Origin of the sequence: Bacillus sp. AFS059628, assembly GCF_002571225.1 — a bacterium.
GTDB lineage: Bacteria > Bacillota > Bacilli > Bacillales > Bacillaceae_G > Bacillus_A.
This window is the reverse complement of sequence record NZ_NVEC01000110.1, coordinates 1-45,723: the sequence shown is the minus strand read 5'-3', so window position 1 is coordinate 45,723 and position 45,723 is coordinate 1. Positions and strand designations below refer to the sequence as shown.

Here is a 45,723-nt window from a genome sequence, read left to right as displayed (position 1 = left end):
CCTCAACAAGGGAATAATGGAAATGAGCAAGGGAACAACGGAAGAGGGTCCCAGAAAGAAAATAATGGGAACGAGCAAGGTAACAATGGAAGAGGATCTCAGCAAGAGAATAGGGGCCACCAATAAGGAAATGAAAAGAAGAGTCAATAGAATATGGAAGTGAGAGATTCAATCCAAAGCTAAAAGGAGTTATCTCGCTATTGTGGGCAGTAAAAACTCCCATCTCAAAATTTGGCTGAGGCAAAGAAGTTAGATGGGAGTTTGGATGCTTATAAATGTTCGATTGATGAGGCTGATTAAAGTTTCACTTTATTATTCTATAGTTTTATTAAGAAGGAGTATGTGAAAAGTATAATGGAGAAAAACATTCAACAAGAGAAACATAAATCCAAACCTGTTTTTTATGATCCGAAAGGAAGGAGAAACATAGCTTTTATCTCGTTTCTATGTATCTCTATAGTTAGCGTAAGTATTGTATTTTATTTTTTCTTTCAAAGTATTTTTTCAACACCAGAAATTCCGAATATGAATCCTACTGTAAAACAAGATACGAAACTTGTACCAATTAATCAAAAACTTAGTGAGGAGCAGTTAAAGAAGGAAGAATTCAAGCCAAATACCGAAATAAAAGATAATAAAAAGTTGGTGAATTCGACGAACAATAGTAAGCAACGTAAAGAAGTGTATGGTTTTTATGTGAATTGGGATGAAAATAGCACAGCGTCTTTAAAAGAAAATATCGATTCATTAACCACGTTAGTACCAGAATGGTATCATTTAAAAGAAGATTTAACGATTAGAAGTGAGATAAAACCAGAGATTGTAAAACTAGCCCAAAAAAATCATGTAAAAATTATGCCGTTACTTACTAACTATACAGAAAAAGCTTCTGGCCCTGATAGTGATCTTATCCATAAGTTACTGAATTCGTCGAATGATGTGAAGACGAAACTTATTAATGATTTAGTAAGCGAAGTTAAAAAGAGTCAGTTTTCAGGTATTAATATTGACTTTGAGGCCGTACCTGAAAGTGATAGAGAAAACTTAACAAATTTTACGAAAGAACTTACTATGGCCTTTCATAAACATGATTTGCTCGTTACACAAGATGTTCCAGCTAATGATAAGGCTTTTGATTATGGTGCGTTAGCAAAAATAATAGATCGAATGATTGTAATGATGTACGATGAGCACTATGGAGCCGGGGAACCAGGACCAATTGCTTCAAATAAATGGTTCCAACATACATTAAAAGAACTGAATATTCCGTCTAATAAACTTGTAGTTGCTTTCGGTAACTATGGATATGATTGGGAAGTAAATAGTAAAAAACCTGCGAAGTCTTTAACTTTTTCAGAAGTTATGACAATGGCTCATGATTCCAATATGAAAATTCAATGGGATAACATGAGTGGAAATCCTTATTTTAGATATAAAACGGGAGAGAAAGAGCATACTGCTTGGTTCTTAGATAGTGTTACTCTCTATAATCAAGTGAAAATCGCAATGGACAACAATGCAAAGGGGTTTGCGTTATGGAGATTAGGAGCAGAAGACCCTACAATATGGAAAGTTTTAAAAAATCCGATTGAGGCCCAAAAAAATCCTAATGCATTACATAAAATTACTAGTTTAGATGAAGTGAATTATGCTGGACAAGGTGAAATTTTACAGATTGAGAATGAAAGAAAAAATGGGTTGAGAGATTTTAAAGTAGAAAAAGATGGGTATCTTACAGATGAAGTATATGAATCCTTACCATCTGCATACGAAGTGCAACGACATGGCAAACCGAATGGAAAACAAGTAGTATTAACATTTGATGATGGGCCAGATCCGAAATATACACCGGAAATTTTAGATATATTGAAAGAGAATAAAATAAAAGCTGCTTTTTTTGTACTTGGTGAAAATGCGCAACTAAATCCTAATATTGTGAAAAGGATATACAATGAAGGGCATGAAATTGGCAATCATACTTTCAAGCATCCTAACGTCGCTGATACGTCTTTACTACGAACAAAAGTAGAGCTTAATACGACCCAACGTTTAATTCAAGAAATAACTGGACATTCTACTGTTTTATTTAGACCACCATATGAAGCCGATGCTAACCCAGATTCATCAAATGAAATATTACCTATTTTGCGTGCACAAAATATGAACTATACAATGGTGGGGGAAGAAGTTGATCCTGAAGACTGGGCAACACCATCAACAAATGAATTAGTAAAGCGTACTCTTACTCCCATTTATAAGGGAGAGGGACATGTTATTCTTCTACATGATGCAGGAGGGAATCGTACCCATACGGTAGAAGCGCTTCCCATTATTATTAAAGAACTTAAAAAAAACGGATATAGTTTTGTAACAATTTCAGATTTAATGAATAAAGAACGAGATGAAATTATGCCTCCTGTTTCTTCTGAGGGGAAACAATATTTACTTTACAATAAAGCTGTCTTTTCAGGAGCAGGATATTTTAAACATATATTAACAACTATTTTTTATATTGCAATTGGATTAGGTATTTTTCGATTCTTATTCTTAATTTATTTTGCATGGAGGCAGAAAAGAAAAACGCTATCTCGCTATATTAATACGTCCTATCAACCTTTTGTTAGTGTTGTCATAGCAGCATATAATGAAGAAAAGGTCATAGCCAAGACGATTCGCTCAATTTTGGATAGTCAGTATAGTGAGTTTGAAGTTATTGTTGTGGATGACGGATCGACAGATGGTACGTCAAAAGTAATGCAAGAAACATTTTATAAACACCCTAAAGTTCGTTTCATTCAGAAAGAAAACGGCGGGAAATCATCGGCAATGAACCTAGGGTTTCAACAATCTCGAGGAGAGATCATTGTCACTTTAGATGCGGATACTATTATTGCGCAAGACGCTATTTCTCTCATGATTAGACACTTTGAAGATCATAATGTAGCGGCAGTTTCAGGTAATGTCAAAGTGGGGAATAGACGAAACTTGTTAACTACTTGGCAACATGTTGAGTATATTACAGGGTTTAATTTAGAACGTAGAGCTTTTGATGAGTTAAATTGTATTACAGTAGTTCCAGGAGCTATTGGGGCATGGCGTAAAAAGAATGTAGTTGAATCTGAATATTTAAGTGAGGATACTTTAGCAGAAGATACGGATCTTACTATTACATTTTTACGTCAAGGATATATAATTATATATGAAGAAAAGGCCTATGCTTTTACGGAATCACCTGAAGATGTGAAAAGTCTCATTAAACAGCGATATCGTTGGTCATATGGTACACTCCAATGTCTTTGGAAACATCGAAAAGCAGTGTTTCATACAAAACATAAAACGTTAGGATTTATTGCATTGCCTAACATGTGGTTATTCCAATATGTGCTACAATTCATTGCTCCTTTTGCAGATATATTAATGATTGTGGGACTATTTAGTAGTGATCCGCTAAAAGTTTTAGGATTTTATTTTGTATTCTTTTTAATGGATCTTCTCGCATCTCTGTTTGCATTTAAATTAGAGGAAGAGAATCCGAAACCATTAGTATGGTTAATTTTACAACGCTTTATTTATCGTCAATTTATGACTTATGTTGTTATTAAATCTATATTCTCATCTATTCGAGGCGTAGCGGTAGGATGGAATAAATTAAAGAGAATGGGGAGTGTTGAGCATTCCACGGAACATAAGGAAGCATCTTAAGAGAGCGGGTTATCTGCTCTCTTTTTTCATTGGTTTTAGTAAGTAATATGTAATATAAAGCCTTCGCTTCCATAACGAAATTCCTAATCATTACTGATAGTGAGACATTATGTTAAGATACTCCTTTATTTTCGGGAAAAAGTTTTTTTATCTTTTTTTTAAATGACGGACATAAAATCATATATACCTTCGAATTATATATATGGATAACATAAATATATATATAAGGGGAGAAAAAACATGAAAGAAATGTATGAAGAAATCACTGAAATATTGAAGGTATTAGCACATCCTGTCCGTTTATCATTAGTAAAAATAATGCTTGCAAAAGGTCCTATTAACGTAACGACAATGTATGAAACGTTACAAATGCCTCAAAGTACAATTAGTCAACATTTATCTAAACTAAAAGCTACGAAAGTCGTTACAGGTACTCGGAAAGGGTTAGAAATTTATTATGAGGTAACGGACCATCGTACAAAGGCAATTTTATCAAGTTTGTTGTAACGCTGTCTGTCTAGACTTCAAAATTAAGAAGAGGATACGAAAGCAATTCTATGGAGAGAATTTTTAAGGTTTTTACACAAGTGAAGATCTGAAGCAAAGTCCCTTAATAAATAAAATAGTTGTTTGAATATATGGTATAAAATAGAATTTTTATACCATATTCCTTATATATGTAATAGAAGGAAGAATGTTTTGATTTCAATCTATACGCTATCTTTATAATTATTAATTACCTTAAACGTTTGAGAAAATAATAATAGGTTTGGAGTAAAAGTAAGTCCATCCAAGCTTAATTCCTAAGTGGAAAAATTAACATGCTCACTATAAAAATAATAATAGCTAAAATCCCCTGCACCCTCGGCTTTTGTAAAATTACTTGTTACCTCATTTATTAAAAAACAATTAAGGACCTATTGAGTGATAATAAATTGTTCAGTTAAAGGTGCATTTTGTTGAATGTAAGGAAAATTCTGAATTTTAATAGACACCTGGATTCGCATACTGATAGAATAAGCAGAAATATAATAAAGGTGGAATGGAATTGAGAAAAAGGTTAGGATGCTTACACGCCCATTATTCAAATATAGAATATATAGAAAATGCACTTACCTCATTTAACATTGAATTAATCCATTTTGTTGACCCAGCATTAATGTATCAGGTTACATCAAATGAAAAATTCCAAGAATCAGATGCTCAATATAAAGTTAAAGAGCAAATAGAATGGATTGCTCAATGTAATGTTGATGCTATCCTTATTACTTGTACAAATTATATTGCAATTTTACATGAAGACCAACTTTCAATATCAGTGCCAATTATTAAAATTGATGTACCGTTCTTTGATTACATATGCAATATACAGCAACCTCAGACAATTGTTTTTACAAATCCTGCAACTGTTGAAGGTACAGTAGAACGCCTTAAACATCATGCTAATAGCCGTCAAAAATCTTTAGATTTAGAGGTTATCGTCATAAATAGTGTTTTTGAATTGATAATGAAAGGACAAAAAGAAGAATACAACCAAGAAATTACAAAGTTCTTAAATCAAATCATTAAAGATGAAAAGAAAGTTATCTCTGTTGCTCAATTATCTATGGTTGATGCAACTAAGCAAGTTGAGTATAAAACAGCTAAGACTATTATTAATCCATTGAATACATTAGTATCTTATATTGTAAATAAATTAAAATTAGAGAAGAAAAATCAGTGATAAACTGTTGGGTTCTTCTTTAGCTAAAGGGTGCAATTGTTGAGTGGCAGAGAAAGGAAATAATCAAATTTTTTATAAAACCCTTATAATTAGTTAGAAAGGTTAACTTCATTTGATTATGTCTGTAATTAATGTAGCTTCTATGTAATTTAAATAATCAAAAATCCTCTTTTTAAAATTTTGGAACATAGAAACAAATATTTTTGATTATGAGAGTATGTAGGTCGGAGTTTTTTGTAGTACATCAGAGCGGAATTTTATAGTTAACTGTAAGTTTAATATTTTTCCCTTGTGGACATGTTTTTATAAATAGTGAGATGGGCAAAACGAAAAGAATCCTAAATAAATAGGATTCTTTTCGTTTTATAAAAGTGAATTTATCTTGTATCACTAATACGATTGATAATCATTTTTCTGGACTATTCGCAGTTATCTATCTTGGTATACTCAATGTCGGCTATGTGACCATCTGGTCGAATCAAAATGGTATCTATATTTTTTAACTCGGAATCTTGTATTTCTCCTACAACTACCTTTATGTGCGAATCAATATTCATTTTATTTATCTTATCTATATAAGAAGGGTGTATTAATAAAATAAAGTTACCATCTTTCATTAATTCAAAGAGTTTATAACTTTTCTTATTTAGAGAAGAAATAGTGAGATTTGCACATCTTTTTCCTATCAATGAATTCTTTTCTGTATCGTGCATCGACGAATACATAACCCCTAAACCACTTACTCTTTCAGATAAATCGTGATTTATCTCGGGGTATGTAAGTAGGTGCGAAAATAACTCTCTTAATTCCATTCCTGCGTTTGAAAAGTTTATCATTAATTGTTCTTGCGCTTGTACTTCCTTGAAAAATTGTTTTCCCACAGCATGTCTTTCAATATGATAACTTTCTAATAGACTTTCATATTTTTTTTGTTTTATTGCGAGTCCTAATTTCCAGCCTATATTAAAAGCATCTTGGAGACCTACATTCAAACCTTGTCCTCCAGCAGGGAAATGAATATGTGCTGCATCCCCTGCTAAGAATACACGCTTATGTTGATAAGTATTTGCTAGTTTGGTTGCATTGCCAAAGCGAGAAAGCCATATTGCGTTCTTAATTTGAAGATGTTCACCTGTAATACTATAAATACTGTCTATAAACTCTTTTTCTGTAACAGCAACATGAACGGGTATTGTCTGATTCTTAGGATCAACAATTGCAAAACGAAATACATCAGGTGCAATAGGTACCATCATTAATATCCCATTTATATTAGAAGTAGATAAAAATGGAGTATTTGGTATATCTTCTAAAATAACATCACCTAATATAGCAGTAGTTGTTGTGTTTGTTCCATTAAACGGTATATTCGATAATTCACGAACTATACTTCTTGCTCCATCAGCTCCTATTACATATGGAACTTCTATTTTATATATTGTTTCTCTTTGTTCTATTTCTAGTTGTACGAATGTTTCATATTGTTTTAAGTCTTTCAGAGTATGCCCGCGTTTAATGACTACACCTAATTCTAATGCACGTTCTTCTAATATTTCTTCTGTAATAGATTGGGGAATAAAAAGTGTATATGGAAAATCAGTATTTAAATTTTTAAAGTTTAATCTTGTATCTAAGGCAGCAAAATGACTTGTATTTAATTTCTTTCCTCTAGCTAAAAATCGATCTGCAATACCTCTCATAGCCATCAATTCTAAGGATCGGGGGTGTAGTGTGAGTGCTCTAGAATTTCGTACCCGGTCTAATCTTCTCTCTAAAACAACAACTTTTACGCCTTGAATAGCTAATTCACATGCTGCCATAAGTCCAACTGGACCACCACCAACTACCGCTACATCATAATAATTGTCCATATCATGCCCTCCATTTATTTAAGTGTTTAAGAGCTAATGTTAAAAATTGTGAATAGATTTATAAATGCTATCTATTGTACATATATAATTATACTTCATTTTAGTTTCCTTGGAAACTAAAATGAAGTTCCTAGGAAAAGTCTGCATAGTAAGTGTGTAGTTAAAGCTATATAGCGTGTCTGCGGCAGTAGCCATTGGGTAGCATTAATATGTAATGGCGTTTGCATTAAAGGCTGCAACTTCTTCTGCTTGTGCTATTTTTGCTAAAAATGCTACTGCTGTAGTTCCATGTGGGAGTTGTAAAGGTCTTTCCGCTATTCGTAGTTTTAATGAAGTAGTAGTGGTTTTAACTCGACTTCAAATAATTCACTTTCAATTTCAGTAAGTGCATACATCGATACAGGGTGTGGAGAGGTATTAGATAAGACTTGTGATGAAAGAAGTTCTCCTGATGACGAGTAAAATGTAACAAACACTTGTGAAAATGGAGGGACCATAATGATTACACGGTCAGTTTTTTGTAACGTATTAACCAACTCCAAAATAATATTGTTTTATAAAAATCAAAAAACAATAGATAAATATAAAGTTATTATTATGGGTACTTTCCGGTAGTGAATTAAGAAAATCAATAAACTCTTTATTTTATTGTAAATAATTTAAGAGCACACAAATATGCGTGCTCTTAGAATAGAAAGGTAGTTTTCTATGAGTAGGGGGTCCCCATATAATAAAATATGCTTGTCCAATTTAAATGTGAGAAGTTTTTTATAAAAATGCTATTTGGTAAGTCTATGTGAAAAATCACCTTGTATAGGAACTCTTTGCAAAGTATTTTGTCTGCAGTCATGATTTTTAAAGTTGATGAGAGCTGTTATCCGACTAATAAAACCACATCTCAAATTGTTGACTATAGGTCTAACAACTAGGATGCGGTTCAATTAAAAAAAGTGTCCGAGTTAAATATAAGGTAAAAAGTATAGGATACTTTTGTTATAAGGAGTATTTATAGATGAATGTTATTGATTTTTACTTCTGAAAGATTTGTGCTTCTAATTTACGAGCTGTTGGAGTAGCTGCTAAACCACCTTCTGCTGTTTCACGTAGAGCAGAAGGCATCATTTGTCCAACACGGTACATCGCGTCGATAACTTCATCACATGGAATAACGGAAATTATACCAGCTAATGACATATCTGCGGCGATGAGTACATTGGATGCACCACCAGCATTTCGTTTTACACATGGTACTTCTACAAGCCCTGCAACAGGATCACACACAAGTCCTAATAAATTTTTTAATGCAATGCTGAAAGCTGTTGCGCATTGTTCAGGTGTACCACCAGCCATAGCGACAGCACCAGCCGCTGCCATACCACTAGCTGTTCCCACTTCAGCTTGGCAACCACCAGCCGCTCCAGAAATGGATGCATTATTTGCGGTGACAATACCAAAAGCCGCTGCAGTAAATAAAAACTCTAACATTTGCTCTTCAGTTGCTTGTAATTTTTCCTTTACCGCGAATAATACACCAGGAACCGTGCCAGCCGAGCCTGCAGTTGGATTCGCACAAATAATCCCCATAGCTGCGTTTACTTCATTGGTTGCAACAGCTTTTGCAACTGCATTAAGGATAACATCTCCCGAGAGTCCTTTTTTATTTTCAATATACTGTTTCATTAATAAACCGTCGCCCCCAGTTAAACCAGTGATTGATTTAACACCTACTAATCCTTGAGAAATGGCATTTTCCATGATGATAAGTTTCTTTTTCATACGATTTATTACTTCTTCACGTGAAGATTCTGTAGCGATAATTTCCTGTTGAATCATAATTTCAGCTATAGATATATTTTCTAATTTTGTTAATTTTAAAAGATCGGAAACTGTTTTGAACATCATTATAATCAATCCTTTGCTAGGAATTTTATAGGAAAAAGATATTTTTATAAAAATTAACTTACACGTTTACCATCAATTTCTGTAATTTCCATCATTCCGCCTCCGATAGAAATACCGACTAATTCCATTTGACGCGAGCCTTTTATTAATCTTAAACGAGCCGTATTTGGATGTTCACTTTCTTCTTCGCATTTTTGAAAATTAACGTTCATTCCTATTGCTTTTGCAAGTTTCAGTGCTTTTGGGATACGCGAGTCATCTGTTGGAAATCCCATTAATCCGCCGACAATTGCTACATCCGTTCCATGCCCTTTATATGTTTTAGCGAAAGAACCATAGAAAGAGATATCGACTTCATCTGGTTGTTCACCAAATAATATTCTTGCCTCAACACCTATTCGTGCGGCACCGGCAGTATGTGAACTAGATGGACCTACCATAATTGGACCGATAATATCAAACATTGATTTGTATTTCATGTTTTATTCCTCCAAGTCTAGTTTTATAGTTTAAGCAGCAATTTCTTGAGGGTTTTCTCTAATATCTTCCACTTTCCTAATTTTGAAGTTTTTGAATACTAGCGAACCAATATATCCAGATAACAGCCCAGTAGTCATAATAGTTGCAGCACACAGTAATACTTTCATAGGATCATTGAATCCAAACATAACCATTAATCCAGCAATTGGTGTTGCTGTGCCGACTGCGTTATTGATGAGTCCAAATGAGGCAACAACTACACCAGCAATCATGCCTCCCATGACATTGGTTAAATATATAGGAATTGGATTTGAAGCAATAATATCAATTTGAGTTAATGGTTCAATAGCAACTGCTGTTGTAGTGGCTTTATTACCAAATTTCATACGTTTAAACAGCATATAGTTAACAAAAGAAGAACCTGTAACCGATAGGGCACCGATAGCCATTGGCATGCCGGTTAAACCGATTAGACTCGTAAGAGCCATAGAACTTAATGGACTCATGCCCACAATTGGAATAATTCCACCTAAAACGACTCCAAGTAAAATTGGATTTCCTGTACCAGCGGATACTAAAACGTCTCCTATATTTTGCAATATTCTGACTACTACTGGTGCTATTGCTGTTGCTAGTAACCGCGCTATAACTGGAGCAACTAAAACAGCAACAATTAAATCGATACCTTCTGGAATACGTTTTTCAATTTGTTTAATTAGGAAAGATACTAAATAACCAGCGATAAATGCTGGGAGTAATTTGAAATCAGCTACTGCTACACCAACCATCATTGAATAGACAGGGTTTACACCCATTTTTAAACAAACGAGTGTACCAGCAGCAATTCCACCAAGCCCTCCAGCCATTTGCCCAAGATCTTTTAAAAATGGAATTCCAATTAAATCACCAGTTACATAACTATGAAAGGCTTCTACTAAAAAGGTTGCACAAGCGGCCCCTGAAAGACCTCCCATTGCTTTCATTCCATTGGGAGCTTTAAAGCAAAATAATGACATGCATGAAAGAACAGCAAGTAAAAGTAAAGTACCTTTTAACATTTCCATCTTTATTCGTTCTCCTTTGTTGCGTATTGTTAAATAAAACTATCGGGAGGATTGATATTTCTCCGGAGTAGACTATCTCTCGACGCCCTCATTATAACTTGTATATTTATGAGTTTAATTTTTTTTTGTTTTTAGAAAAAATGAATAAAAAGAATATTGAATAGCTGAAAAATTAAGCTTGGTATGTAGCGGTTGTGTCCAATTTTTGAAGCTGTATTAATTATCAAATAGAAAGAAGTAATACAGAATTACTTCGGTTAACACCTTGATTATATTGAGAAATCTTTATAAAGACACTTATATTTTTCTTTATTAAAGTAGTTCATTCTATATAGGAAAGGTGTTGCAATAAATAATTAATATATATGTACAGGGATAAATTAAGGGGATATAAATTTTATTTGTATATTTATATTTTGGATTTAATATTCATTTTTTAGAAAAGAAGAACTTCTTTTTAGTAAATCTTATATTCTTAGTAGGAGGGTAAAATGAAAGGGAATTACTTTAAGGTGGCAGTAGAAAAGGTTAACAGTGTAGGGGGAAGTGAAAGTAAAGAAGAAAGATACAGGAAAGACTGAAAATATAACAATCGTAACGGATTAAGGGAATTAGAATAAACTAAAAGTACCAGTGGAAGCAGATTCAAAAAGAAAAAACGATGTGATTTGTAAGAGGATAGATTTACTTATTTAGCAAAAAATCTAGGAATCTAATTTGTCCAAACTATTTTATTGTTTGAATTCTACTATATTGCTATTAAGTTAAAAGTTTAATATACCCTAAAATGAAAAATTTATTTCACTACAGTTAATTACTATAAGAAATTAGAGTTTTTCATTTTAGAGGTATTTTTTGTTATCTTAATGATGATATGAGTATCTCTATTATAAAATTTCAGTAGAAATATTAAACTACTAATATGAATGTAGAAGATTTAATAAAGACGGTAATGTTCTTTTAGTCATGTAATCTTTTCATTTGATGATCTTTTCCCCATTCACATAGTTCATCCATAATTTGCATTAAAGATTTCCCATATTCGCTTATTGTGTATTCAACCTTTGGTGGTACTTCTTGATATACAGTACGATGGATAATCCCATCAGCTTCAAGTTGCCGAAGTTGTTGAGTCAGAACTTTTTGCGTAATGTTTGGGATTTCTCGTCGGATTTCATTTGTTCGCATTTTTCCATCCATCAACACACATAAAATATGAACTTTCCATTTTCCGCCGATTACATCGAGTGTCGTTGCAATTGGGCAGTCATCATTTTGATTCATATAACACCTCCACAGGTACTTTAAGGTTCCTATAGCACTTTAAAGTACGTACTTTTCAATTATATGTGACTCACTCATACTAATACGTAAAGGATTGAATAATTAAAAAAGGGGATGGAAGATGATGAGAACACTTGTAATTGTAGCACACCCTGATATTGAAAAATCAAAAATTAATAAAAGATGGATTGAAGAACTTGAAAAACATTCGGATGAAATAACGGTGCATGAATTGTATAAAGTGGCACCGAATTGGGAGTTTAATGTGGAAGAGGAACAAAAGCTATTAGTAGAACACGACCGATATATATTTCAATTTCCACTCTACTGGTACAGCTCACCACCATTATTGAAAAAATGGTTTGACGATGTATTAACATATGGATTTGCTTACGGATCAAAAGGGGATAAAGTGAAGGGGAAAGAGTTTGGGGTAGCTATTTCTATAGGTGGATTAGAAAAAGACTATGAAAATAGTGGAATCACGATGGATGAGTTAATAAAACCATTTCAAGCTACATGCTTATATACAGATATGAAATTTATACCTTCGTTTTATTTATACGGTGCCGAATATAAATTAAGTGATGAAGAGATTGATAAAAGTGCACCTGAGTATGTACGATATGTGATGAATAAGGAGTATTCTAATATATAAGAGGAAATAGCCATTTACTTGTTAAGTAGATGGCTATTTTTATTAAATTTATATTCACTAAGTGTAATCTTTAGTAAATTAATAGTTAATCTGGTAAAATAAAAAATCTAACATATATAAAGGGGAGTTTTACTTGAGAACGATGCAAAAATTATTACAAAAAAGAGCAATGCAATCACCAAATTTAGAAGCGCTTGTAGGCGGAGAGAAAAGGTATTCGTTTCAGCAGTATAATGAACGAGTAAATCAGCTTGCACATTATTTGTTACATAATGGTGTGCAAAGAGGAGATCGTATAGGAATACTATGCAAAAATAATCACCCGTTTCCAAGCGTTATGATGGCAAGTTTAAAAATTGGAGCGGTATGTATTCCGCTAAATCATCAGCTTACTGTTTATGAACTAGAAACGATTGTAAAAGAAGCAAAATTAAAAGTGTTAGTTATTGATGAAGAGTTCCATGAAGCTTTAAAGATTGATGCTGTTAAAGAAATTCCTTATGTAATTCAAACGATAAAAGAAGGCTTTGGTTCATTTGAATTAACATTACAAGAACAGCCAAGTACAGAGCCCAATGTAGAAGTTCATGAAGAGGATGATGCGATTTACTTATTTACTTCAGGAACGACTGGGCAGGCGAAGGCATGTGTCATTGGACATAAAAACTTACATCATTATTTTGCTGAGATTGCAGGACAAAGAGAAATTCCAGCAGGTGAACGCTTTTTATCCGTGCATCCATTGTTCCATATGAGTGGCGTGCTTTCTATTTTAAATTGCATTTATCATGGCGTTACGATGATTTTCTTAGCTGATTCGAATCCTACTCTCATTTGGGATAAGATTGAAGAAGAGAAAATTACGACGATGCTTGCGTTCCCAGCTGTTTATAGCTACATGCTTGATGAGCTAAATAAAAAGGAACGAAACATTTCAACTTTTAAAGTGGCACAAAGCGGTGGTACAAAAGTGCCAGAAACACTTATTCAAAAATATATGGAAAAAGGAATATGTATGGTGCAAGGCTATGGGAGTACAGAAGGCTGGGTTGTCACTTCATGGCATCCAATGATGGGAAAAGAAAAGATGTCTTCTGTAGGAAAAACTTTGAAACATGTAGAGCTGAAAATTGTTCATCCAGAAACAGGTGATGAACTAACAACAAATGAAGTTGGCGAGATCCATGTAAAAAGTCCATACATGTTTAAAGGATATTGGAATAATGAAAAGGCGACGAAGAAGGTAGTAAAAGATAGTTGGTTTAACATGGGTGATGCTGGCATGATAGATGATGACGGATTCCTGCATATTATGGGAAGATATAAAGACGTTATCATACGCGGTGGTGACAACGTATATCCAGATCAAGTAGAAGATGTCATTCATGAAATACATGGTGTTTTAGAAGTTGCAGTAGTTGGGGTTCCGGATGACTTTTGGGGTGAGGTTCCGACAGCGTATATTGTAAAAGATATGCAAACGTCCTTAACAGAAGAAGAAATTATACAACATTGTAAAGAAAAACTAGCAAGTTATAAAATACCAGAAGTTGTATTTATGGAAGAATTACCGAAAAATGCTTTAGGAAAAGTGTTGAAGAGGGAATTAAGAGCAGGTGTATTTGTAAAATAAAAAACGATTAGATGATAAGGAATCCAGTTATGCAGTGAGCATGACTGGATTTTTGTTTAGAACATAATAATTTACTAGATTTTGTATTTTGTGTAAGATAATAAAGAATATTCAATCATTAATTAAAGGAAGAGATATAAATGAAGCTGCCGCTATTGCAAATAGAGACAGAGAGACTTATGATCCGTCCGTTCCAAAATGATGATTATGAAAGTTGGTTCGATGGCTTTCATAAGAGGTTACCATCGCAGTATAAATATGACGACGGTTATCAAGATATGGCCTCATCAACGAAAGAATGGTTCACGGAATGGATAAGAGGGTTTGATGAAGCAGCACATCGAGATGAGATGTATGTATTAGGTATTTTTCGTAAAGAAGACGGAGCTAATATTGGAAAGCTAGAGCTTATAAAAATTTTACGTATGGACTATCAGTGGGCGATGATGGGGTATTCCATACATAATCAATACTGGAAAAATGGATATGGCATGGAAAGTGTGAAAGCTGCGTTACCGTTATTTTTTAATCGTCTTTATTTTCATAGAATTGAATTACATATACGTGTTGATAATGAACCATCCGTTCGTCTTGCGGAACGAGCAGGTTTTTCTTTTGAATGCAAGAGAGAGGCGTTTTCTTTAGAGAATGGTAAGTGGATGGATTTTCTTATTTATTATAAAAATAAGGAGATGGATATATGAGAGTGTTTATTACAGGTGGAAATCGTGGATTAGGGTTACAGTTAGTCAAAGTATTTCAGGAACATGGGCATGTCGTTTATCCGTTAGTTAGAACGGAGGCTGCGGTAACGCAATTGAAGAAAATGTTTAGTTGTAGATGTTTTCCTATATTGGCAGACTTATCAATTGATGAGAGTACGGAGCAAATTAAGAATCAGCTTGCAGAGTATACAGAGTATATGGACCTAGTTATAAATAACGCTGGGATTACTGGGAAAGAGACTGAGGTTTTACAGACGAATTCAGAAGAGTTAACGGACTTATTTAACATTCATTGCTTAGGTGTAATTCGAGCTGTAAAAGGTACATATGTGGCTTTAGCGAAATCGAATCATCCGAGAATAATAAATGTGTCCTCTCGCTTAGGGTCATTACATAAAATGGCGAACAAAGAATTTCCGCAAGGTCAGTTCTCATATTCCTATCGAATTGCTAAAGCTGCACAAAATATGTTAACGCTTTGTCTGCAACAAGAGTTTGAAGATAAAGGAATTCGTGTAACTGCCATTCACCCTGGAAAATTAAAGACTGACATTGGTGCTTTTGATGCGAATATGACTCCGGCTGAAGGAGCTAAAAATATATATGATTGGTTAATCGATTCAAATGAGGATGTATCAGGGAAGTTTATTGAGCCTGGGATAGGAGAATTAAAGTGGTGAAGTACGATCTTACAGTTGTTCAAAGTTTATTTGGTCCTTCGAATAAAGTATTACATGGTTTACCAAATGCAGTAACGATTGAAGAGATAGAAGAAGATGCCTTTTATAACGTACAAACTTATAAAGAAAAGATAAGTAGATTTGAAGAAATTTGTTTTAACTGGGAGTTGAAAAGAGCGAGTATTGTACTAAATAAAAGGTTTAGTAGTTATAACTCAAGTGCGAGGGTGTTGCTTAATACTGGTTTTTCTTTACATGCAGCAAAGATAGAAGTGTGTAGAGAGTTAGACGATGTAGAGGCGCTTGAAAAACAATTTAAATACCGTTCAATAGGAGAAACGTTATCGGCAAAAGATTTTAAATGCATTTGGGAGCAGTGTATGTTGAATTCAGGAAATCAAACTTCCAATTTAACTATTGATGAGCATTTTTATTCAGTGCAAACAGAGTTAGGTAAAGGCTGGGAGAAGTCATGCATTGTTTTTTATGATAAAAATGAGCCAATTGGTTTGTCCATACCGCATATAGAGCATGGAACAGAAAGTGAAGGACGATTATTTTACTTTGGGGTAATGCCTCATTATCGAGGGAAAGGAATCTCTTCTCAACTGCATCTTCAATCTTTACATATATTAAAAGAAATGGGCGCTACTTATTATATCGGAAGCACACATACTTCAAATGAAAAGATGCAGAAGGTATTTGGGAGAAATCATTGTTCGGTGAAAACGGAGATAGAGCTTTATTATAAAATTTTTAAAGAAAGTTAGGAGAAAAGAAAATGAAGACTATAAACGTATTTCATTATGACGCATTTACGAATAAACCGAATATGGGGAATCCAGCAGGTGTTGTATTAGAGGCGGATAGATTAACGGAAGGAGAAATGCAGCGTATTGCTGAAAAAGTTGGGTTCAATGAAACATCCTTTGTTCTTTCTTCAAAAGAAGCAAATATAAAGATTCGCTATTTTACTCCCGGTCATGAAATGGATTTATGTGGTCATGCGACAGTAGGGACTATATATGCACTTCATGAAAGGGGATTATTAGAAGGGAATCATAATTTAACAATTGAAACGAAGGCAGGGATTTTGCCGATACATATAGGTGCGAATGAAAGTGGAGAAACTTTTATTAAAATGAGACAAGCAACACCCCAGTTTCAAGATTTTACAGGTTCTCAAGAGGCATTAGCACACAGTATTGGTCTTGAAGTAAATGATCTAGATGAAAAATTACCAATTGTATATGGAAGTACTGGTATTTGGACTGTAATTGTACCTGTTAAAAATCTAGAAGTATGTGAGAAAATGAAACCTAATAATAATGAATTTCCATTTGTGTTAAAAGAAATACCAAAGGCCTCTATTCATCCGCTTTGCATCGAAACATATAATGCAGAAGCAAAAATGCACGGTCGTCATTTTTCATCACCTTATTCTGGAACAATAGAAGATCCAGTGACAGGAACAGCTTCAGGTGTAATGGGAGCGTACTATGCGATGTATTTGGAAAAAGATTTTGATCATGAAATGGAGTTAATTGTTGAACAAGGACAGGAAATGAATAAAGATGGTCGTGTAACGGTATATGTAACGAAAGATGTAGAGAATGAAAAGTTACAAATAGATATTGCGGGAACAGCGGTGTATGTAAAAGAGTTTGAAATTTCGATATAAGAAATGAAAGCCCGGAATACATCCGGACTTTCATTATCTGTTCAACACTTCAATATACGAAGCATCTCCAGTTGTTCGTAAAGCAGATCGGAAATTATTATTTTCTAACGTTTTAGCGACTTGTTGTAACTGCTGTGCATCATCATGATGGATAAGTAAGCTGTCCGCACCACTTTCTTCTATATGAATGTGTTCGACATTTCCAATAGCATCATGTACCGCTTTTAAAAATTCAGGTTTCATAGTGACCTCCTATATGTATGTAGCGTTGTTGTTATTATTTCCTTATTTTTGAAATGTAAAAGTAAATGAATTTTTGTTATATTAAGATTTTGGAAGGGGTTTCCTGTTTGTTTGTCAAATAATAGTAAAGTTGTCTTTTAAAATGAGGGAATCTTCGGAATTGAAAGGTGAGGGAATGGGCATTTCAATAATTGCTGCGCAACTCGTTAAGGAGAAAGTGATTTCACATGATCCAAATAGCATAAAAGTGTTGAACGGAGGAACGACAAGTACTGTTTATTTGTTGGATGAAAAATATGTGGTAAAGCTGAATGAAGCGGAAGTAATACGTGAAGAAGCTAATTTCCTTTCGTTTTATGAGGGGAATACTTTAATTTCAAAGCTTTTGTATAAGGAACCTTTCCATACATATTTCGTATATTCTTTCCTTGAAGGTAATACTTCGTGCGAACAAGGATATAAACGAAGCACGCTTCGTACACTTGTAAAAGAAGTTATTAATCAGTATAAAATTGTTCCAGAGGCAGATGGCTGGGGATGGAAAGAAAGTCCGGTTCAATCTTGGAATGAATTTTTAACAGGAAATGTGATGGAAGCTTATGAAAATGTAAAACGTTACATAAGTGAGGAAGAGTATAGAATTGTTCTTAAACTAGCAAATAGGGATGCCGGAGTAAATCAGCCATTTTTATTACATGGTGATTTCGGATTTCATAATTTTATATTTCGAGAAAATAGGTTACATGGAGTAATTGATCCGTTACCAGTCCTCGGAGATCCTTTATATGACTTAATTTACGCGTTCTGTTCAACTACGGAAGATTTAACGAAAGAAACGATTGATTATGCGATGAAAGAATGTGTATTTCTTAAAAAAGATCGAGATTTATACGAGGAAATAGTCATAGGATTATATTTGCGTATAGACACATGTTTAAGACACCACCCGAAAGATTTAGAAGATTATTTAATAGCTTGGCGTTATTGGATGGGCGAAATTAAGCCGGCTTTATAGTATAAATAGTTTGGGGGGAGATAGTGAAATGAACATAGCAGAAGCAAAACAAGATTTAGCACAAAGAACGAAAAGAGGATTTCCAGTTATAATAGCTGGTATTTTATTTTGGATTGTAGCGAGTGTAACTGGTGTCCTTCTTTCAGAAAAACAGGTTGTGTGGGTGTATTTAATTGGTATGGGTTGTGTCTTTCCTTGTGGCCTAATGATAGCTTCTATATTAAAAATTGATATGTTTGCGAAAGGTAATCCGCTAGGGACTTTAGCTGGATTAATTGGCGGGATAAATGTATTAAATATTCCGTTTGTATTACTTGCCTATTTTCAATTTCCAGAATGGTTACCTTTTGTAGTAGCAATGTTAATAGGCGTTCATTTTATACCGTACGTATGGATTTATGAAAGTACAAGTTATGGTTTATTGGCAGTAGGGACTGTATTCGTAACATCAGTTTGCGGGATTCTTTTTGCAGACAATGGATTTACTGTCATTCCATTGTCAGTTACTGTTGTCTACTTACTCACTTTAATTGGTTTATTAATTGAAAATAAAAAAGTAGATCAGTATCAATAAACATCAGTTTCATAAAAATATAGGGGTAGGGGGAATTATGATGAAAAATTTCGTTTGTACAACGTGTGGCGTACAGTATGCAGCGAGTGTGGAAGAACCGGTAAGTTGTGTTATTTGTGATGAGGAGAGACAATATGTGAATCCGAAAGGGCAGTCTTGGACGACTTTAGAAACCTTGCAATCGAGTAGTACATATAAAAATGAAATGATAGAAGAAGAAAATGGGCTTTATAGTATTACGACAAAACCGGCATTTGCGATTGGTCAAACGGGATATGTAGTAAAAACGGAAGCGTATCGTTTACTATGGGATTGTATTACTTATTTAGATGAAACGACAATTGAGAAGATAAAGGAGGTGGGCGGGTTAGATGCGATAGCACTATCTCATCCTCATTACTATTCAACGCAAGTAGAATGGGCAGAAACGTTTGATGTACCAATTTATATACATGAAGACGATAAAGAGTGGGTAGTACGCCCGAGTAGCCGTATTATTTATTGGTCTGGTGAGTCATTACAATTAGCGGATGGAATTACTATTCATCGCCTCGGAGGACATTTTAGCGGCGGTTCTGTATTACATTGGGAAGAAGGAAATGATGGAAAAGGTATTTTATTAACAGGTGATATTATTCAAGTTGTAGCGGATCAGCAGTGGGTGAGTTTCATGTACAGCTATCCAAATTTAATTCCATTACCCGCAAGAAAAGTGGAGGAAATGGCGAATCGAGTGAAGCCGTTACAATTTAATCGTTTATATAATGCTTTTCACCGAGTAGTGAAAGAGAATGCAAATGAGGCAGTGGAACGTTCTGCTGAAAGATATATTAAGGCAGTAGAAGGAAAGTTATTTCATACGTAAAAGGAGAATTAGCTCTATGAAAACATTAGTATGCTTTGGTGATAGTATTACAGCTGATGAAACGTTTTTTGATGGAACACCGAGGTTAACACCACGTCTAAAAGAGATGTTTCCAAATTGGAAGGTGGTAAATGCAGGGGTTCCGGGTGATAATACGTTCGATGCGTTACATAGGATTGAAGAGGATGTACTATCACATAAACCAGACTTTGTAACAGTTTTTCTTGGTACGAATGATTCGGTATTATTTGATCCAGTACCATTACAAGTATACAAAGACAATTTAGAGAAGATTGTAAGTATGATTTCACCAGAAAAAATATTACTTATTAGTCCTGCGCCAGTTGATGAAGAACGTCAACATAATAGAACCAATAAAGTACTTGGTCAGTATGCAGACGTAGTAGAGGAAGTGGCGAAGGAAACAGGAAGTTATTTTCTAAATTTATATGCTGAAATGATTCAAGAGCCTCATTATAAAAGATTAGTAGAAAATGATGAAAAAGACGGTTTACATTTTGGCCGACAAGGTTATGAGTATGTAGCGGAGTTAATTGGTAAAAAGTTAAAAGGGATTTTGTAAGAAGCAAAGTGTGCGCGCTTTGCTTTTTTTGCTCGTGTATTTCCTCCTACAATGTTGCTGTGTTCATTGCAGTAGCTTTTATTATGCTAAACATATAGGGGAGAAATGAATAAAGTGGAATATAATTTGCTGCGCTAATGGAATGCACCCAAGACTTAACAGTTGATTAATAGAACTGTAAAGTTTAAAATTACAGTATAGTTTTTAGAAGTGAGTTTCTATTGTTTGTAAAAAAAACAGATAAATTAAATATTCTCCAATAAATAATATAACGTGTATTTTATTCTAAACTGTAATTTTTTTTTATACATTTCAATAATCTATATAATAATTTTAAAAGTAAAGGAGTGTGTGTAAAATATGGTGATTTTATATACGACAGCAAGCTGTAGTTCATGCCGAAAAGCAAAAGCGTGGCTTGAAGAACATCAAATTGATTATACCGAAAAAAATATCGTATCAAATTCGCTAACAGTCGATGAGCTTAAATCCATTCTTCGTTTAACTGAAGATGGTGCTACTGAAATTATTTCAACGAGATCTAAAACTTTTCAGGAATTAAATATAAATATTGAGGCGCTTTCGCTTAATGAGTTTTATCAATTAATAATTGAGTATCCTCAAATGTTACGTCGTCCAATTATGCTGGACGAAAAAAGATTGCAGGTTGGTTTTAATGAGGAAGAAATTCGCAAATTTTTACCGCGTAGCGTTCGAACATTTTTGAATATTGAATTGCAAAAAATGGCTAATTAATAAATAATATTTTGAAAGGAGGAGACAGAAGTGATTGAAGTATGTGTTACAGTTAATTATAAAGATAGAAACTATCACACAAATGTTATTGTGAGTAAAGATACGATTTGGACACAAATTAAACAATTGGCAGAAGAACAAGTTAAGAAACAGTGGACTGTTTAAATTGATTTGCAACTTAAAAAGCTACATGAAGTTAGGAGATATAGGGGAGTTCTGATAGAATATAAAGGGATTTATTTTTTCATGCCAAGCATGCTTCTTATATATTTTAACGTTTGACTAACCTATCTGTAATATTAATGGCTACAGTATGTTACGAAGAGAGGAATCATTTTTTTATCGTAGGAGGACAACAATGAACAGCGACTTTACCTTGGCCATTCACAGTTTAACTTATTTAGCTTTACAGCCAGATCGGATGTCAACAAGTAATGCTATTTCTGAAAGTGCAGGTGTTCATCCGGTACGCATTCGCAAAGTACTAAGTTTGTTAAAAAAACATAAGTTTATACAATCAAAAGAGGGAACGGGTGGAGGTTTTATTTTTGCCCGTGATTTAAGTGAAATTAATCTTTGGAATATGTATCAAATAACTTCTGAAGGGGCACTGCAGCCGAAGTGTCCAGAATCAAACGATCAGTGTATTGTAGGTTCGAACATGCGGAAAGTTCTTTTTGCTATTTTCTTAGGTGCAGAAGAACATCTAGGTGAATATTTAAAGAATTATACAATGAAAGAAGTTGTTGACCTTATTAATCAAGAACGTTAAGCGGCTTAATTATTATGTAGCCGTGAGTTCTTAAAAAATAACTGTAAATAAAAATATTACAGTTAAAGTTAGTTTTTATATCTTTTTTATTATTACAAAAAATATGTATAAGAAGGTGAAAAAGTATGATGTCAAATAATAATCATGTTTTAAAAGTGGGAGATTGGGTTCGTGGAATATCAAATGAGGGTGAATTCATAGTTGGTTACATTGTATCACTTGATGAAGTAGAAGATGTAGTTACAGTTAGCATTGTGAAACGTGACGATAAGTACACAAAAAACGAAGTGATTTTACTCTTTAGTAAACATGTTAACAAACTTCCTGAATCAAAGGTAATAAATAAGGAGCAAATCCATTATCTTATAGACCTTGCATTATTAACAGGGGATGAAGAATGGTTTATTGAGCTCTCTGCAAAATTAAACTCGATAAAAGAGCTAGTTAATGAGGGATTGTAAAGATTCCATTATTATATTTTCTATGTAACTGTGCAAATTCAAACTTTTGAAGGGGCACACAATCCACCTTATGGAGAGGACACAATTACTTTTCGTATGAAAGGAAATGAAATAAAATCCATTCATTACAAACATAGAAATATCCCTGAGGAAGAGTTAAAAAACTAAAGTTAAGATGGCATTTAAGTGATTTGTTTGCTTACTCCTAATAATGATAATGATGTAAATCAGCTGTCCATATGGGCAGCTGATTTTATTTTTACGTTGAGCAAAATGTTAGCGGTTCTCTCGTTACCATCAAGTTGAAAATGTATGTGAATGCAATATCTGTAATATATATCCTGGAAATTGGTTTGTACATTTGAAGAAACATTTCTTTTTAACCACATTAATTATTTACTAGAATATCTTTTTTAAATCAAAATAAAATTTTTCGGTAAATGAGGATATAAGTATTTTAAAAATAACTAGCTTAAACAAACAATATTTTACTGTATTTTATGCTAATTAATGCCGTTAAAAGTGATAGGAACAAGGGTTGCATGCTAACTGTAAAATATTATCCATGTAAAATTATATCCATTTAATATTTCTGAAAATATAAAAATATTAATTTTATAAATATACACGTTATAATGAGGGCGTCGAGAGAAATTTTATGATCTCTGGAGAAAATATAAAAATGCGATTACTAGTAAGAAAGGTGTGTGGTTAGAGGCGAAATGTATGTAAAGTGCTTCAGTGGCTTGTGTAATCAATACCATAAATGCTGCCGAAGCTATGAAAGTTGATGTATAGAATTGAGAAAGAAATGCCTCATAAATGAAGAGAGGCCGGTTTAACTAAAATTACTGTTACAAGTAATTTAGAGAAACCATTAAAGTAATACACTGTTATTAGAAATGTTGCAATGTATTTATGAAGTCTATTCTATATTGTTCTCTTAAGCGGTCTTTATATAAGGAGCGGATAGCACGAGTGAACTTTTTTGTTAACGCTAACAATTATATTAGGACGCTATCTAGCGAATGTTTTAATTTGGATTCATTTTGGTGAAGGACTTGCAATGTGGGGCAACTTGTAAGGAATTCATTTTTCAAAAAAGAAAGTATTCGCTAGCCATAAAGAGAGACGCAGGAATAGATAAAAGGGGGAGTTATTATATGAACGGGAATACTGCAAAGAAAATAGAAGTTCAAGCTGAAAATACCGCACGAAAAAATGAGCAATATGCAGATCCGAAAAAGTGGCATAAGCAGGATACTACATGGGCATTGAGCCTATTTGGAACTGCAATTGGAGCAGGGGTGCTCTTTTTACCGATTAATGCAGGTTCAGGTGGTTTATTATCATTACTACTAATTACATTGCTTGCATATCCAGTTATGTATTACTCACATAGGGCACTTGCTAAAATGATATACGCTTCTAATTCTGCTGATGAGGGGATCACAGGTACAATTAGAGAGTATTTCGGAAATAAAGCGAGTATCATTTTTAACATCGTATATTTCGTTTCAATTTATACAATCGTACTAATGTATTCGGTTGCACTTACAAACACTGCAAGTAGTTTTATCGTGCATCAATTGCACATGCCAGAGCCTCCAAGAGCTATTTTATCACTTGTATTAGTTCTTGGTCTTATCGCTATACTGAATTTTGGTCAAGATATTACTGTGAAAATCATGAGTATGCTAGTGTATCCTTTCATAGCTTCTCTACTGTTTATCGCAATATCTTTAATTCCACAGTGGAATACGTCAATGCTTAGCTTCTCAGCTGTTTCTACTGCTTCAACAGGAACAGGATATTTTGGAACGATATTGTTAATTCTACCAATCATCGTATTCTCTTTTAATCATTCACCTATGATTTCATCATTTGTTGTGAAACAGAGAGCTACGTATGGAATAGAAGCTACTGATGCTAAATGTGCGCAAATACAAAAAGTTTGTTATATTATGACATTCGTTGTAGTTATGTTCTTCGTTTGGAGTAGTGCACTGAGCTTAACTCCAGAGGATTTAAAAATGGCAAAAGAGCAAAACTTATCAATTCTTTCATATCTTGCGAATGAACTGAATTCACCTGTAATTACGATTGCAGCTCCAATCATTGCTTTTGTGGCTATTACAAAATCTTTCCTTGGACATTATATCGGAGCATTTGAAGTAATGCGTGACATGATTATTAAGTTCGGTAAATCACGTGGAAAAGTAATTGAAGAAAAAACAATTAAGACAATCGTCCTTACTTTTGTTGTATTATCATGCTGGTTTGTTGCGTATACAAATCCAAGTATTCTTGGACTTATTGATTCTCTAAGTGGTCCATTAGTTGCTGCTATCTTATGTCTATTACCGATGTATGCGATTCAAAAAGTACCAGTACTAGCTAAATACAAAGGGAAAATGAGTAACGTATTTGTTATTATTGTAGGTATACTTACTGTTTTAGCAAGTATTAAATCATTATTCTAAATCACGATTGTTAGTTCTAATACAAAATAGAACGATTTTGGGACAGGCTTCTCCGTTTGGAGAGTCTGTCCCTTTTTAATGCGTTACAATTTAATCTTATTGATTTTATGGGATATTTTCGCATAATTGTAGCTAAGGGAGATGATTTTAGGTTGAGTAAACTGAATATTAGTACAACAGTTTTGGGAGATATAATTGTTACCGTCTTATCGGCAAAATTAAAACAGATGATGTGTATGAATGGTTTAATGGTTTCGAGCAAGTTTGTCAGCAATTTATTTCCGAGGGGCGGAAGTATAAATTGCTGGTCGATAGAAAAGGATACATACCAGATCATTTTTCTGTTCAAAAAGCATGGAAAGATAAGTTTTTCAATGAAACGATTTTGAATCATAGTAAGGCAATTGCTTTTCTCCTTGAAGAAGGGGAAATACTGAATTATTTACAACAGTCCAATACGAAAGAATCTGTAAAATTTTTTGATGATTATGAACAAGCATTCCTTTGGTTGAGTGAATATCCAATATGAAACTGTTAGTGAACCAGCTGCTTAAGCAACTGGTTTTTTTATGTTTGCGAGTAGTATTCGGAAGAAAACTTCTATACGAAATGTTTAGCATTAGAGGACATACATTTTTAGTGCGTTAAATATAATTCATAATAGCACCAGGAAGAAAAGAATACGCTTTACGGTATGAGATATATTGATTTTAAAAATATCAATGCGGCATAAAGTGAGTAAGGGGGATAAAGATATGAGTACTTCAAATTTGAATGAAATCAGTAAACAAATTTTAATAGAGGAGGAAACACTTCAATTTTCCTCTTTTACAAATGAAGATGCACTGCAAATAGGTTTATTTATCGTTGAAACAGCGAAAAAGGAAGGGAAATTAATTGCTGTTGATATAGCGAAAAATGGTGTGCAACTATTTCATTTTAAGATGACAGGGACAACTGAGGAAAATACACAATGGATTGAGCGTAAAAAAAGAGTTGTTTCTCTGCATAATCATAGCTCGTATTATATGCAAATACAAAGTGAAATCACTGGCGTTCCATATAATGAAAAGTATCTTTTAGATAGGTCGGATTATGCTGCGTTTGGTGGATGTTTTCCTGTCCAAATAAAAGACGTAGGGGTCATTGGAATGATAACAGTTTCAGGATTACCACCAGAAGAAGATCATGAATTGGTGATAAGGGCCGTTAAAAATCATTTGAAGCAATAATAAAAAGGCAAAATCGAACAAGGATATGTTCGGTTTTGCCTTTTTATTATTCATGTTATAAACCTGTTTCTAATAAATAGACAAGCACACAAAAAATATTACGAATGAAAAATCTTTAATTCGAGACACTTTTCTTGACGATTATAATCCATGTAGTTAATATGATAGACATAAAATAACTTAATTACTTTTAATAATTAAGTTATTTTATATAAGTTATAGTAAATAAATAGGATGTGTTAAAAATGCTTTGAATTGTCACTATTAATATTGGGGACAATGAGAAAGCGACAAATATAAAAAATGAGAAGTTAAGAAGTAAGAGTGAATCAACAATAATAGTAGCTTCTGTACAATGCATTTTACTATAGTGACAATGATTATACATCACGAGGGGGACTGAAATTGGAATCAATGACCTTTGTTTTATTTGGAGCAACAGGGGATTTAGCTAAAAGGAAAATTTACCCTGCGCTATATAACTTATATAGAGATCAAAAGCTTCCAAAGCAAATGTCCGTTATTGGGCTTGGAAGACGTGAAGTATCTCATTTAGATTTTCAAAAAAGAGTAAAAGAATCAATAGAAACTTTTTCTCGTCGCAAAGATGAAGGTACTCCGAAAATAGAAGATTTTTTAGAGTATTTTCGTTATTGTCCGTTAGATGTGAATAAGCCAGAAGACTATAAAAAGTTATTACAAGTAGTTCGTGAAAGGGAAGAAGAACAAAATATACAAGGGAATAGAATGTTCTACCTTTCAGTTACTCCAGACTTCTTTGAGACCATTGCTTTAAATATTAAGGAAAGTGGACTTGATAAAACGGATGGATGGAAGCGCCTAATGATTGAGAAACCGTTTGGTCATGATCTTACATCTGCCCGAGAGCTGAATGATAAGCTTAGCCGAACGTTTGAAGAAGACGAAATATACCGTATTGATCATTATTTAGGTAAGCCGATGGTTCAAAATATTGAGGCGCTTGAATTTGCAAACCCTGTTCTCCAATCAATTTGGAATAAAGAACATATTGCGAATGTACAAATTACAGCTAGTGAAACGGTTGGTGTAGAAGAAAGGGCAGGATATTATGATCATGCAGGAGCCATTCGTGATATGGTTCAAAATCATATGCTGCAAATATTAATGATGACTGCTATGAATCTGCCGGAAAAGATTAATGCATGTGAAATTCGTGAGGAAAAACGAAAGGTCATGGAGACTCTTCGTAAAGTGAAAAAAGAAGACGTTCAGAATCATATCATTCGCGGACAATATGCTTCAGGGGAGATAAAAGGACAACAAGTTGTAGCGTATAGAGAGGAGCCGGGAGTAAACCCTTCTTCTCAAACAGATACATTTGTTGCGGCTCGCTTATGGATTGATAATCCATTTTGGACGGATGTTCCTTTTTACATACGAACAGGAAAAAGAATGAAAGAAAAGTCTACTCGTATTGTAATTGAGTTTAAAAATACATTAAAACAGCAGTATCAAGATAGTAATCCAAATGCAGCGCCTAATTTGTTAATTATTGAAATTAGCCCAAATGAAAATGTTTCACTCCAATTAAATAGTAAAAATCCATTGAACAATGGAGAGCTTGAACCGATCCGTATTCATTTTACTTGTGAGCAAACAGGAGTGGGAGTACCGGAAGCTTACGAAAGACTTATCTATGATGCTGTATGTGGAGATTCTACATTCTTTGCACACTGGAGAGAAGTTGAATTGTCATGGGAGTGGGTGCAACCAATCCTTGAAGCGTTCGAAGAGAACTTGTTACCTCTTCATGAATATGAGTCTGGCTCGTATGGTCCGGATGCTGCTCATGCTCTGTTACAAGAAAGTGAATTTAAATGGTGGCTAGATGAAGGGTTGAAAAAATAAGTACATTCTTATAAGTAAAGCAATATGACAAAAAGATATTCATCATTTTATTAACATGTATGTATGATGAAAGGTAATTCAAGGAGGAATTATATTATGAGAGTTGGATTAATTGGTTTAGGTAAAATGGGATTAAATTTAGGGAAGAATTTAATGGATCATAAACATGAAGTAGCTGCATTTGATTTAAATGCGAGTGCAGTGGAAGAAATGAAAGAGTACGGAGCTACAGGCGTATCTAGTTTAAGTGAACTCGTTCAATCATTACAATCACCAAGAATTCTTTGGGTAATGGTTCCGCATGCTGTCGTTGATTCTGTTATTGATGAAGTTACACCATTGCTTTCAAAAGGAGATATTTTAATTGAAGCGGGGAATTCACATTATAAAGAGTCTATTCAACGATATGAGCAACTAAAGGAAGATGGCATTCACTTTATGGATGCAGGAACTTCTGGCGGAATGGAAGGCGCTCGTAATGGTGCTTGTTACATGATCGGAGGAGATCAAGAAGCTTGGGATATCGTTGAACCTATCTTCCGTGATACTGCTGTAGAAAATGGATACTTATATGCTGGAAAAGCTGGTAGTGGTCACTTCTTAAAAATGGTTCACAACGGAATTGAATACGGCATGATGGCTGCTATCGGTGAAGGATTTGAGATTCTAGAGAAAAGTGAATTTGACTACGATTATGAAAAAGTATCAAGAGTATGGAACAACGGTTCAGTCATTCGCTCTTGGTTAATGGAATTAACAGAAAATGCATTTTCTAAAGATGCAAAATTAGATGAAATTAAGGGTGTTATGCATTCTTCTGGTGAAGGGAAATGGACAGTAGAAACAGCATTAGACCTTCAAACAGCAACTCCTGTTATCGCAATGTCTCTATTAATGCGCTACCGCTCATTAGACAATGATACATTTACAGGAAAAGTAGTAGCAGCTCTGCGTAATGAATTTGGCGGACATGCAGTAGAAAAGAAATAAACATCTTAAAAATTTAACTCATTGACGTTTAAAAAATGGAGGGAATAGATCATGAAGTTTTTTATTGATACTGCAAATCTTGAGGACATAAAAAAAGCATATAAACTTGGAGTTTTAGCTGGTGTTACAACGAATCCTTCTTTAGTAGCAAAAGAGGGCATTAAGTTTGAAGACCGTATTGCAGAAATTTGTCAGGCAGTGCCGAAAGTTGAATCTGTTTCGGCAGAAGTAACGCCAGATGCTGTGACGGCTGAAGAAATGATTGCTCAAGCAGAAGAGTTGATGAAGATTAACGGCGGCGATGAGAAAGTTACAATAAAACTTCCGATGACGCTAGCGGGATTAGAAGCTTGTCGCTATCTTACTGAAAAAGGTGTGAAAACGAACGTTACTCTTATTTTCACTGTGAACCAAGCTCTTTTAGCTGCTCGAGCAGGTGCAACGTATGTTTCTCCATTTTTAGGTCGCTTAGATGATATTTCTGAAGATGGCGTATTATTAGTTGCTAAAATTGCTGAATTATTCGATGTTCATCAATTAGATACACAAATTATTGCGGCTTCTGTTAGACATCCAGATCATGTCACTCGTGTAGCAATGGCAGGTGCGCATATTGCTACAATTCCTTATAAAGTCATTGAACAACTTGCTATGCATCCACTAACAGATCAAGGTATTGAAAAGTTTGCTGCGGATTGGGCGAAAGCGCCTAAATTATAATGCATGAAAGTGAAGGGGCTTTCCAAAAGTTGCTTTTCATGAGAGGACAAATGCTAAGTAACTTCATCGCTTAAACTGGATCCTGAATTTGTAGTCTTACTACGTGAAAACAGCAAGAGAAGAAAGTATCATTCACTTTTAAAGAAGGAAAATTTGCTCACGTGAAGCGTTTATCACAATAACATTATAATTATGAAAAAGAAATCCCCTTATTAGAGAGAGTAGTTAACATGTATCTCTGATAAGGGAGATTCTTTTTGTATACATTATTATTTTGTGAAGATGATTTGTATATTGATATATATATTCTTACTCAAGAAAGAACTATATAGGTTCTTTAATTATATAGAATTTTGAAAAGGTTTACATGAAGGGGGGATTGAGTATGAATATGTACCTTTTAATGATTACACTATTATCAATTGTAATTGTTATTTTAGGGGTATCGTGGTGGAGATGGCATGCATTTATTAGCTTAACGATTGCAAGTTTGTTTTTAGCAATTATGTCTGGAATGCCAATGGATAAAATAGTGAGTGCTTATGAAACGGGAGTCGGAAGTGTTCTTGGGCATTTAGTAGGTATTTTAGTATTAGGTACAATTTTAGGGAAAATGATGGCAGAGTCAGGTGCTGGAATGCAGGTGGCAGAGTTCTTTATTAAATCCTTTGGAATAAAAAATTTACCATGGGCGATGTTAATTGCAGGTTTTATTATTGGAATTCCAGTGTTTTTTGAAGTAGGTATTTTAATATTGTTGCCGTTAGTAATTTCAATTCATAAAACTACGAAACAAAATATTTTATTGATAGCGTTACCAGCAATCGCTGGGCTATCTGTCGTACACGGCCTTGTTCCTCCGCATCCAGGAGCAATCGTTGCAATTGGTATTTATAAAGCGAACCTTGGAAAGGTACTAATGTATTCACTCATTATTACATTTTTTGCAGCGATTATGGCTGGTCCTATATTCGCTAAATGGATTCACAAACGTGTAATGCCTGAAAATGAGCCAGAATTGATTCGTGTAAATACAAAATCAACGAAATTACCAGGAATAGGAGTTTCATTTTTAGTTATATTGTTACCTGTTATGTTAATGGTTTTAGCAGCGGCAGCTCCTTATGTTCCACTTTCTACTACTTTGATGAAGATTGTCAAATTAATCGGTAGTCCTATCATTGCGCTATTGATTGCATGTTTTTCAGCGTTCTATTTTCTTGGATTTCGTCAAGGTATCGATAAAAAGGCTATTAAGAAGGTAACAGAAGATAGCTTATTACCAATCGGTTCAATTGTTGCGATTATTGGTGCTGGTGGCGGATTTAAGCAAATTCTTATTGATAGTGGTGTAGGCAATGCTATTGCTCAAATGTCTGAGCATTTAGCTCTATCTCCAATTGTATTAGCATTTATGGTAGCGGGATTAATTCGAATTGCGACAGGGTCAGCGACAGTCGCCTTAACAACAGCAGCGGGCATTGTCTCTCCGATCGTTGAAAATACGACAGGTGTAAATTTAGAGTTGCTCGTTATTGCAACAGGTGCAGGAGCACTCATGTTTTCACACGTAAACGATGCTGGTTTTTGGATGGTAAAAGAATACCTAGGGTTAACAGTGAAAGAAACATTTAAAACATGGACGGTATTAGAAACATTGCTTTCATTTATTGCTTTTGGAGGAGTTTTACTACTTGATATGTTTGTTTAAAATAAGGATGTTTTTATGGTGGGATACTGTAGTGATTTTTGTTAGGAGGAAGAAATGGTGAGCTCAAAATATATGATTGGTGTAGACATTGGGACAACTAGTACAAAATCAGTTCTATTTTCTACTGATGGATCTGTTATTGCAAGTCATGGAATTGAATATCCTTTATATTCTCCTACGCCTGAAACAGCAGAACAAGATCCAGAAGAAATTTTTCGTGCAGTAATAAATACGATTAAAGAAACTGTACGATCAAGTAGTGTACAGCCGAATGATATTCTTTGTGTTTCTTTTAGTTCGGCAATGCATAGTATCATTGCTGTAGATGAGAAGGGAAAACCGTTAACGAGATGTATCACTTGGGCAGATAATAGAAGTGCAAGCTGGGCGGAGAAAATAAAGAGTGATATGAATGGTCATGAAATTTATTTGCGTACTGGAACACCAATTCATCCGATGTCACCACTTTCAAAATTAGTTTGGTTACAGAATGAGCAGGCAGAATTGTTCGCAAAAAGTTATAAATTTATTTCTATTAAAGAGTATGTTTTTTATAAGTTATATAAGGAGTATGTAATTGATTACTCTATAGCATCAGCAACAGGCATGTTTAATTTGAAATCTTTAAAATGGGATGAAGAGGCTTTACATGTAGCGGGAATTACAGATGAAAAGCTTTCTAAAGTTGTTCCAACGACGTACAGCTTAATAGGATTAGATGAAGAACTTGCAAATGAGATGAATGTACTTGTTTCTACTCCTTTTATAGTTGGAGCGAGTGACGGAGTCCTATCAAATTTAGGTGTAAATGCAATCGATCCTGGTGTTGTGGCTGTTACAATTGGTACAAGTGGTGCGATACGTGCTGTAACAAATCGTCCTGTAACAGATCCGAAAGGTAGAATTTTTTGTTACGCCTTAACTGAAGACCATTGGGTAATTGGTGGACCAGTTAATAACGGTGGTATGATTTTCAGGTGGGCTCGTGATCAATTAGGCACTGCAGAGATTGAGCTTGCGAAGCGTTTAGGAAAAGATCCATATGAAGTGCTTACTGAAATAGCAGCACAAGTGAATCCGGGATCTGACGGTTTATTATTTCATCCGTATTTAGCAGGAGAAAGAGCTCCTTTATGGAATGCAAATGCACGAGGATCTTTCTTCGGGCTTGGATTGCATCATAAGAAAGAACATCTTATCCGTGCTGTTTTAGAAGGGGTAATTTATAATTTATATACCGTTCTGCTCGCTTTAAAAGAACTAATTGGCGAACCGAAAAAAATTCAAGCGACAGGCGGTTTTGCAAGATCGGAACTTTGGAGACAGATGATGGCGGATATTTTTCATCAAGACGTATATGTTCCGGAAAGTTTCGAAAGCTCTTGCTTAGGAGCTGCAATCCTCGGTTTATATAGTCTAGGTGAAATAGATACATTATGCGTAGTATCTGAAATGGTAGGTGCGAATTTCCACCATGAACCAAACATGGAAAGTGTGGAAAAATATAAAGATTTAACACCAATCTATATTCGTCTGTCCCGTCAATTGGAAGAAGAATATGAAAGTATAGCAGCGTATCAAAAAAAGTGGGTTTAAAGGCTATTTAGCAGAGAAATATGGTAACGTATAAAGAAGTACTCCAATTTTTTAGGATACTCTTTCAACATAAAATATGTTAAGAAGTATGATGAACGAAAAATATAGGGAGAGAGGTTTATGAAAATGACGGATAACAAAGAGTTTATTGGATATGTTGGAACGTACACGAAAGAAAATAGTGAAGGAATATATAAGTTTACTTTAGACACAGAAGCAAAAAAAATTAGTAATGTAACGCGTGCGGCTAAGCTGGATAACCCTACATATGTAACGATTAGCAAAAATAATGAATATCTCTATTCTGTTGTTAAAGAAGGCGAATCTGGTGGTGTAGCTGCTTATTCGATTCATAGTCATACTGGAGAGCTAACGGAACGAAATAGACAAGTAGTAGAAGGGGCTTCTCCTTGTCATATTAGTGTTGATAGTGGAAATCGTACGGTGGTTACAGCGAATTACCATAAAGGAACGATTGAGTCTTTTGTAGTTAATGAAGAAGATGGAACTGTAAATCCTGCCACATCTATTATGGCACATGAAGGTTCAGGTCCGAATAAAGAAAGACAAGAAAAACCACATGCACATTACGCGGGATATACTCCAGATGAAAAATATGTGGTTGGTATTGATTTAGGGATTGATAAAATACTTACGTATGAAATAAAAGATAGTGAGTTAAAAGAAGTAAATAGTTTGTCTGTAAACCCAGGAAGTGGTCCGAGACATATTGCTTTCCACCCGAATGGAAAGCATGCTTATGTCATGACTGAACTTAGCTCGGAAGTTATTGCATTATCATATAATCCGGAAGCAGGATCTTTTACAGAGTTGCAGTATATTTCTACCATTCCAAAAGAATTTGATGACAACAGTCAAGGAAGTGCGATTCATATTTCTTCTGATGGCCGCTTTGTATATGCAGGTAATCGCGGTCATAATAGTATCGCTGTTTTCAGTGTGGATGAAAACTCAGGTGAGCTTACATTTGTTGCACACACATCTACAGAAGGAAATTGGCCGAGGGACTTCGTGTTAGATCCGACTGAAAAGTTTCTTATTGCGACAAATGAAAAGTCACATAACCTTGTGCTATTTGCAAGAAATGAAACGACAGGGAAGTTAGCACTGTTACAATCTGATGTTGTTGTGCCAGAGCCTGTTTGTGTGAAGTTTTTGAACGTTTAACTTGAGTTGAAGTTCAATGCATATAGCGGTGTCGATGTTTGTCGGTAAATCGATATTCCTTGTCGAAACGTCGATATATTAAAATAATCGTTGATATAATTGAAGTTGTGCTCGATATATTTGAAAAATCGTTGATATAATTTCAAATCCTCAAAAACAGAGAAAAGCAAAGCGATATCGCTTTGCTTTTTACTGTTTTTTCTTAGGTCTACGTACTAATTCGCCACCGCAGTTTGGGCAAACGTTTCCTCTTACTTCTGTACACGGTGCACAAAATGTACATTCATACACGCAAATGTAAGCTTCAGAGTTTGGTTCGAGAGATTGATCGCAAATTTGACAGTTTGTTTTCATTTCGAGTGCCATAGTAAGTCTCCTTTTAGTTGGAATATTTGTAATTTAATTATAATTCATCGGACAGAAGTTGTCCTTTTCAATTGAAAGGAAATAGAATGATAGAGTTATGATTTGAAATGAAAGAAGCTCGTTTATTTTTAAATTGATTATTTAATAAGGTTGGAATATTATGAAATAGTCAAAAGACAACAGGGGGTATATATTTTGACTAATCATAACGATCATTTAAAAGCAAACTGCGAAAAATGCTTCGGTTTATGTTGCGTGGCGTTACCATTCGCAGCATCGGTAGATTTTGCAGTGAATAAAGATGGCGGGAAACCATGTTCTAACTTACAATCAGATTATAAATGTAGCATACATAAAAATCTTAGAGGAAAAGGTTATAAAGGTTGCACAGTATTTGAGTGTTTCGGCGCTGGACAGAAGATTTCGCAAGTTACATTCAACGGGATTGATTGGCGGAAAGATGCTAAGCATGCGAGAAAAATGTACGATGCTTTTCCAGTTATGCATCAGCTGCATGAAATGCTTTGGTATTTGAATGAGGCGATTCTTTTACAGGCGACGCGGCCAATTCATAAAGAGCTAAGTAAAGCGATTGAAGAGACGGAGCGTCTTTCAAATTTAAATGCGGACGAGTTAATGAAAGTAAATATTCCATTACACCGTGCGGAAGTAAATGTGTTACTTTTAGAAACGAGTGAGCTAGTTTGGAAGGAAATGAATGTCGCGCGTAAGAAGCGAATGAGCCACCGCGGAGCAGACCTTATGGGGGCAAATTTGAAGAAGAAAGATTTGCAAGGAGCGAATTTAAGGGGTGCTTACTTAATTGCGGCTAACTTAAATGGAGCAAATTTAAGAGGGGCAGATCTTATCGGAGCAGATTTACGAGATGCAGATATTCGCGGGGCTGATTTTACAAATAGTATTTTTCTGACGCAAGTTCAAATTAACGCAGCGAAAGGGGATAAGCATACGAAATTACCGAAAATGTTATCCCGTCCATCGCATTGGAGTGCGTAAAGAATGTAGAACAGGCAGAGATTCTTAGTCTCTGCCTGTTTTTCATTTCTTTTCAAAAGTAGTAATAAAAACACTACATATAATAAGAATACCACCAATAAAAAAGTTGCTGCTCAATGTTTCGTTTAATAGTAACCAACCAAGCAACGATCCGACGATAGGTTGGAAGAAGAAAAATAAGGAACCAATGCTTGCGTCCATTAATTCTAATCCTTTATTCCAAAGGAAAAAGGCACCTGCTGTTGAGACGACTCCTAAATATACTACGCCTAATATTACGTACGTATTTACTGTTTCGATAGAGGTTGATTGTAGTTCCCATAGCATAAAAGGTGTAATGAAAAAGAGTGAAAAGAATATGGCGTATGTTGTAATCACTAAAGATGAAAATCGAGCTGAAGCAATCTTCACATAAATAGATAGTAAAGCCCACGTAATAGCGGCCCCAACTAATATGATTGTACCGATAAAATAGGAGCCAATTTCAATATCCCATCCAATGACGATAATGACACCGATTGTCGCTATGATAGTAGATAGAAGTCTACGAGCGGTTAGCTTTTCTTTTAAAATGATCGCTGCAAATATAACCATAAATGCAGGTGTAGCTGATGTGACTAAAGAGCCTGTATGAGCGTCGGATAATTTTGTTCCGATAAATTGACAAGTAATCGAAATGAAGTATCCGATAAATCCAATCCAGGCGAAGAGGAGCCAATCTTTTTTAAGAATGGTTACTTTTTTCTCTTGCTTTTTCTCAGCTATTTTCAAAATTGCATATAAAACAACAAAAGCAATGATAAAGCGTAGCCAAACGAGTGTCAGCGGTGAGATAAAGTCAAGTACATATTTACTAACAACATACATACCGCCCCATATACTAGCTGCTAGTGATAAACATATAGCTCCTAAAATTGTTTGTTTCATGTAAAGTACCTCCGTCTATTTTTAGGGTTTTATGAGTTCCCTAAGACGAGGCATAGTGTTATGTGTTATATGAATGCCCGCCTTAGTTTAAAGACGGCCTACAGGTTGATCGTTTTCGAATGGAGTGTTGTAGTACATGAGTCCATTCCTCCTTCTTAAGTTATAATGACATTATAACTTAATTTTCAGTTTATTGGAGGGTGTTATGAAATATATTGTTATAAAATCACATGTTAGCAATTATCCGAATCCAATTTTTTTAGAAGAGGGGGATGTAGTGAAAATGATAGAAAGTTACACTGGTCCTGAAAACTGGGATAACTGGATGTTTTGTCATGAAGAGAAGTATAACCGAAAAGGTTGGGTTCCGGAGCAAATTATAATGAAAAATACAACGGATGTAGGAATCATTACGAAACAATATACTGCCAAAGAATTAAATGTAAGTATTGGAGAAAAATTGATTGGATTAGAAGAATTGAATGGATGGATTTGGTGTGAAAAAACAGGTGGTGAGGATGGCTGGATACCGAAGGAAAACTTACAAAAATATTAGTAATACTATTTGGTTATTAATATAGGAAACATATTTTTGGTTTATGAGTATATTGGTTGGAGGGTGAAAAATAGATTAATAGAGAAAGAGGAGATTATTATAACTACAACCGTTATTTCTCATTTTTATAACGAAGAGTATTTATTACCGTGGTGGCTTATGCATCATACGAAACTTTTTGATCATGGTATTTTAATTAATAAAGGTTCAACAGATCGTTCGGTTGAAATTTGTAAAAAGTTCGCGCCGCACTGGGAAGTACGAGATTCTACAAATCCAGAGTTTGATGCGTTAGCGACAGATCATGAAGTGATGAGGGTGGAGCAAGAAGTAAAGGGATGGAAAATGATTTTAAATACGACTGAGTTTCTTTGTGTGCAAGATAAAAATCAGTTTTGGAAATCACTAAATGAATTGGGAGGGAGGATGTATTGGCTGGAAGGCATTATTATGGTTGATGATCCTAACTACAATTATCCGGCCCTTAACTTCGGGATGCCTTTAATGAAACAGCGATTTCACGGTTATTTACCAGAAGATTGGCCGTTATGGAGAAGAGGTAGATTTATTCATAATCATGAACACGGAAGTTACACGGTTGGAAGACATTTATCTGCGCGTGAATCTATGATTTATCCGCCTCTTGCTTGTATATTATGGTTTGGATTTAGTCCATGGACCGATGCAATGAGAAAACGAAAATTACAAATTGGTCCGACTCTTTCTGAAGCTAGTAAGGATCGGGGAATGGGAACGCATCATATTATTACACCTGAAAAATTAGAGGAATGGTATAAAGATTTAGCAAGAGGGACGAAGGATTTACGTTTTAGTGATGCGTATCGTTATGTTTTTTTATAAATGATTCCCACCATGAAATTGTTTCTTCGATTCCTGTATTTAGATCGTATGTTGGTTTCCAGTTTACTTCATTTTTTAAACGCTCTACATGAACGCCGACGAATAAAGGTTCATCTTTAGAGAAGGGGATTGCACCTAATTTAATTAAATGTTCTTTTCCTATCTTTTTAGCAATGATAGATGCCAATTCTTTAATTTGTACAGATTGACCAGAAGCGATATTGATTGTGCCTGTAACGTCGTGTTCTAATATTGTTACGAGAGCATCAGCGACGTCGCCCACATGGAGGAAATCTCTTGATTGTTTTCCATGTGTACATAGTGCTTCCTTGTTTTTTAATAAGGAAGTGATAATGTTAGAAACGAGCCGATTCCCTTGTTCGTGAGGACCATACATATGAAAAATGCGGCCCCAACACATGTTGAGGCCTGTTTGCTCAGCGTACGTTTGTAGCCAAGAGTGTAGTGCGTTTTTACATAATGCATACGGTGTTTTATAGGAAAGAAGCGGTGAATCTTCAAATAGTACACCGTTAAACCATTCATACTCTGCGCCGGTACCGGCAACAACGACTCGCTTTCCGCCGCATGTTGTGAAGTGTTGAATCAATGAGATACTAGACGTAAGCCAATAGTAATTATTGATAGATACATAACAAGCTGGCGGCACTGCTTCCCAAGCTAAATGAATGAGATGACTAGGCTTCATGTCGTAAATGAGTTTTTTTACTTCTTCATCACAAAGTAAGTTTACTTTATGCCAGTGGCAAGGGATGTGAGAAGGCTTCTTTGTATTGTAAGTGGCGTGCACCTCATAGCCCTTTTGTATAAGAGAATTTACAACATATTTACCAATCCATCCACTACCGCCTGTTACAAGAATTTTTTTCATGGCTCAATTACCTCAACTTCTGGAATGGTTACTAAAAATTTGCCGCCCCATTCACGAATGAAAGAGCATTCTTTCATAATTTCATCTTTCAAATTCCAAGGAAGAATGAGAATGTAATCAGGTTTTGTACGCTTAATTTCTTCTGGAGATTTTATTGGAATGCGGGTTCCTGGTAGAAGGAGATTTTGTTTATGAGGGTTTTTATCTACTGTATAAGCTAGAAATTCTTTTCCTATCCCGCAATAATTTAATAGGGTGTTTCCTTTAGCTGGCGCACCGTAACCGATAATTTGTTTGTTTAAAGCTTTTGCTTCGATAAAAAACTTTAAAATATTTATTTTCAATTGCTCGATGCGTTTAGAAAAAAGGAGATAACAATCTAATGTATTTAGCCCGTGATCTACTTCTTTTTCGATTAATTTTGTAACACTGGAATGGATAGTGGATTTGTCACTTTGATGTTTGACAAAAATACGTAAGGAACCACCGTGCGTTGCAAGCTCTTCGACATCGACAATTTGTAAATGATGATGGGCTAAAACTTTTTGAAGACTTATAAGTGAGAAATAGGAGAAGTGCTCATGGTATATCGTATCAAACTGTTTAAAGGATATGAGATTTAATAAGTGAGGGAATTCAATTGTTATTGTTCCGTCTTGTTTTAATAACGTTTTTAAACCAGCGATAAAATCATGTAAGTTCGGGACGTGTGCCAATACGTTATTTGCGATGATTAAATCAGCTTGCGGTAATTTTTTTGCTAAGTCATTGCTGAAAAAATTCACTTCAGTAGGAATTCCTTTTTGGATAGCGATTTCTGCTACATTTTTTGCTGGTTCAATTCCTAACGTTTCGATATGTTCTTTTTGAAAGTATTGTAATAAGTACCCGTCGTTACTTGCGATTTCAATTACTTTTGAATGGTTTGTTAAGTTAAAACGCTTAATTGCCATTTCTACATATTGCTTAGCGTGTAGTAGCCAGCTTGATGAGTAAGAACTGAAGTATAAATAGTCATGAAAAATATTGTGAGGAGATTCAAATTCATCTAATTGTACGAGTAAACAAGAAGGACAGACAAACGTGTGCAGCGGATAAAATGGTTCCATTTTATAGGCGTGTTCTGGAGCGACAAATGAGTTAGCGAGAGGGGAAACGCCTAAATCTAAAAAAGTATTTGCGAGTAATGAGTGGCAAAAACGGCATTTTTTCTGTTCCATTTTATAGCCCCCTTATAAATTTTTGAATGCATCGATTTGTTGTCGCGTGAAAGACTCCATATTTTCACCAGATGCATATTTTTTGTACCAATCAACAGTCCAAGCAATAGAGTAATCTGTTGATAACTTAGGAGTCCAACCGAGTTTATTTACTGCTTTTGTACTATCGAGTGTTAAAATTGGTGATTCATACGGGGTATTTGTATGAGGAGAAAGGACTGTTAATGGTTGATTCCATAATTTCATGATAGATTGAATGACCTCATAAACGGTTCTGTTAGATTCATTCATCGGGCCAAAATTCCACGCTTCTGCATAAGCGGCGTCTTGCCAAAGTTTTTCGGCTAAAAGGATATAGCCGTGTAAAGGATCTAATACGTGTTGCCACGGGCGAATAGCGTGTTTGTTTCTAATATTTAACGTAGCATCTTGTAAATATGCACGAATGACATCTGGGAATAATCGGTCTTTTGCCCAATCACCGCCGCCGATAACGTTACCTGCTCTTACTGAGGCAAGATTCTGGGTGTTAGTGCGGAAGAATGAGTTTTGATAGGAAGTTGCCACTAGTTCGGCACAAGCTTTACTCGCACTATAAGGATCGAAACCTCCTAATCGGTCACTTTCCACGAATGCACGGTTACCGCTCCCATCATTTTCATAGCACTTATCACTTGTAACATTAATAATGCTGCGTATACTTTCTATCTGTTTTGCCGCTTCTAATACGTGAACAGTACCTAAAACATTCGTTTTAAATGTTTCGATAGGATCTTTGTATGAAGTGGTGACGATTGGCTGGGCAGCTAAATGAAATAGTATGTCAGGGTTATGATGTTTTAGGGCGTGTAATAAAGAATCGTAATCTGTAATGTCGCCTTTAATTGTTATGCACTCTTTTGCTACGTTACCTTGCTCAAAAAGGTTTGGAATGGATGGTGGATGAGAAGAATAGCCAACTACTTCTGCGCCTAAAGAAGTTAAAAAAAGAGTGAGCCAGGAGCCTTTAAAGCCAGTATGCCCTGTAATAAATACTTTTTTCTTATTCCAAAAAGATGATGAAGCCATATTACCAAACCTTCCACGGAGCGTTATTACTTTCCCATAGCTCGACTAATTTATTTTTATCGCGCAATGTATCCATCGGATGCCAAAAACCAGAATGTTGATATGCGGCTAGTTCATTTTTGTTTACTAACTGAACTAAAGTTTCTGTTTCAAAAACAGATTTATCTCCGCTAATGTAATTGAAAACATCAGGATTTAAAACGAAAAATCCACCGTTAACCCATCCGCCATCCCCGAGTGGCTTCTCTTGAAAGGATGTGACAGACTGTTTATCTAATACGAGAGAACCGAATCTACCAGGAGGTTGTACGGCTGTAACAGTTGCCATTTTTCCATGTTTTTTATGAAATGCAATGAGTTCTTTTATATTTACATTACTTAATCCATCGCCATAAGTGAGGCAGAAAGGTTCATCCCCGACGTAATGCTGTATTTTTTTAACTCGTCCACCTGTGTCTGTATTTAGACCAGTATCAATTAATGTAACTTTCCATGGTTCAATGCGATGAGAGTGGTTCGTAATTGTATTGTCACTTAAATGTATCGTAAAATCGGACATGTGTAAGTTGTAATTTAGAAAGAATTCTTTAATTGCACATCCTTTATAGCCTAAGCAAATAATAAACTCCGTAATGCCGTAATAACTATACAAACTCATAATGTGCCATAGAATAGGTTTTGTCCCAATTTCAATCATAGGTTTTGGTTTTAAATGAGTTTCTTCCCCAATCCTTGTTCCATATCCACCTGCAAGAATAACAGCTTTCATTTTTTCCTCCTAAAATAAAAATTTATAATATATACAGTATTCATATGAAATACAAATGGTATAGTTTTTAGCTAAGTGCGTAAAAATGTGTGGAACATGATAGGATGAGAAATATTAAGGTTTGAATTTTGGGAATAATTGTTGATACTCAGGGTGGTTACGAAGATCTTGTGTTATGCTACTAAGCTCTAAAAATCGAGTTTCGAGTTGCTCAGGGGATTGACCATAATGTGCTTGAAGTCCCATTCGAATGCCCTTTTTTGAAAGGGTAGGTGTTATTTGTAATTTTCTTGCCTTTGCATGTTCGTTCCAAGGGCTAAAATAAAATTTAACAATAAATGAAGGGGAGTTATAAACGATATGTTGATGCCGAGTAAAATGTCTGCCAGGTAAATATGCGCCATCAAGATGATTGTGTATAAATCTCCAGGCACATCCGATTTCTGGTTTATAAGGAAAAAGCCCATGGTATCGTTGCTCTACTAATGGAATAGAATATCTTAATTTGGAATAATTGTAATCATGCTTATCAATCATGACAATCATTCTTATCGCATACATATTTTGACCTAGCGTATGAAGTGAAGAGAAAAATTCTTCTACATTATTACAACAAAGAAATTCTGTAGTATTTAATACCATCTTCCAACCTGAAACTTCTCTTTCGATTTCCATCACCTCAATATCAGTATTAGTGGGGTCAAAATCAAGGAATCTTGAATTTCGTACTTCCCAGTTGGGGGCAAATAATTTACAAATTTCAACGGAACGATCGGTAGAACCTCTATTAATTAATATACCGTGATCAAATATTTTTGTATGATGCATAAGCCACCATGGTAATAAATACTCCTCGTTATAAAAGTGAGAGATAACTGTCCTAGTGATTTTAATCTCCTCCAATTGCATAAATAATGATTGTATTTCACTATTATTATCATATGTTTTACAGTAAGAAAGGTTGAAAGGAACGGGGAATTCCATTTTCCTATTTTAGTATCGGTATATCGAAAAACAGCAATCTAACTATATAGATAGAGTTATAGAGTGTGAATATACTACATACTTAGATGTGTGCGGAATTGTGTATAAATTATGAATAGTAAACCGTCACGTTTGACTGTACAGTTTATGTATTGTATGATGTTAGTAATATAAACAAGGGGGGAAGATCGTTGGGAAGGTGTATCGAATCGGACAGTTGGCTCTCATGGCTCACGTGTCGAAACGAACGATTGATTATTATACGAATCTAGGTATCTTAAAAGCGGAGCGATCTCAATCTAATTATCGCTATTACGACGAAACAGCATTTGAGACATTACAATTTATTGAGAAGTGCAAAGAAATGCATATGCCGCTTTGTGAGATTAAAGAGAAAATCGAGGAGAAGAAGAAGCTGCTCGGTATCAATGAACACGTTTCGAAACAAGTGAATGAAGTGACAGACCATATTCATCGATTAGAAGCAGAGTTAACGGAGTTAAAGCCGCTTTTAGATGGATTGACTGATTCACAACGTGAAAAAATATCGAAATCTTTATCTGGTCAAACGACAGCTTTAATACAGACACTTGCTCTATTATTATAGAAAAAGTGAAATCCGACCTCTTTAATTTTTGTATCGGGCTATGTTTTCTAAGAAACAAATAAGAAAACATTATAGTATACAGGAGGTGGACACCTTAGTTTTTTAAACTAAGGGGATTCATTGGAAATATTTAATTTAGTCATGGTTGCGATTTTAATCGCATTTACTGGATTTTTCGTAGCAGCAGAGTTTGCGATTGTAAAAATACGTTCAAGTCGCATTGATCAGCTTGTTGCGGAAGGAAAACGCGGTGCTTTAGCAGCAAAAAAAGTAACAACAAATTTAGATGAATATTTATCTGCTTGTCAATTAGGTATTACAGTTACAGCTATGGGACTAGGTTGGTTAGGTGAACCGACAATCGAAAAGTTATTACACCCGTTATTTGAGAAATGGAACTTAAATCCTTCTATTTCATCAGTATTAACATTTGGTCTTGCTTTTATGATTATGACGTATTTACACGTTGTAGTTGGGGAATTAGCTCCGAAGACGATGGCAATTCAAAAGGCTGAAAGGGTAACGTTATTATTGGCAGGTCCATTAATGATGTTCTATAAAGTGATGTATCCATTTATTTGGGTATTGAACAGTTCAGCGCGTGTTGTAACTGGCTTATTCGGTTTAAAACCAGCTTCAGAACATGAAGTAGCTCATACAGAAGAGGAATTACGCCTTATCCTTTCAGATAGCTATGAAAGTGGCGAAATTAATCAGGCTGAATACAAGTATGTAAATAACATTTTTGAATTTGATAATCGTATTGCAAAAGAGATTATGGTACCGCGAACAGAAATCGTTGGTTTCTATCTGGAAGATTCAGTAGAAGAACACATGAAAGTAATCCAAAATGAGCGATACACACGTTATCCGATTTTTGGAGAAGATAAAGATGATATTATCGGTATGGTCAATGTAAAAGATTTCTTTATTCGATATATGACCGAGGATCAAAAAGATTTATCATCTATTCGCTCGTATATGCGTCCGATTATTGAAGTGATGGAAACAACTCCAATTCACGATCTATTACTTCAAATGCAGAAGAAGCGAATTCCGATGGCTGTTTTATATGATGAGTACGGAGGAACAGCTGGAATTGTAACGCTTGAGGACATCTTGGAGGAAATCGTCGGCGAAATTCGTGATGAATATGATGAAGATGAAGCACCACCAATTCAACATGTGAACGAGCAACATATCATTGTTGATGGAAAAGTGCTTATCTCAGAAGTGAAAGATTTATTTGGATTACACATTGAAGAAGATGATGTGGATACAATCGGTGGATGGATCATGATGCAAAATCATGAAATTGAAGAAGGACAACACGTTGAGGCGGAAGGTTATGAATTTAAAGTGTTAGAAAAAGACGCTTACCAAATTAAACGCGTTGAAATTCGTAAGATGGAACAAGAGCAAGAAGAAGAGAAAGCAGCAACTGTGTAAGTTGCTGCTTTTCTTCTAAATATAAAAAATGCAAAATTAGGAGCGGATATTTTGATTCAAACAGCCTTACGTGTATATCGATTACAATTGTATGTGATCTTTAGTGGTTTACTACTTATGTGGACGATTACTCCGTTTGGAAAACAAGTAACAGGATTTGGTATCGGATTAGCTGTAAGCGCATATTGCCTTTGGTTATTAGCTCGCAGAGTGGAGAAACTCGGGAAAAGTATCGTAATGAAAGAAAAAGCTCCTGGATTAGGAATTTTAAATCGATTTGCAGCAGCCATATTAGGAGCTATCATTATGTATGAAATTGAGCATGAAATGGAAATGTGGGCATTCGGTACAGGCATTTTAGGTGGTCACTTTTTAATGATTGCGAATTTAGCTTATGCAAATATGCAGGTAGTGAAAGAAGAAGAGAAGCAAAGGGAACAGGCTTCGAAAAACATAGAGCTATGATGAAAGGGACCTAATCGGGGTTCCTTTTTTAGTTTAGCGATAATATAAAGTGAAACTTTA

Annotated in this window: 44 protein-coding genes and 4 pseudogenes; 33 read left to right on the top strand and 15 right to left on the bottom strand. The window is 34.8% G+C overall.

Annotated features, from left to right (window positions below):
* Positions 1-354 precede the first annotated feature (354 nt).
* Positions 355-3,702 (top strand): trifunctional glycoside hydrolase family 18/polysaccharide deacetylase/glycosyltransferase family 2 protein, encoded by a 3,348-nt coding sequence (locus COL05_RS28875; protein WP_098671087.1) that lies wholly within the window; start codon positions 355-357, stop codon positions 3,700-3,702.
* 240 nt (positions 3,703-3,942) lie between these two features.
* The gene (locus tag COL05_RS28870; RefSeq protein ID WP_098078995.1) at positions 3,943-4,209 is read left to right on the top strand and encodes an ArsR/SmtB family transcription factor; all 267 of its coding nucleotides are present in this window, start codon (positions 3,943-3,945) and stop codon (positions 4,207-4,209) included.
* 203 nt (positions 4,210-4,412) lie between these two features.
* Here the strand turns inward: COL05_RS28870 and COL05_RS32095 are convergent.
* Positions 4,413-4,601 (bottom strand): annotated as a pseudogene (locus COL05_RS32095) (ASCH domain-containing protein); the annotation flags it as partial.
* A gap of 143 nt (positions 4,602-4,744) precedes the next feature.
* Between COL05_RS32095 and COL05_RS28865 the strand changes: the two are divergent.
* Positions 4,745-5,425 (top strand): hypothetical protein, encoded by a 681-nt coding sequence (locus COL05_RS28865; RefSeq protein ID WP_098078998.1) that lies wholly within the window; start codon positions 4,745-4,747, stop codon positions 5,423-5,425.
* 419 nt (positions 5,426-5,844) lie between these two features.
* On the opposite strand, the gene COL05_RS28860 is transcribed toward COL05_RS28865, so the two are convergent.
* The 6 genes and pseudogenes from COL05_RS28860 to COL05_RS28840 all read right to left on the bottom strand — a co-directional run bounded on the left by COL05_RS28860 (position 5,845) and on the right by COL05_RS28840 (position 12,026).
* Positions 5,845-7,296 (bottom strand): FAD-dependent oxidoreductase, encoded by a 1,452-nt coding sequence (locus COL05_RS28860; RefSeq protein WP_098671086.1) that lies wholly within the window; start codon positions 7,294-7,296, stop codon positions 5,845-5,847.
* 326 nt (positions 7,297-7,622) lie between these two features.
* A complete protein-coding gene (locus COL05_RS31585; RefSeq protein WP_164083069.1) occupies positions 7,623-7,838 on the bottom strand; it encodes a hypothetical protein in 216 nt (71 codons plus the stop codon).
* Positions 7,839-8,325: 487 nt separating this feature from the next.
* The gene (gene sdaAA / locus COL05_RS28855; protein WP_098671091.1) at positions 8,326-9,195 is read right to left on the bottom strand and encodes an L-serine ammonia-lyase, iron-sulfur-dependent, subunit alpha; all 870 of its coding nucleotides are present in this window, start codon (positions 9,193-9,195) and stop codon (positions 8,326-8,328) included.
* 71 nt (positions 9,196-9,266) lie between these two features.
* Positions 9,267-9,677: pseudogene (gene sdaAB / locus COL05_RS28850) on the bottom strand (L-serine ammonia-lyase, iron-sulfur-dependent subunit beta); the annotation flags it as partial.
* 30 nt (positions 9,678-9,707) lie between these two features.
* On the bottom strand, positions 9,708-10,742 hold the full coding sequence (locus COL05_RS28845; RefSeq protein ID WP_098671084.1) for a PTS sugar transporter subunit IIC: 1,035 nt from the start codon (positions 10,740-10,742) through the stop codon (positions 9,708-9,710).
* A gap of 960 nt (positions 10,743-11,702) precedes the next feature.
* Entirely contained in the window at positions 11,703-12,026 is a 324-nt protein-coding gene (locus COL05_RS28840; RefSeq protein WP_098671083.1) for a winged helix-turn-helix transcriptional regulator, read from the bottom strand.
* Between the two features lie 124 nt (positions 12,027-12,150).
* On the opposite strand from COL05_RS28840, the gene COL05_RS28835 reads away from it, so the two are divergent.
* The 6 genes from COL05_RS28835 (at position 12,151) to COL05_RS28810 (ending at position 17,403) form a co-directional block, all read left to right on the top strand.
* Positions 12,151-12,684, top strand: coding sequence for an NAD(P)H-dependent oxidoreductase (locus COL05_RS28835; protein ID WP_142337715.1), 534 nt, complete (start codon positions 12,151-12,153; stop codon positions 12,682-12,684).
* A gap of 133 nt (positions 12,685-12,817) precedes the next feature.
* The gene (locus COL05_RS28830) at positions 12,818-14,317 is read left to right on the top strand and encodes a class I adenylate-forming enzyme family protein (RefSeq protein ID WP_142337713.1); all 1,500 of its coding nucleotides are present in this window, start codon (positions 12,818-12,820) and stop codon (positions 14,315-14,317) included.
* Between the two features lie 140 nt (positions 14,318-14,457).
* Complete coding sequence (locus tag COL05_RS28825) at positions 14,458-15,021, top strand: GNAT family N-acetyltransferase (RefSeq protein WP_098671081.1); 564 nt, start codon at positions 14,458-14,460, stop codon at positions 15,019-15,021.
* Positions 15,018-15,722 (top strand): SDR family NAD(P)-dependent oxidoreductase, encoded by a 705-nt coding sequence (locus tag COL05_RS28820; RefSeq protein ID WP_098671080.1) that lies wholly within the window; start codon positions 15,018-15,020, stop codon positions 15,720-15,722. The genes COL05_RS28825 and COL05_RS28820 overlap by 4 nt, the downstream gene beginning before the upstream one ends.
* Positions 15,719-16,492, top strand: coding sequence for a GNAT family N-acetyltransferase (locus COL05_RS28815; protein ID WP_142337712.1), 774 nt, complete (start codon positions 15,719-15,721; stop codon positions 16,490-16,492). The genes COL05_RS28820 and COL05_RS28815 overlap by 4 nt, the downstream gene beginning before the upstream one ends.
* An 11-nt stretch (positions 16,493-16,503) precedes the next feature.
* Entirely contained in the window at positions 16,504-17,403 is a 900-nt protein-coding gene (locus tag COL05_RS28810) for a PhzF family phenazine biosynthesis isomerase (protein ID WP_098671078.1), read from the top strand.
* A 33-nt stretch (positions 17,404-17,436) separates the two neighbouring features.
* On the opposite strand, the gene COL05_RS28805 is transcribed toward COL05_RS28810, so the two are convergent.
* Positions 17,437-17,646 (bottom strand): hypothetical protein, encoded by a 210-nt coding sequence (locus COL05_RS28805; protein WP_000801653.1) that lies wholly within the window; start codon positions 17,644-17,646, stop codon positions 17,437-17,439.
* Positions 17,647-17,821: 175 nt separating this feature from the next.
* Between COL05_RS28805 and COL05_RS28800 the strand changes: the two genes are divergently transcribed.
* The 18 genes and pseudogenes from COL05_RS28800 (at position 17,822) to COL05_RS28710 (ending at position 34,482) form a co-directional block, all read left to right on the top strand.
* Complete coding sequence (locus tag COL05_RS28800) at positions 17,822-18,661, top strand: phosphotransferase family protein (RefSeq protein ID WP_098671077.1); 840 nt, start codon at positions 17,822-17,824, stop codon at positions 18,659-18,661.
* A 28-nt stretch (positions 18,662-18,689) separates the two neighbouring features.
* Positions 18,690-19,235, top strand: a complete 546-nt coding sequence (locus tag COL05_RS28795; protein WP_098671076.1) for a DUF7010 family protein — start codon at positions 18,690-18,692, stop codon at positions 19,233-19,235.
* Between the two features lie 40 nt (positions 19,236-19,275).
* Entirely contained in the window at positions 19,276-20,100 is an 825-nt protein-coding gene (locus tag COL05_RS28790; protein WP_142337711.1) for an MBL fold metallo-hydrolase, read from the top strand.
* A gap of 16 nt (positions 20,101-20,116) precedes the next feature.
* Entirely contained in the window at positions 20,117-20,683 is a 567-nt protein-coding gene (locus COL05_RS28785) for an SGNH/GDSL hydrolase family protein (RefSeq protein WP_098671074.1), read from the top strand.
* A 360-nt stretch (positions 20,684-21,043) separates the two neighbouring features.
* Positions 21,044-21,439, top strand: a complete 396-nt coding sequence (gene spxA, locus COL05_RS28775) for a transcriptional regulator SpxA (RefSeq protein ID WP_098671073.1) — start codon at positions 21,044-21,046, stop codon at positions 21,437-21,439.
* 30 nt (positions 21,440-21,469) lie between these two features.
* Positions 21,470-21,604 carry a BA3454 family stress response protein gene (locus tag COL05_RS28770; RefSeq protein WP_098671072.1) on the top strand — a complete coding sequence of 45 codons (135 nt, stop codon included), beginning with the start codon at positions 21,470-21,472 and terminating at the stop codon, positions 21,602-21,604.
* A 193-nt stretch (positions 21,605-21,797) separates the two neighbouring features.
* On the top strand, positions 21,798-22,211 hold the full coding sequence (gene saiR, locus COL05_RS28765) for an Rrf2-family transcriptional regulator SaiR (RefSeq protein ID WP_001083471.1): 414 nt from the start codon (positions 21,798-21,800) through the stop codon (positions 22,209-22,211).
* Between the two features lie 125 nt (positions 22,212-22,336).
* Positions 22,337-22,672, top strand: a complete 336-nt coding sequence (locus tag COL05_RS28760; protein ID WP_098671071.1) for an IDEAL domain-containing protein — start codon at positions 22,337-22,339, stop codon at positions 22,670-22,672.
* A 15-nt stretch (positions 22,673-22,687) separates the two neighbouring features.
* Positions 22,688-22,840: pseudogene (locus COL05_RS28755) on the top strand (DUF3888 domain-containing protein); the annotation flags it as partial.
* Positions 22,841-23,835: 995 nt separating this feature from the next.
* Positions 23,836-25,155, top strand: a complete 1,320-nt coding sequence (locus COL05_RS28750; protein ID WP_098671070.1) for an aromatic amino acid transport family protein — start codon at positions 23,836-23,838, stop codon at positions 25,153-25,155.
* Between the two features lie 107 nt (positions 25,156-25,262).
* Positions 25,263-25,684: pseudogene (locus COL05_RS28745) on the top strand (SpoIIAA family protein).
* 193 nt (positions 25,685-25,877) lie between these two features.
* On the top strand, positions 25,878-26,387 hold the full coding sequence (locus COL05_RS28740) for a heme-degrading domain-containing protein (protein WP_180233488.1): 510 nt from the start codon (positions 25,878-25,880) through the stop codon (positions 26,385-26,387).
* 405 nt (positions 26,388-26,792) lie between these two features.
* Positions 26,793-28,277: a glucose-6-phosphate dehydrogenase gene (zwf, locus tag COL05_RS28735; RefSeq protein ID WP_098671068.1), complete on the top strand. Its 1,485-nt coding sequence runs from the start codon at positions 26,793-26,795 to the stop codon at positions 28,275-28,277.
* 96 nt (positions 28,278-28,373) lie between these two features.
* Positions 28,374-29,267 carry a phosphogluconate dehydrogenase (NAD(+)-dependent, decarboxylating) gene (gnd, locus tag COL05_RS28730; RefSeq protein WP_098671067.1) on the top strand — a complete coding sequence of 298 codons (894 nt, stop codon included), beginning with the start codon at positions 28,374-28,376 and terminating at the stop codon, positions 29,265-29,267.
* Between the two features lie 51 nt (positions 29,268-29,318).
* The gene (fsa, locus tag COL05_RS28725; protein ID WP_098671066.1) at positions 29,319-29,987 is read left to right on the top strand and encodes a fructose-6-phosphate aldolase; all 669 of its coding nucleotides are present in this window, start codon (positions 29,319-29,321) and stop codon (positions 29,985-29,987) included.
* A gap of 385 nt (positions 29,988-30,372) precedes the next feature.
* Positions 30,373-31,698 carry a gluconate permease GntP gene (gene gntP, locus COL05_RS28720; RefSeq protein ID WP_098671065.1) on the top strand — a complete coding sequence of 442 codons (1,326 nt, stop codon included), beginning with the start codon at positions 30,373-30,375 and terminating at the stop codon, positions 31,696-31,698.
* A 54-nt stretch (positions 31,699-31,752) separates the two neighbouring features.
* Positions 31,753-33,294 (top strand): gluconokinase, encoded by a 1,542-nt coding sequence (gene gntK / locus COL05_RS28715; protein WP_098671064.1) that lies wholly within the window; start codon positions 31,753-31,755, stop codon positions 33,292-33,294.
* 126 nt (positions 33,295-33,420) lie between these two features.
* On the top strand, positions 33,421-34,482 hold the full coding sequence (locus COL05_RS28710) for a lactonase family protein (protein WP_483861173.1): 1,062 nt from the start codon (positions 33,421-33,423) through the stop codon (positions 34,480-34,482).
* A gap of 189 nt (positions 34,483-34,671) precedes the next feature.
* On the opposite strand, the gene COL05_RS28705 is transcribed toward COL05_RS28710, so the two are convergent.
* Positions 34,672-34,848, bottom strand: a complete 177-nt coding sequence (locus tag COL05_RS28705; RefSeq protein ID WP_098671062.1) for a DUF1272 domain-containing protein — start codon at positions 34,846-34,848, stop codon at positions 34,672-34,674.
* 195 nt (positions 34,849-35,043) lie between these two features.
* On the opposite strand from COL05_RS28705, the gene COL05_RS28700 reads away from it, so the two are divergent.
* Complete coding sequence (locus COL05_RS28700) at positions 35,044-35,865, top strand: pentapeptide repeat-containing protein (protein ID WP_098671061.1); 822 nt, start codon at positions 35,044-35,046, stop codon at positions 35,863-35,865.
* Between the two features lie 42 nt (positions 35,866-35,907).
* Here the strand turns inward: COL05_RS28700 and COL05_RS28695 are convergent, their stop codons facing one another.
* Entirely contained in the window at positions 35,908-36,792 is an 885-nt protein-coding gene (locus tag COL05_RS28695) for a DMT family transporter (RefSeq protein WP_098671060.1), read from the bottom strand.
* Between the two features lie 205 nt (positions 36,793-36,997).
* Here COL05_RS28695 and COL05_RS28690 point away from each other — a divergent pair, with 205 nt between their 5' ends.
* Positions 36,998-37,348 (top strand): SH3 domain-containing protein, encoded by a 351-nt coding sequence (locus tag COL05_RS28690; protein ID WP_098671059.1) that lies wholly within the window; start codon positions 36,998-37,000, stop codon positions 37,346-37,348.
* Between the two features lie 63 nt (positions 37,349-37,411).
* A complete protein-coding gene (locus COL05_RS28685; RefSeq protein ID WP_098671089.1) occupies positions 37,412-38,209 on the top strand; it encodes a glycosyltransferase family 2 protein in 798 nt (265 codons plus the stop codon).
* Here COL05_RS28685 and COL05_RS28680 read toward each other — a convergent pair.
* The 5 genes from COL05_RS28680 to COL05_RS28660 all read right to left on the bottom strand — a co-directional run bounded on the left by COL05_RS28680 (position 38,178) and on the right by COL05_RS28660 (position 43,067).
* The gene (locus COL05_RS28680; protein WP_142337710.1) at positions 38,178-39,101 is read right to left on the bottom strand and encodes an NAD-dependent epimerase/dehydratase family protein; all 924 of its coding nucleotides are present in this window, start codon (positions 39,099-39,101) and stop codon (positions 38,178-38,180) included. The two genes, COL05_RS28685 and COL05_RS28680, sit on opposite strands and share 32 nt — an antisense overlap.
* The gene (locus tag COL05_RS28675) at positions 39,098-40,321 is read right to left on the bottom strand and encodes a class I SAM-dependent methyltransferase (protein ID WP_098671058.1); all 1,224 of its coding nucleotides are present in this window, start codon (positions 40,319-40,321) and stop codon (positions 39,098-39,100) included. The genes COL05_RS28680 and COL05_RS28675 overlap by 4 nt, the downstream gene beginning before the upstream one ends.
* 12 nt (positions 40,322-40,333) lie before the next feature.
* Complete coding sequence (rfbG, locus tag COL05_RS28670) at positions 40,334-41,389, bottom strand: CDP-glucose 4,6-dehydratase (RefSeq protein ID WP_098671057.1); 1,056 nt, start codon at positions 41,387-41,389, stop codon at positions 40,334-40,336.
* Position 41,390: 1 nt separating this feature from the next.
* On the bottom strand, positions 41,391-42,158 hold the full coding sequence (rfbF, locus tag COL05_RS28665) for a glucose-1-phosphate cytidylyltransferase (protein ID WP_098671056.1): 768 nt from the start codon (positions 42,156-42,158) through the stop codon (positions 41,391-41,393).
* 114 nt (positions 42,159-42,272) lie between these two features.
* On the bottom strand, positions 42,273-43,067 hold the full coding sequence (locus COL05_RS28660; RefSeq protein WP_142337714.1) for a glycosyltransferase family 2 protein: 795 nt from the start codon (positions 43,065-43,067) through the stop codon (positions 42,273-42,275).
* 274 nt (positions 43,068-43,341) lie between these two features.
* Here COL05_RS28660 and COL05_RS28655 point away from each other — a divergent pair, with 274 nt between their 5' ends.
* The 3 genes from COL05_RS28655 to COL05_RS28645 all read left to right on the top strand — a co-directional run bounded on the left by COL05_RS28655 (position 43,342) and on the right by COL05_RS28645 (position 45,663).
* Positions 43,342-43,749 carry a MerR family transcriptional regulator gene (locus COL05_RS28655; RefSeq protein WP_000285637.1) on the top strand — a complete coding sequence of 136 codons (408 nt, stop codon included), beginning with the start codon at positions 43,342-43,344 and terminating at the stop codon, positions 43,747-43,749.
* 120 nt (positions 43,750-43,869) lie between these two features.
* On the top strand, positions 43,870-45,198 hold the full coding sequence (locus COL05_RS28650) for a hemolysin family protein (RefSeq protein WP_098671055.1): 1,329 nt from the start codon (positions 43,870-43,872) through the stop codon (positions 45,196-45,198).
* 51 nt (positions 45,199-45,249) lie between these two features.
* A complete protein-coding gene (locus COL05_RS28645) occupies positions 45,250-45,663 on the top strand; it encodes an ATP synthase subunit I (RefSeq protein ID WP_098671054.1) in 414 nt (137 codons plus the stop codon).
* Positions 45,664-45,723 lie beyond the last annotated feature (60 nt).

What these genes read in the sequence shown, in the direction of transcription:
- COL05_RS28875 (WP_098671087.1), top strand. Translation starts at nt 355, where the DNA reads ATGGAGAAAAACATTCAACAAGAGAAACATAAATCCAAACCTGTTTTT.
- COL05_RS28870 (WP_098078995.1), top strand. Translation starts at nt 3,943, where the DNA reads ATGAAAGAAATGTATGAAGAAATCACTGAAATATTGAAGGTATTAGCA.
- COL05_RS28865 (WP_098078998.1), top strand. Translation starts at nt 4,745, where the DNA reads ATGGAATTGAGAAAAAGGTTAGGATGCTTACACGCCCATTATTCAAAT.
- COL05_RS28860 (WP_098671086.1), bottom strand. Translation starts at nt 7,296, where the DNA reads ATGGACAATTATTATGATGTAGCGGTAGTTGGTGGTGGTCCAGTTGGA.
- sdaAA (WP_098671091.1), bottom strand. Translation starts at nt 9,195, where the DNA reads ATGTTCAAAACAGTTTCCGATCTTTTAAAATTAACAAAATTAGAAAAT.
- COL05_RS28845 (WP_098671084.1), bottom strand. Translation starts at nt 10,742, where the DNA reads ATGGAAATGTTAAAAGGTACTTTACTTTTACTTGCTGTTCTTTCATGC.
- COL05_RS28840 (WP_098671083.1), bottom strand. Translation starts at nt 12,026, where the DNA reads ATGAATCAAAATGATGACTGCCCAATTGCAACGACACTCGATGTAATC.
- COL05_RS28835 (WP_142337715.1), top strand. Translation starts at nt 12,151, where the DNA reads ATGAGAACACTTGTAATTGTAGCACACCCTGATATTGAAAAATCAAAA.
- COL05_RS28825 (WP_098671081.1), top strand. Translation starts at nt 14,458, where the DNA reads ATGAAGCTGCCGCTATTGCAAATAGAGACAGAGAGACTTATGATCCGT.
- COL05_RS28820 (WP_098671080.1), top strand. Translation starts at nt 15,018, where the DNA reads ATGAGAGTGTTTATTACAGGTGGAAATCGTGGATTAGGGTTACAGTTA.
- COL05_RS28810 (WP_098671078.1), top strand. Translation starts at nt 16,504, where the DNA reads ATGAAGACTATAAACGTATTTCATTATGACGCATTTACGAATAAACCG.
- COL05_RS28805 (WP_000801653.1), bottom strand. Translation starts at nt 17,646, where the DNA reads ATGAAACCTGAATTTTTAAAAGCGGTACATGATGCTATTGGAAATGTC.
- COL05_RS28800 (WP_098671077.1), top strand. Translation starts at nt 17,822, where the DNA reads ATGGGCATTTCAATAATTGCTGCGCAACTCGTTAAGGAGAAAGTGATT.
- COL05_RS28795 (WP_098671076.1), top strand. Translation starts at nt 18,690, where the DNA reads ATGAACATAGCAGAAGCAAAACAAGATTTAGCACAAAGAACGAAAAGA.
- COL05_RS28790 (WP_142337711.1), top strand. Translation starts at nt 19,276, where the DNA reads ATGAAAAATTTCGTTTGTACAACGTGTGGCGTACAGTATGCAGCGAGT.
- COL05_RS28785 (WP_098671074.1), top strand. Translation starts at nt 20,117, where the DNA reads ATGAAAACATTAGTATGCTTTGGTGATAGTATTACAGCTGATGAAACG.
- spxA (WP_098671073.1), top strand. Translation starts at nt 21,044, where the DNA reads ATGGTGATTTTATATACGACAGCAAGCTGTAGTTCATGCCGAAAAGCA.
- saiR (WP_001083471.1), top strand. Translation starts at nt 21,798, where the DNA reads ATGAACAGCGACTTTACCTTGGCCATTCACAGTTTAACTTATTTAGCT.
- COL05_RS28760 (WP_098671071.1), top strand. Translation starts at nt 22,337, where the DNA reads ATGATGTCAAATAATAATCATGTTTTAAAAGTGGGAGATTGGGTTCGT.
- COL05_RS28750 (WP_098671070.1), top strand. Translation starts at nt 23,836, where the DNA reads ATGAACGGGAATACTGCAAAGAAAATAGAAGTTCAAGCTGAAAATACC.
- COL05_RS28740 (WP_180233488.1), top strand. Translation starts at nt 25,878, where the DNA reads ATGCGGCATAAAGTGAGTAAGGGGGATAAAGATATGAGTACTTCAAAT.
- gnd (WP_098671067.1), top strand. Translation starts at nt 28,374, where the DNA reads ATGAGAGTTGGATTAATTGGTTTAGGTAAAATGGGATTAAATTTAGGG.
- fsa (WP_098671066.1), top strand. Translation starts at nt 29,319, where the DNA reads ATGAAGTTTTTTATTGATACTGCAAATCTTGAGGACATAAAAAAAGCA.
- gntP (WP_098671065.1), top strand. Translation starts at nt 30,373, where the DNA reads ATGAATATGTACCTTTTAATGATTACACTATTATCAATTGTAATTGTT.
- gntK (WP_098671064.1), top strand. Translation starts at nt 31,753, where the DNA reads ATGGTGAGCTCAAAATATATGATTGGTGTAGACATTGGGACAACTAGT.
- COL05_RS28710 (WP_483861173.1), top strand. Translation starts at nt 33,421, where the DNA reads ATGACGGATAACAAAGAGTTTATTGGATATGTTGGAACGTACACGAAA.
- COL05_RS28705 (WP_098671062.1), bottom strand. Translation starts at nt 34,848, where the DNA reads ATGGCACTCGAAATGAAAACAAACTGTCAAATTTGCGATCAATCTCTC.
- COL05_RS28695 (WP_098671060.1), bottom strand. Translation starts at nt 36,792, where the DNA reads ATGAAACAAACAATTTTAGGAGCTATATGTTTATCACTAGCAGCTAGT.
- COL05_RS28690 (WP_098671059.1), top strand. Translation starts at nt 36,998, where the DNA reads ATGAAATATATTGTTATAAAATCACATGTTAGCAATTATCCGAATCCA.
- COL05_RS28680 (WP_142337710.1), bottom strand. Translation starts at nt 39,101, where the DNA reads ATGAAAAAAATTCTTGTAACAGGCGGTAGTGGATGGATTGGTAAATAT.
- COL05_RS28675 (WP_098671058.1), bottom strand. Translation starts at nt 40,321, where the DNA reads ATGGAACAGAAAAAATGCCGTTTTTGCCACTCATTACTCGCAAATACT.
- rfbG (WP_098671057.1), bottom strand. Translation starts at nt 41,389, where the DNA reads ATGGCTTCATCATCTTTTTGGAATAAGAAAAAAGTATTTATTACAGGG.
- rfbF (WP_098671056.1), bottom strand. Translation starts at nt 42,158, where the DNA reads ATGAAAGCTGTTATTCTTGCAGGTGGATATGGAACAAGGATTGGGGAA.
- COL05_RS28660 (WP_142337714.1), bottom strand. Translation starts at nt 43,067, where the DNA reads ATGCAATTGGAGGAGATTAAAATCACTAGGACAGTTATCTCTCACTTT.